We start from the raw sequence: 55,593 nt of genomic DNA, 5'->3' as shown, positions 1-55,593 counted from the left end.
CCGCGCTCGCACCTGGCCATGCACAAGATGGTGATCAACCAGGTCATGCTCAGCATGGGTCTGGAGCAAACGCAGATGATGGCCACGGTGTTCGACGGCATCACGCGCCACAACCCGGAGGGCGTCTGGTTTCGCCGGCATGCGCAGGAGGCCGGTTTCAAGGATGCGGTGCAGTGGCGCGACAGCGGCAGGCCGATTCCCGAAGGGGACGAAGCTCGCGAACTGATCCGCGACATGGAACAGCGCAAGGCCAGCAGATGAAACACCTTGTACGGTTCATCTCGTTACCCCTCTTACCGAAGTGACCCGAATGTAAGCGGCGTCGCACTTAGCATGGCTGCTTCACTTTTTGAAGGAGCTGGCATGGCATTACACTTTGGCAAACGAGACATCGATCAACCCAAACCCCTCAACCAGGGCATGGCCACACCACGCTACGGTCAGAGCACCGGCAGCGCAGCCACACCGACGCAATCGACCCAGGCCTCGCAGGCCTCGCCCGACCTGGACCTGACCTCCAACACCCCGAGCACCCAGACCAGCCCGGGTGCCAGCGCGCCCGAAGGCGGCAGCAAACTCACCGTCGGCCCGAACATCAAGCTCAAGGGCGTGGAGATCACCGATTGCGACACGCTGGTGGTGGAAGGCCTGGTCGAAGCCACGATGGATTCGCGCGTGATCCAGATCTCCGAACAGGGCGAGTTCAAGGGCTCGGCCGAGATCGACATCGCCGAGATCCGCGGCGTGTTCGACGGCAACCTCACCGTGCGCAACAAGCTGGTGATCTATTCGACCGGCAAGGTGACCGGCCGCATCCGCTACGGAAAGGTGGTGATCGAAGAAGGTGGCCAACTCTCCGGCGACATCGAATGTTCGATCGGCGCCGGCAACAAGACCTCAGCCGGCAGCAAGCACGCCATGGCCCTGGCGGCCTGATTCCGCCGCTGCTTGCGGCGCGGGACCGGCCAGGCCCCGCGCCTTTGCCGGTCCACGGTGGCGGCGGTATGCTCACAGGCATGTACGCCGAGTTCTTCGGGCTCAAGCAGAGCCCGTTTTCCATTGCACCGGACCCCCGCTACCTCTTCATGAGCGAGCGTCACCGGGAGGCACTGGCGCATTTGCTCTACGGGATTCGCGGCGGTGGCGGCTTCGTGTTGCTCAGCGGCGAGATCGGTGCCGGCAAGACAACGGTGTGCCGCTGCTTTCTCGAGCAACTGCCCGACAACTGCCGGGTCGCCTACATCTTCAATCCCAAGCTCACCGTCAGCGACCTGCTCAAGACGATCTGCAGCGAGTTCCACATCGAGGTCAGGCACGAGGGCATCGGGCCGGCGACCATCAAGGACCACCTCGATCCGCTCAACGCCTACCTGCTCGCCAGCCACGCACGCGGCGAACGCAACGTGCTCATCATCGACGAAGCACAGAACCTGACCCCCTATGTGCTGGAGCAGCTGCGCCTGCTGACCAATCTCGAGACCAGCGAGCGCAAGCTGCTGCAGATCATCCTGATCGGACAGCCCGAACTGCGCACCATCCTGGCCAAGCCCGAGCTCGAGCAACTGGCCCAGCGGGTGATCGCGCGCTTTCACCTCGGCACCCTCGACAAGGCAGAGACCCAGCAGTACATCCAGCACCGCATGCAGGTGGCGGGTTTGCGCGGTCCGCTGCCGTTTTCCCGACAGGCCGTGGCGCGCATCCACGATCTGGCCCGCGGTGTGCCGCGGCGCATCAACCTGCTGTGCGACCGCGCGCTGCTGGGCGCCTACTCCAGCGGAGCGCCGCAGGTGGTGGCTGCGGTGGTGGACAAGGCCGCGCGCGAAGTGTTTGAGGGCGAAGCGGTCGCGGCCCCATCGAACCGGGCGCCTGCGCGGTGGCAGTCGGTGCCCGCCTGGCTGGGCACGCTCGGTGCCGGCGCCCTGGGCGGCGCCCTGGTGGCCGGCGCCTTGTTCTGGTGGTGGAGCACGTCCCAACCGGCGCGGCAATCGATGGAAACCGCAGCGCCGGTCGCCGCCCTGCCGCCGCCCGCCGCCCTGGCAGCGCCGACGGACCCGGTGGCAGACACCGCAGGACCTGCGTCCGGCGTGCCCGACGCCCCGCCCGAGCCGGTCCGCCCGGTGATCGACGGCCTGCCCGATTTCTCCGCCTTGCTGGCCAGCGAGTCCGCTGCCTGGCGCGAACTCGGCCCGCTCTGGGGACAGGCCCTGACCGAAGACGATCCCTGCGACAGCGCACAGCAACTGCAGCTCCAGTGCTACCGCACCGACCGCATGACCATCAACGGTCTGCGCCAGCTCAACCGCCCCGGCATCCTGCTGCTGCGGGCCGAGGGGAGAGGAACCGGCCGCGCGCTGGTGACGGAGATGACACCCGACAGCCTGGTCCTGCAGTCCGGCGAGCGGCGCTGGCGACTGCCCCTGACCGCGCTGGCCGATCTCTGGCGCGGCGAATTCGCCACGCTGTGGCGCACCCCGCCCGGACAAAGCGGCCGACTGGTGGATGGCCGCGACGGTCCGGCCGGCCTGTGGCTGGGCGAGCGCATCGCCGACCTGCAGTCCGCGGGGCGCGTCCCTGCATCGGCCGCCAGCCTGGACGCGCGTGTCAAGGCGTTTCAGCGATCACAAGGTGTGGACGCGGCCGGCGTGGCCGGACCGATCACCTTCATGCAGGTCAACCTCGCCAGTGGTGTCGACGAACCCCGGCTGTTCGCCTCCAGGCCCTGATTCACATCCCGGCGAACACCCCCCGAACCGCATGTCCTACATCCTCGACGCACTTCAAAAGGCCGAAGCCGAGCGCGAGCAAGGTCGCGTGCCCGGGCTCAAAAGCCAGATCCAGTCGCCGAACCGGCGCGAGCCGGCGCCCGGCCTCACCGTTCGGCCCTGGCACGCAGGGGTGGCTCTGGCGGCGCTGCTGGTGGCCTTGCTCGCAGGGTGGTGGTGGTGGTCGGGGGACACCGCATCCACGCCGGCAGAGAACCCGGACGCTGGACAGACCGCGCCACCGCTGGCCAGCGCGCAACCCGCCGCACCGACGCCGGCGCCGCAAGCCACGCCATCCCCCGACACACCTGCAGCCACGGCCAGCCGCCCCGCTGCGCCGGCCGAACCGGTGCTGCCCATCCTGGCACCTGCGCGCCCCCCACCGGCGCCGCCGGCGGCACCCAAGGTGGCCAACGCAGCGCCCACGGCAGCCGTGCCGGCGCCTTCGGCAGCGCCCGCTGCGGCCGCTCCCGTGCCTGCGCCTGCGACTGCGCCGGTTGCAAAGCCCTCTGCCGTGCCTTCGTTCGGCCAGCTCACCGCCGAAGCCCGAGCACAACTGCCGGCGGTCAACGTGAGCGGCTCCACCTACTCGCAAAATCCGGCGCTGCGCATGTTGATCGCCAACGGCAAGGTGGTGCAGGAAGGCCAGGACATCGCGCCCGGTCTGCGGCTGGAGACCATCGGCCCACGCAGTGCGGTGCTCAATCACCAGGGCATGCGCTACAGCATCGGTTACTGACGCCATGGCGCCAGCGTCCGACGTTCCCTTGCTGGAAGTCCGGGGCCTGTGTTTCAGCTGGCCCGACCTGCCGCTGTTCCAGGACCTGAATTTGCGCATCCCCGCCGGCGTTTCGATGGTCTGCGGCGAAGAAAGCAGCGGCAAGACCACCCTGCTGCGCCTGTTGTCCGGCGACCTGCAGGCCGATCAGGGCGCCATCGTCTGGCACCACGCCGGCAGCGGCGCCACGCCGCCAGACACCCACCAGCCGGTCTTTCGCACAGAGCCTCGCAGCAACCGCCTCGACGCGGTCAGTGCGCGGGCGTGGCTGTCGTCCCTGAGTGCCCGGTTCCCGGGCTTCAATGCCCCGCTCGCGCTGGAACTGGCCAACGGCTTTGCGCTGGAGCCGCACATCGACAAGCCGATGTACATGCTCTCGGCCGGCAGCAAGCGCAAGGTCTGGCTGTGCGCCGCCTTCGCCGCAGGCACCGCGCTCACCCTGATCGACGAGCCGTTTGCGGCTCTCGACCTGGCCGCGGTCCGATTTCTGAAGGAGCTGCTGCTCGAAGCCTCGCAGCAGCCCAACCGGGTCTGGTTGTTGGCCGACCATGCACCGCCCGAAGGGCTCGCGCTGAGGTCTGTGCAGGTGCTTGGCGACTAGCGGCATTTCGCGACCGTCAGACGGTTTGGCGATTCAGTTTTCTGCAAGCTTCATCGCCAAACGCGACATGGACAGGGGCCTCGGGCGCTCCTAAATTCCTCTCATCGTCCAACCGATCCAAGGAGGAAGTCCATGAAAACCCAAGGTTTCACTCGTGCCCAAGGGCGCAAGAACGATCTGCCTTCCTCGGCGCCCTTCGAACACTTCCTGCTGGCGTCCACGCATGCCCACAGCGCCTTCAACACCGGCTTTCGCGAGTGGTTGCGCAAGATCACCTCCCCGCACAACGACGTCAACCAGCTGGCCCGCGAGCAGGTTCGCCTGGAGGCCATGAAAAAGCTGGTGGGTGAGCTGCTCGGTGTTCACCTGCCCGGCATGTCGCCGCGGGACAAGCGGCTCTACCTGCGCATCCTCTCGACCTCGCAGCTGGCCGGTTTCCGCGAGGTGCGCTTCGAGTGCTTCGATCTCTTGTGCCGCAAGATCAGCGAGCCGGTGGCGGTGCGCAAGCTGCAGGAACTCGACGGCCTGATCGCCTGAACAGGCACAACGCATTCACGGCAAGCACCTGGCCTGGCCCGACACCCGCTGCACAGCGCCTGGTGTCGTGGCCTCGTCCGATTCGGCCGAGAGGAACTCGCGCAGCTGCATGCGCAGCCAGCGGTGGGGCTTGCTGTTGTGCGTGCGCTGGTGCCAGATCATGTTGACTGGCACGCTGGGCCATTCGAAATCGCCGGGCAGCGCGATGGACCGGATGTTGGCATTGGCCTTCTCCAGCTGGCGGGCCTGCTGCCGACTGGTCGTGACCAGCCGGTCGGTGCGGGCCAGCAGCTCCGAACAGAGGTGCCAGGAATTGACGATGGTTGTCTTGCGTGCGACGAAACCCCGTGCCTCGAGCTCGACGTCGATCGGCGAGCGACGACCACCGCCCTGGCGCTTGAGAAAGGTGATCAACAGGTGTTCTTCGGCCTGGTACTGCTCCAGCGTGAGCGAGTCGCCGATGCGCGGGTGATCCACACTCAGGCAGCAATGGGTGAGGTGGAATCGCCTGACGGTCTCCATGTGGAGGTCGCGTGCATCGTCAGGCGGCTCGAAGTGGCTGCAAACCACGTCCACACTCCCCGCCCGCAAGGCCTCCACGTCCTGCGGCCCGTTGGCCGGGGCGTGGATGTCCAGGCCAAGACGGGGTGCCATGCGGGTGATGCTGCGGTAGAGCTCGGCCAGCCCGGTTTCGCCGAAGGCGTCGTAGCACGACATGATGATGTGGGCGTCACAGGCGAGCGGGTCGAACACCCAGTCGCTGTGGCTCACGTCCTTCCACAGCTCGACCATTTGCTGAAAGACACCCAGCGCCCCGTCGGCATAGGGCGTGAGCTGATATCGGTTCTTCTCGCGCACACACAGGTCGTCGTTGAGCACCTGCCGCAAGCGGGTGAGGGCCTGGCTCGCGGCAGACGGCGTGATGTGCATGCGCTCGGCGGCTTCGGTCAGGCTCTGGCTGCTGATGAGTTCACAAAACAAGGCCAGCTGTTTGATGTCGACGTTCTTCATCCTTCCACCCTCATGAGTACAAAAGCATGCAAATGATACTTTTGAACTATCGGGTGACAGGGGTGAATCGACGACCTGCTGCGGTCGTGCGACGGAGGCGCCCTCAGCGTCCGCCCAGGCCCATCGCGCGCGAGATCACTTCCTTCATGATTTCGTTGGTGCCGCCGTAGATGCGCTGCACACGGGCGTCGGCATAGGCGCGCGTGATGGGGTATTCCCACATGTAGCCGTAGCCCCCGAAGAGCTGCACGCACTCGTCCATCACCTTGCACTGCAGGTCGGAGCACCAGTACTTGGCCATGCTGGCCGTGGCGGTGTCGAGCTGGTCCACGGCCACCAGTTCGCAGCACTTGTCGACAAACACCCGCGCCACCTGAACCTCGGTCTGCAACTCGGCGAGCTTGTAGCGGGTGTTCTGAAACGCCGCCACGGGCTGGCCGAACACCGTGCGTTCTTTCGTGTAATCCACCGTCCAGTCGATCGCGGCCTGTGCAGCGGCCACCGCACCGATGGCGATCTGCAATCGCTCCCAGGGCAGTTGCTCCATCAGGCAGATGAAGCCGCGGTTTTCGTGCGCAGCGCCGCCCAGCAGGTTGTCGGCCGGCACCCTCACGTTGTCAAAGAAAAGCTCGGAGGTGTCCTGCGCCTTCATGCCCAGTTTCTTCAGGCGCTTGCCCTTCTCGAAGCCGGGCATGCCGCGTTCGACCAGCAGCAGGCTCGTGCCCTTGGCACCAGCCGATGGGTCGGTCTTGGCCACCACGATCACCAGGTCGGCGTGCCAGCCGTTGGTGATGAAGGTCTTGCTGCCGTTGAGCAGGTAACTGCCGTCTGCCTGCTTGATCGCGGTGGACTTCACACCCTGCAGATCGCTGCCGGCGGCGGGCTCGCTCATGGCGATGGCGCCGACCATCTCGCCGCTGGCGAGCCTGGGCAGGTACTTCTGCTTCTGCGCCTCGGTGCCGTAATGCAGGATGTAGGGCGCCACGATTTCGCTGTGCAGACCGAAGCCGATGCCGGTGAAACCGGTGCGGCCGATTTCCTCCATCTGCACCACCGAATACAGCTTGTCGGCGTCGCAACCGCCCCAGGCTTCGGGCAAGGTCATGCACAGAAAACCGTTTTCGCCGGCCTTGCTCCAGACCGCACGGTCCACAAAGCCCTGCTCTTCCCAGGCCTCGTGGTGCGGGGCGATTTCCTTCTCGATGAACTTGCGAAAACTGTCGCGAAAGGCTTCGTGATCGGCGTTGAACAGGGTGCGTTTGATCATGGGGTGTCACCTGGCAGACTGGGGATTGGAATTTTGCAAAGCAGATGCTTGGCAAAAGTCTATACTGATTCGCGGCATCCGCCTTCCCCCAGGAGACACCATGAGCGAAGCATTCCTATTTGATGCCGTGCGCACGCCGCGCGGCAAGGGCAAGAAAGACGGCAGCCTGCACGAAGTCAAGCCGATCGACCTGCTGGCCGGCGTGCTGACCCACCTGCAACAGCGCAACGGCTTCGACACCGCCGCGGTCGACGACGTCGTCATGGGCGTGGTCTCACCCATTGGTGAGCAGGGCTCGGTGATCGCCAAGGTGGCCGCACTCAAGGCCGGCTGGGACTGGCGCTGCTCGGGCGTGCAGCTCAACCGCTTCTGCGCCTCGGGGCTGGAGGCCGTGAACATGGCGGCCATGAAGGTCCGCAGTGGCTGGGAAGACCTGGTGGTGGCCGGCGGTGTGGAGAGCATGAGCCGGGTGCCGATCGGCTCCGACGGCGGCGCCTGGGCACAGGACCCGCAAACCAACAGCGAGACGCTGTTCGTGCCGCAGGGCATCGGCGCCGACCTGATCGCCACGCTGGAGGGCTTCAGCCGCGACCACGTGGATGCTTTCGCGCTCGAGTCGCAGAAACGTGCCGCCGCTGCGCGTGCAGCCGGTTACTTCAAGGGCTCGATCGTGCCGGTCACCGACTTCCTGGGGCAGACCCTGCTGGACGAGGACGAATTCATCAAGCCGCACACGACGATGGAGGGTCTGGCTTCGCTCAAACCCGCGTTCGAACAGCTCGGCGGCATGGGCTTTGATGCCGTGGCGCTGCAGCGTTATCCGCAGGTCGAGCGCATTCACCATGTGCACCACGCCGGCAATTCGTCCGGCATCGTCGACGGCGCCACCGCCGTGCTGATCGGCAGCGAAGCCGCGGGCAGGACGCACGGCCTCACCCCGCGCGCCCGGATCGTCTCGGTGGCGCTCTCGGGCGCCGATCCCACCATCATGCTCACCGGCCCCATGCCGGCTGCGCGCAAGGCGCTGGCCAAGGCTGGACTCGACATCGACCAGATCGACCTGTTCGAGGTGAACGAGGCCTTCGCCGCCGTGCCCATGAAGTTCATGAAGGAACTCGGCGTGCCGCACGAGAAGGTGAACGTGAACGGCGGCGCGATCGCCATGGGACACCCGCTGGGCGCCACCGGCGCCATGATTCTGGGCACGCTGGTGGACGAGTTGCACCGGCGCCAGTTGCGCTATGGCCTGGCCACCCTCTGCGTGGGCGGTGGCATGGGCATTGCCACCATCGTTGAGCGCATCTAGCAACGAACCCCGACCCCACACCGTTCGGGCTGAGCCTGTCGAAGCCCTCATGCGATGCACCGCGCAAGCCCTTCGACAGGCTCAGGGCGAACGGTGATTTCAGACACTCCCACAGCATGAAAACCATCCGCTACGAACTGCACGACGGCATCGCCACCCTCACCTTCGACGAGCCGGGCTCGCCGGTGAACACCATGTGTGCCGACTGGCAGCGCGACCTCACCACCGCCACCGGCCTGGTGGTTCGCGACAAAGGCCTGATCAAGGGCATCGTCCTCGCGTCTGCGAAGAGCACCTTTTTCGCCGGCGCCGACCTCAAGGCCACGATGCGCCTGACACCGGCCGACGCGTCCCGCGTCTTCACCGAGATCGAGCAGACCAAGAAGAACTTCCGCACCCTCGAGACGCTGGGTGTTCCGGTGGTGAGCTGCATCAATGGCGCCGCCCTCGGGGGCGGATGGGAGGTGGCGCTGGTCGGGCACCACCGTGTGGCGGTCGACAACCCCAAGATCCAGCTCGGACTGCCCGAAATCACGCTGGGCCTGATTCCCGGCGCCACCGGCATCACGAAGATGACGCGGCTGCTCGGCCTGGTGGGCGCACAGCCCTTCATCCTGGAGAGCAAGCTGTTCAACCCGCGCGAAGCGCTTGGGCTGGGACTGGTGCACGAACTGGTGCCGGCCAACGGCGACGACGTGGCCGCCTCGCTTCGCACCGCCGCGCTGCTCTGGATTGCCGCCAACCCCCAGGCGCAGCACCCCTGGGACGCCAAGGACTACAAGATCCCTGGCGGCACGCCGTCCAACCCCAAGATCGCCGGCATGCTGACCGTGGCGCCGGCCATGCTCAAGCAGAAGACGCGCGGCCTCTACCCGGCCCCGGAAGCAGCGCTGGCGGCGATGGCCGAAGGTGCCATGGTGGACTTCGACACCGCCACGCGCATCGAAAGCCGCTACCTGGCCAGGCTCATCGTGAGCCCGGTGGCCAGAAACATGATCAACACCTTCTTCTTCAACATGAACGCGATCCGGGGCGGGCAATCGCGCCCGAAGGATGTGCCGCGTTTCAAGCCTGGCAAGGTCGGCATCCTGGGCGCCGGCATGATGGGCGCCGGCATCGCCTACGCCCAGGCCAGCCGCGGCATCGACACCGTGCTGGAAGACGTGAGCCTGGAAAACGCGCAGCGCGGCAAGGGCTACAGCCTCAAGCTCACGCAGCCGCGCGTCGACCAGGGTCGCATGAACCCGCACGACCAGCAGGCCCTGCTAGAGCGCATCACGCCCACCGCCCACACGGCCGACCTGCGAGGCTGCGACCTGATCATCGAAGCCGTGTTTGAAAACCGCGAGCTCAAGGCCGCCGTCACGCGCGAGGCCGAGCCCATGCTGGCCGCCGGTGGCTTCTTCGCCAGCAACACCTCCACCCTGCCGATCTCCGGCCTGGCGCGCGCCAGCCTCAACCCCGCAAGATTCGTCGGCATCCACTTCTTCAGCCCGGTGGACAAGATGAAGCTGGTGGAAATCATCCGTGGCAAGGACACCGACGACGAAACCGTCGCGCGCGCCTACGACTACGTTCAGGCGCTGGGCAAGCTGCCCATCGTGGTGAACGATTCGCGTGGCTTCTACACCAGCCGCACCTTCGGAACCTTCGTCATGGAAGGAGCGGCCATGCTTGGCGAAGGCATTCCCGCGCCGGTGATTGAAAACGCATCGGTGCAGGCGGGCATGCCGGTGGGGCCGCTGGCGGTGCTGGACGAAACCGCCCTGTCGCTGTCGGTCCATGTGCTCGACCAGACCCGCGCCGACTTTCAGTCCGAGGGCAGGGTCTACGCCGCCACCCCCGGGGAGTTGCTGGTGGAGCGCATGGTGAAGGAACTCCACCGCGCGGGCCGGGCCGCCGGCGCCGGCTTCTACGACTATCCCCAAGGGCAGCGAAAGACGCTGTGGCCCGGGCTCAAACCCATGTTCGAAAGGCCGGAGCAGACCTGGGACCTGCAGGACGTGAAAGACCGGTTGCTCTATCGCCAGGCGGTGGAGACCGCGCGTTGTCTGGCCGAAGGCGTGCTCACCAGCGTGCACGACGGCAACATCGGCTCCATCTTCGGCATCGGCTTCCCCGCCTGGACCGGTGGCGCGCTGCAGTTCATCTACGGCACGGGCATCGAGGCATTCGAGAAACGGTGCGACGAACTGAGCCAGACCTTCGGCCCCGGGTTCGTGCTGGGTGCAGACGTCAAGGCCGCCATCCGCCAACACCAGCCTGTTTACTGAATCCCATGAAACGACTCGACGGAAAAATCTGCCTCATCACCGGCGCAGCCCAGGGCATCGGCCTGGCCACCGCCATCAAGTTCGCGCACGAAGGCGCCGTGGTTGTCGCCTGCGATGTCAGGCAGGTGGACGTGGACGCCGCTGTGCAACAGTGCGAAGCGCTCGGCGCCGTCGCAGCGGGCTTCGTGATGGACGTGACGCAGCGCGACAGGGTCGACGCGGTGGTGGCTCAGGTGATGGCACGCTTCGGCCGCATCGACGTGCTGGTGAACAACGCCGGTATCACGCAGGACGCGCGCCTGCAGAAAATGACACTGGAGCAATTCGACCGCGTGATCGATGTGAACCTGCGCGGGGTTTTCCACTGTGCCCAGGCGGTGGCCGACGGCATGGTCCTGCAAGGCAGCGGAGTGATCCTCAACGCCTCGTCGGTGGTGGGCATCTACGGCAACTTCGGCCAGACCAACTACGCGGCCAGCAAGTTCGGCGTGATCGGCTTCACCAAGACCTGGAGCCGGGAACTCGGACCCAAGGGCATCCGTGTCAACGCGGTGGCACCGGGTTTCATCTCCACCCCCATCCTCTCCACCATTCCGGAAAAGGTCATCAGCGAGATGGAGCAACGCGTTCCTTTGCGCCGGCTGGGGCAGCCAGAGGAGATCGCCAACGTCTATGCCTTCCTCGCCAGTGACGAGGCCAGCTACATCAACGGAGCGGTGATCGAGGTGTCGGGCGGCATGTCGGTCTGAGGTCGCGCCTGCCTGACGGCGACACCGTCGTGGGGCCGTGGAGGTCCGCACAACAGATGTCCCGCAGGATGTGTCGAAGTGGACGAGGCAGCCTGTATCGCGCTGCGCCACGCATGCGACACCGGGGCCTGTGTTACAACTTGGCGACCCTCGAAATGAGCACCATGTTGACCCACCCGCTTCCCGCCAACGAGCCCCAACGGCTGGCCAGACTCCACGGCCTGGGCATCCTCGACACCCTGCCCCAGAAGGCATTCGACGACATTTCGGCGCTGGCCCGGCTGATCTGCGGCACACCAGTGGCGCTCGTCAGCCTGGTCGACCAGGACCGACAGTGGTTCAAATCGAGCGTGGGCATGCAAGAGAGGGAAACGCCCCGGGCCGTGGCCTTTTGTTCCCATGCCATCCTGGAGCCGGAACAGGTGATGGTGGTCGAGGATCTCCGGCTCGACCAACGATTCAGCGGCAATCCGTTTGTCACCGGCCACCTCAGCGCACGCTTCTATGCCGGAGCGCCCATCGTGACCGCCGACGGGTTTGCGCTGGGCACGGTGTGTGTGATCGACCAGCAAGCCCGCACGCTTCATCCCGGGCAGCTCGACGCCCTGCAGCGCCTGGCCAGCCTGGTCACCAGCTTGCTGGAGCATGAATCGGTGCGCATTGAAGAAGCCCGGCGGCAACACGAGCAACTCACCGCCATGGCCATTTCCGGGCTCGACCTGCAGGTCTATATCGACACGCAGTACGTCTATCAGCACGTCAACGACACCTTTCTTGCGTACTGGGGCTGCACCCGCGAGCAGATCATCGGACGCAAGCTCGCCGAGCACGTGGGTGAAGAGGCGTTTCGCACCATCATTCAGCCTCAGCTCGACAAGGCTTTGGCCGGGGAGCACAGCTCCTACACCCGCAAGACGGTTTTCCCGGCGCGTGGTGCCCGCTTCGTCGAGGCCGCGATGCTGCCGGTGCGCAATGCCCGCGGAGAGATCACCGGCGCCGTCATGCGGGCGCAGGACGTGCAGGAAACCCGGACGCGCGAAGCGCAACTGCAGCAGACCGTCGCCCTGCTGGAGCAACGGACCATGGAGCAGGAGCGCTTCATCCACATCATTTCGCACGACCTGCGCGAACCCATCAACACCGTCAACAACTTCACCTCGCTGCTGGTGAGCGATCACCAGCAGGAGCTCACGCCCACAGCCCAGCGGTATCTCTCATTCGTTCAGTCAGGCGGGCAGCGCATGCGCCTCCTGCTCGACGACCTGCTGCATTTCGTGCGGCTGGGCAACCACATCGTGGAGCTGCGCCCGGTGGAAATCGTCCGCCTGGTGGATCAACTGCTGGAGGATCTTGCACCGCTGCTGAAACGGCTCGACGGTCGCATCGAATGCCTCGGGCAGCCGACGGTGATGGCCGACGAAACACTGCTGCACATCGTCCTCAAGAACCTGGCTTCCAATGGCCTGAAGTTCGCCCGGCGAGGCGTTCCCCCGGTGGTGCGCATCACGGTGGAACATGTCGATGGCGAGCATCGGATTCACGTGAGTGACAACGGCATCGGCATTGCAGCCGAACACCAGCGCGACATTTTCGACATGTTCAAGCGCCTGCACACGCGCACCCACCACGAAGGCAACGGCCTGGGACTGTCGGTGTGCCGCCGCATCGCACAATTGCACGGAGGCCGGATATCCGTGCACTCCGTGCCGGGCGAAGGCAGCCGCTTCACGCTTCATCTGACAGCGGCCCCGGCCGCCGCTGCCCTGGAATGACCATGACCGCTCCCGATCGTTTCATCCTGATCGACGACAACGAGGCTGACAACGTTTTCCACGAAATCATGATCCGGCGCGCCGGCTTCACCGGCGACATCATCGTGTTCGAAAGCGGCTTCGAGGCCCTGAGCTTCCTCCAGGCCGATGCGCTGACCATCCCGACCTGCATCTACCTCGACATCAACATGCCGCTGATGGACGGTTTCGAGTTCGCGCTTGAAGCCACTCCCTTGCTGGCGGACAAGTCCGCCGTGGTTCTGTTGATGCTCACCTCGTCCGATTCGCCCCGGGACCGCGCGCGGGTGGCCGACATCCCCTTGATCCAGGGATTCGTCACCAAGCCCTTGCTCGCGGACACCGTTCGAAACATGCTGCAGCGTGGCTGAAGACCCCCCTGCCCGCCCCGGCTCCAGAACCGATCTCTTCCTCTCCTTCACCTGGCTGGCCCTGCAGGGCTTTGGCGGCGTGCTGGCGGTGGTGCAGCGCGAGCTGGTGGAGAAAAAACGCTGGATGACGCGAGAGCAGTTCGTGGAAGACTGGGCTGTGGCGCAGATCATGCCGGGCCCCAATGTGGTCAACCTCTCGATGATGATCGGAGGGCGCTATTTCGGCCTGCCGGGCGCGCTGGCCGCGCTGGCGGGCATGCTGGCCGCTCCGCTGTTGATCGTGCTGCTGCTGGCCGCTCTCTACGGCAGCGTCGCAGACAGTCCGATGGCGCAAAACGCGCTGCGCGGCATGGGCGCCGTGGCGGCGGGCCTGATCACTGCCACCGGCATCAAGCTCATCGCTGCGCTGGACAGGAACGCGATGGGCATGGCGGTGTGCATCACACTGGCCGTGCTCACCTTCATCGCCATTGCACTGTTGCGCTGGCCACTGCTGTGGGTGCTGCTGGGCATTGGCGGCGCCGCTTGCCTGTGGTCCTACCGTGTGCTTGGGCACATCGAGAAAGGGCGCCGATGACGAGCATGGCACCCGATGCCGCGAACTGGCTCAACCTGTTCACCCACTTTGCCTCGCTGTCACTGCTCGGCGTGGGTGGCGCCATCACCACCGCGCCGGACATGCACCGCTACCTGGTTCACGAGAACGGCTGGCTGACCGACGCGCAATTCACCTCGTCGATCGCGCTCTCCCAGGCAGCACCCGGCCCCAATGTTCTGTTCGTTGCACTGCTGGGATGGAACGTCGGCCTCAACGCTGGCGGTGGACCGTCTGGCGGCGCAACAGCCTGGGCACTGGCGCTGCTGGGCGTGCTGGTGACCATGGTGGCGATCATGCTGCCGTCGTCCGTGCTCACCTACACCGCCACGCGCTGGGCCCACAACAACCGCGAGTTGCGTGCGGTGCGCGCCTTCAAAACCGGCATGGCGCCGATCGTGATCGCGCTGTTGATTGCCACCGGCTGGCTGCTCACCGGCTCGCACGACCATCCCGGTCGCGACTGGCCTCTGTGGCTGCTTACCGCAACCGCCACGGTGCTGGTGTGGCGGACCAGACTGCACCTTCTGTGGATGATCGGCGCAGGTGCCGTTCTCGGGGCGCTGGGCTGGGTCTGAAGGAGCGCTTCGCAGTCTTCGCGGGTTCCCATGAAAAAGGCCACCCGAAGGTGGCCTTTCAGTGGACCGGGAGCGCTGATCAGCGGATCACGGCCAGGGTGGTGCGGGCGCCGCCCTTGTAGGTCATCAGCGTCAGGGCGCCGTTCTTGATGTCGCCCTTTTCGTCGAACGCGATGTTGCCGGTCACGCCTTTGTAGTTGGTGGCCTTGAGTGCGGGCAGGTAGACCTTGGGGTCGGCCGAGCCGGCGGTCACCATGGCGTTGGCCATGACTTTCACAGCGTCGTACACGTAGGGTGCGTACACCTGAACGTCAGCGCCGAACTTGGCCTTGAAGTCGGCGCGGAACTTGTCCATGCCTTCTTTCTGTTCGCCTTCGACACCGCCGGCTTCGGCGCAATACACCTGCTCGTCAGCCATGCCTTCAGCGGCCAGCTTGGGCAATTCGCTGGAGCAGATGCCGTCTCCACCCATGAACTTGGCATTGATGCCGAGTTGCTTCATCTGCTTGAGCATCGGGCCGGCCACGGCGTCCATGCCGCCGAAGAACACGACGTCTGGCTTCTTGGCCTTCAGGGTGGTCAGGATGGCGTTGAAGTCGGTCGCTTTGTCGTTGGTGAACTCACGGCCCACCACGGTGCCGCCTGCTGCCGCCACGCCTTTTTCGAACTCGTCGGCCACGCCCTGGCCATAGGCCGTGCGGTCGTCGATCACGGCCACGGTTTTGGCGCCGAGCGTTTCCACGGCGTACTTGCCCAGGGTGCCGCCGAGGTGCACGTCGTCAGCCACCATGCGGAACACGCCTGCGTAACCCTGGCGGGTGTACTTGGGGTTGGTTGCCGATGGGGAAATCTGGGGGATGCCGGCGTCGTTGTAGATCTGCGAAGCAGGAATGGTGGTGCCCGAGTTCAGGTGACCGATCACGCCGGCGACCTTGGCATCCACCAGCTTGGTGGCGGCGGCCGTGCCCTGCTTGGGATCGGCAGCATCGTCTTCAGCCAGCAACTCGAAGGTCACGGGAGCGCCACCGATGGTCAGGCCGGCAGCGTTCAGCTCTTCGATCGCCATCTTGGCGCCGTTCTCGTTGTCCTTGCCCAGGTGGGCAATGCCGCCGCTGGTGGGACCGACATGACCAATCTTGATGACCTGGGCTGCAGGTGCAGGAGCCGCCGCAGGTGCTGCGACCGGCGCGGCTTCTTCTTTTTTGCCGCAAGCGGCAAGAGCGACGGCCGCCGCAAGAACGGCCAATTTCAGGTTCAGTTGCATGGTTTTCCTCAAAAAGGATTAAAGAGTTGAGCAATGGGAACTTTTGCCATCACGCCCATAAAGATACTCTAAAAATGCGGCTAATTTCACTTATGCGGCAAGGCGGAATCCGGTTCGAGGGTTTTCATGGACCTCATCACCGCATTGAATGCCACATTAGCCGAAGACATGCTGGGCACGATCCTCCGGCATTGGAAGAGCCCCGGCGGGGCTCAGTCGGCGGGTGCCGATTGCAGATCGTGCCTCTGCGGCTCCATGCCCAATGCCTTGTACTGACGCCAGCGTTCCCGAGCGGGTGCCCGGTCGGCCTCGTCACGCGTCACCACCTCGATGACACGGTTGAACGCGCCGGGGTCGTCGGGCATGTCGTGGCGCAGGTTCACCAGGAGGAATGCCCCACGCTCATCGGGCAGCCGATCGCCCAACTGGATGGGTGAGTGATCTTTCAACAGATCGGGATCGTCGATTCGGCAATGCGGGACGAATTCCCCCGCTCCCATGGTCCACAACGATGCATCGAGTCGAGCCAGGTCATCCTCGGCGACCCAGGCGAACACCCGCGCCTTGCGCAGATACGCCTTGCGCAACAACCGGCAGGCATAGCCCAGCCGATCCGGTGCATTGAAGTGGAAGGCGACGTCGGGCAATGGTGCCTCAGGCCTTGGCCGGTTTGCGCCCCGCCGGTTTGACCGGCGCCACCTCCACCTGGTCCAGCAGGTACTGCAGCAACAGCGGCACGGGGCGGCCGGTTGAGCCTTTGGCCGCGCCGCCTTTCCAGGCCGTGCCCGCAATGTCGAGGTGGGCCCAGGGCAGTTCGGTGGCGAACTTCTGCAGGAACTTGGCGGCGGTGATGGCACCCCCGGCGCGGCCGGCAACGTTGCCCATGTCGGCAAAATTCGACTTGAGGCCTTCGGCGTACTCGTCGTCCAGCGGCATGCGCCAGCACAGGTCGAGCGACTTCTCGCCAGCGCTGGCCAGGGCCTGCGCCAGATCGTCGCGGGGGGAAAACAGGCCGGAGCGCACGCCACCCAAGGCGATCACGCAGGCGCCGGTAAGAGTGGCGATGTCGACCACGCTGCGCGGTTTGAAACGGGCCGCATAGGTGAGCGCATCGCACAGGATCAGCCGACCTTCGGCATCGGTGTTCAGGATCTCGATGGTCTGTCCGCTCATGCTGGTGACCACGTCGCCGGGTTTCACGGCCTGTCCGTCGGGCATGTTTTCGCAGCTGGGAATGAGTCCGACCACGTTGATGGCCGGCCTGAGCTCGGCCAACGCAGCGAAGGTACCCAGCACACTGGCTGCACCACCCATGTCGAACTTCATCTCGTCCATCTCGGCAGCGGGCTTGATGGAGATGCCGCCGGTGTCGAACGTGATGCCTTTGCCGACCAGCACCACCGGAGCACTGCCCTTGGCACCACCGTTGTAGTGCATGACGATGAAGCGCAAGGGTTCGACGGAGCCGCGGGCGACCGACAGGAAAGAGCCCATGCCCAGGGCCTCCACCTGCTTGGGGCCCAGCACATCGGTCTTGAAGCCGCTGTGGCGACCGAGCTTGCGTGCGGCCTCACCCAGCAGCGTTGGCGTGGCATGGTTGGCCGGGCGGTTGGCCCATTCCTTGGCAAATTCCACGCCGACCACCTGGGCCTTGCCCACCGCGAAGCCGCGCTCCACGTCGGCGGCCCTGGTCACACCGATCACCACACGTTTCACGCTGCGTGCCTTGGCACTGGGTTTGGTCGTGGTGTAGCAATAGCTGGCATCGGCGCAGGCCTGCATCGCGGCGCGCACGGTGTCGTCGCCGGCATCCGTCAGGCTGAACACCAGACCGAGCGTTTGCACGCCAGGTTGCTTGAGAGCGCCCATGCCGGCTGTCACCGCCTTGCGCACCGAAGCGGGCGAGCCGTCACCGAGCCGCACCAGCGTCACACGCGAGGCCTTGAACCCCTCGGGCCGGTAGCACGACAGCAGCTTGGCGACACCACTGTCGAGATCCTGGTGGGCAACGGCCTGCGCCACCAGCCGGGTGAGGGTCTGGTCGGCGGACCTGGTGGTCGCTGTCGTGTCGGGCACCAGCACCAGCAACGCGTCCACCGGCAGTTGGGCCGCTTGTGCAGCACTGAGGGATTTGAGTTCGAAGTCCATAATCGTGTTTTCCTGTTCTCAATCGATGTTATTCCATTCTTCCATCCGCAAAGAGCTGGCACGCAGCTTCGGAGCCACCCTGGTGGTGCTGTTCACCATCGTGCTCACGATGCTGTTGATCCGCACCCTCGGACTGGCCTCCCGCGGCAGCGTCAACCCACAGGAAATCGCCCTGGTGCTGGGCTACACCGTCATCGGGCGCATGCCCACCATCCTGACGCTGGCCTTGTTTGTCGCCATCGTCTTCACGCTCTCGCGCATGTACCGCGACAGCGAAATGATCATCTGGTTCTCCAGCGGACGCTCGCTCGGGGGCTTTCTCGGACCGGTTCTGCGCTTCTCATGGCCCATCCTGGCGGTCATCACCCTGATGGTCTTCTTCGTGTGGCCCTGGGCCAATCAGCAGACCGACAACCTGCGCAGCCGTTTCGAGCGTCGAGGCGACCTCGAGCGCGTGGCGCCCGGGCAGTTCCAGGAATCGTCAAGCGGCCGCCGCGTCTTCTTCATCGACAAGGACACGGCCGGTGGCACCGAGGGACGCAACATTTTCATCTCGAGCACCGAAGACGACGGGCGCGAGACCGTGACGTCGGCGCGATCGGGCCGCATTGAATGGGTGAAGGACGAGCAGCTCCTGATGCTCAACAACGGCCAGCGCCTGGAAACCGCGCCCGACGGCAGCGGCCTGAGGGTCAGCGAATTCGAGAGCTACGGCACACGGATCGGTTCTTCCTCCACTGCCGAAGGCAGATCGCAGGCCTTGAAGTCGCGCAGCACGCTGCAGTTGATCAACGAACCCGACCGCGCCAATCTGGGCGAGCTGGGCTGGCGCATCGGCATGGCGCTCACGTCGTTCAACTTCGTGCTGATTGCCCTGGCCACCACCGCGGGCAACCCGCGCGCCGGTCGCGGTGGCAATCTCTTCTTCACCCTGTTTGCCTTCGTGTTCTATTACAACCTGCTCAACCTCGGTCAGAGCTGGGTGGCCGGCGGACTGGTGGGGCTGGGCGGGTTCATGCTGACGCTGCACGGAGGGGTGTTTGTACTGACCGTGCTCTGGCTGTTCAAGCGCCACTACAACCTGAGCGTGACCAGCTGGATCAACCGGCGGCGCAGCGCCGGCACACCGGTACAGGGAACCGCCGCATGAAAACGATCCGTCGACTGATCTACGGCGAAATCTTCCTCGCGGTGGGCTTCGTGCTGCTGGCCTTTCTCTCGCTCTTCTTCTTCTTCGACTTTGTGGACGAGTTGCCTGCGCTGGGCAAGCCCTCGGCGCTCGACGCCGCCCTGGTGTACGAAGTGCCACATGCCCTGCTTTATGTGGGCCTGCTCATGCCCAGCCGCATCTACGAGCTGCTGCCGATCTCGGTGCTGATCGGCGCGGTGTTCGTGCTGGCGCGCCTGGCCCAGGGTTCGGAATACACCATCCTGCGCACCAGTGGCCTGGGGCCGTGGCGTGCGCTGCGGACCTTGCTCGGTCTGGGCGCCGTGTTCGTGGTGCTCACGTTCGCGCTGGGTGACTACGTGGCCCCGCTCGCGGACCGGACAGCCCAGCTGCTCAAGGCCCGCTACCAGGGCAACATCAGCGTGGGGCAGACCGGCGCCTGGCTCAAGGAACGGCAGCCCTACAGCAATTTCTCGGTCAATGTGGGCTCCCTGTCGCCTCGCGGTGAACTGGGCAATGTGCGCATTTTTGAGTTCAACAACCAGGGCTCGCTGGTCTCCACCCTCTCTGCCGCCACCGGGCAGATCGAGACCGACGATTCATGGACCTTGCGCCAGGTGCAGCGCCGCGAATTCGACACCGCGGGGAAAACGTCGGCACGCATCGTGCGCAGCGAACTGGACACCTTCCGCTGGCCGAGCGGCATCAACAGCGAGATGGTGTCGGTGGCCTTGCTCAAGCCCGAGACCATGCGCACCGCCGACCTCTTCGGCTACATCCGCCACCTGCAGGCCAACGGACAGACCGCGCAGCGCTACGAGATCGAGTTCTGGCGCAAGGTGTTCTATCCCCTGAGCTGCCTCGTCATGGTGGTGCTCGCCCTGCCCTTTGCCTACCTGCATTTCCGCTCGGGCAGCATCACGGCCTACGTGTTCGGGGGCGTGATGATCGGCATCAGCTTCTTCCTGCTCAACAACGTGTTCGGCTACATCGGCAACCTCAATGCCTGGCGCCCCTGGCTGGCGGCGGCTTCACCCGCGCTGATCTATTCGGTGTTTTCGCTGGCCGCTTTTGGCTGGCTCGTCTTGCGAAGGTAGCGTGTCCATGCTTGGAGTGATCGTGTTTGCCCATGGGTCGCGCGACCCCCTGTGGCGTCTGCCGGTGGAGTCAGTGGCGCAGCAGATCTCGAGCCGGGATCCGTCCGCCGCCGTGTCCTGCGCCTACCTCGAACTGTGTGAGCCCGACATCGCCACCGCCGCCCGAAAAATGGTGCAGGCCGGCGTCACGCAGGTGCGGGTGCTGCCGCTTTTTTTCGGCATGGGAAAACACGCGCGCGAAGACCTGCCCGTGCTGATGCGCGATCTCCGGCTGGCCCATCCCGCCGTGCAATTCGAGCAACTCCCCGCTGCCGGAGAAGACCCCCGGCTGACCGCCCTGCTCGCGCAGATCGCGCTGGAGCCGGCGTCATGAACCTGCACCAGTTCCGTTTTGTTCAGGAGGCCGTGCGTCGCAACCTCAACCTGACCGAAGCGGCCAAGGCCCTGCACACCTCGCAACCCGGCGTGTCCAAGGCCATCATCGAACTCGAGGACGAGCTCGGCATCGAGATCTTTGCGCGCCACGGCAAGCGCATCAAGCGCGTGACCGAGCCTGGCGTGCAGGTGCTCAAGAGCATCGAAATCATCCTGCGCGAGGTCAACAACCTCAGGCGCATCGGTGAGCAGTATTCGGCGCAGGACAGCGGCACGCTGTCGATCGCCACCACCCACACCCAGGCCCGCTATGTGCTGCCCGGTCCCGTCGCGGCGCTGCGCCAGGCCTACCCCAAGGTCGGCATCAGCCTGCACCAGGGTTCGCCCGATCAGGTGGCCAGGATGTTGATGGAGGAGGTGGCCGAGATCGGCATGGCCACCGAGTCGCTGGTGAACTACCCCGAGCTCGTCACACTGCCGTGCTACGAATGGCAGCACGTGCTGGTGTTCCCGTTCGACCACCCGCTGCTCGAGCGCGAGCGCATCACGCACGAAGACCTCGCCCAGGTGCCGCTGATCACCTACCACCCCAGCTACACCGGCCGCACCCGCATCGACCAGGCGTTCGCATTGCGGCATCTCAAGCCCAACATCGTGCTGGAAGCCATCGACTCCGACGTGATCAAGACCTACGTGAAGCTGGGCATGGGCGTGGGCATCGTGGCCGAAATGGCGATGGCCGGCGACAACCAGACACCCGACCTGGTGTCCCGACCCGCCGCCGACCTGTTCGGCCACAACCTGGCTCGCGTGGCCTTCAAGCGCGGGACCTACCTGCGCCACTTCGTGCTGCGCTTTGCCGAGCTGTTGAGCGAGCGCCTGACGCGCGACCAGGTCATGCGCGCCATGAGCGGCACCCCGGACGACTACGAGCTGTGAGCCACCCCCGTTGCCTGCTCACTGCGTGTGGCCGCATCCCCCCTCAAGGGGGCAAACCCTGCGGCCTGGCGGAGCCAGTTCCGCGGGTTTTCTTGCCAAAAATGCTCTCTCCCAAGCACCTGCGAAAAACGCCATGACGTCACCCGGACTCAAAACACCTGCCCTCACCTCTCGTCTGCCCAACGTGGGCACGACGATCTTCACCGTGATGTCGGCCCTGGCCACCGAGCACCAGGCGGTCAACCTGGGCCAGGGATTTCCCGACTTCGATTGCGACCCCGCCTTGCTCGACGCGGTCACGCAGGCCATGCAGGCCGGGCACAACCAGTACCCGCCCATGCCGGGGGTGCCGGCCTTGCGCCAGGCCATGGCTGCCAAGATGCAGGCCCTGTACGGCCTGCGCTGCGATCCGGTCAGCGAGATCACCGTCACCGCCGGCGCCACACAGGCGATCTTCACGGCACTGCTCGCCGTGGTGCACCCGGGCGACGAAGTGATCGTGCTGGAGCCCTGCTACGACAGCTACGTTCCCAACATCGAGCTGGCCGGTGGTGTGCCGGTGCGCGTGCCACTGACACCAGGAACCTTTCGTCCCGACTTCGGCCGCATTGCAGCGGCCATGACGTCGCGCACGCGCGCCATCATCATCAACAGCCCGCACAACCCCAGCGGCACGGTGTGGAGTGCGGCCGACATGCTCCGCCTGCAGGAACTGCTGGCCCCCACCGACGTGCTGCTGATCAGCGACGAGGTGTACGAACACATGGTGTTCGACGGCCAGCTCCACCAGAGTGCCGCGCGCTTTGCGGGCCTGGCCGCGCGTGCCTTCATCGTCAGCAGCTTCGGCAAGACTTACCACGTGACCGGCTGGAAGGTGGGCACCGTGGTGGCGCCTGCGGCGTTCACCGCCGAGTTCCGCAAGGTTCACCAGTTCAATGTGTTCACCGTCAACACCCCGATGCAGCATGCGCTGGCGGCGTACATGGCCAGCCCGGCGCCCTACCTCGAGCTCGGTGCGTTCTACCAGCGCAAGCGCGACCTGTTTCGCGAAGGCCTGGCGCAGACGCGTTTTCGCATGCTCCCGGGCGAGGGCACCTACTTCCAGTGCGTCGACATCTCGGCGCTGGCCGTGCCCGAGCGCGACCTGAGCGAAGCGGATTTCTGCCAGTGGCTCACGCAAGAGATCGGGGTGGCCGCCATTCCCCTGTCGGCTTTCTATGGGGACGGGTTCGACCAGCGTGTGGTGCGCTTCTGCTTCGCCAAGAAAGACGACACCTTGCGAGAAGCCTTGAAGCGCCTGTCGCGGCTCTGAGGGCTCTGTCGGCAAACCGCTGCCGCCCCGCAGGATTCAGCAGCGCACCGGGTTTCGACAGAACCGGTCGAGTTCGCGCACCGTGCTCTGGCGCGCCACGGCCTGGCGGGCATTCGGCCCCACCTCCAGGCTCAACTTCATTTCGTACTTCTTGAAGAAGTCGTCGAACAATTCGCCACCGAGGGTGGCGGTGGCGGTCAACTGGTCGGTCTTGGGATCGTGTTCGAGCAGCACCGCGCACAGCGGCTGCTCGGCCGGCCCGCCGAGCACCCGGGCACCCCGTGCCGGGTCGTACTGGCTGTGGTCGGCGCAGCAATGGATGAGGTCGCTGCCCTTGCTCGGCGTCTGCGGGTTCACCGCAGCGCCCTTGCGGAAACTGATGAAGCTCAGGTCCTTGGTCGGGTACACCAGCTTGTGCGCACAGATGGCTGAAAACGCCACCAGGCTGCGCCCGGGCCCCACGCCACCGGGCCACTGGTAGGGCTGCTTCTCGCGCGTCACCAGCGGGGTGGCCACAGCGGGCTTGCCCAGGTCCAGCAGAAACACCGGCGTGGCCTCGAAGGGATAGTGAAACACGTAGTTGGTCTGGACCCGCAGGCTCGTGGCCTTGAGCGGCTTGCCGAGCTCATCGACGAGCAGCACCCGGTCGTAGGCCCTTGGTCTGGCGTCGGCGGCCCAGGCGTGCCCGGCCAGCGTGGCAGCCAGCGATCCTGCGCCCAGGGCGCAACCCTCCACAAATTCACGACGGTCCATTGGCAGATCCCGGTGCGGTGAAACAGCGGCCACGGCGGTGGCCCGTCGCACAGTGAAACGCATCAACAGGCGTGGTGTCAACCGGCCTGGACATGCCCCACCCCCGCCGGGGGACAAGACGCGTGCCACTGGCTGCGCCGGAACAACTACAGCTGGAGCTGCGCCCAGGCCTTGTCCAGGCGCTTGACACTCACCGGCTGCGGCGTGCGCAGCTCCTGGGCGAAAAAGCTCACGCGCAGCTCTTCAAGCAGCCAGCGCAGCTCCTGCAGCCGGGCGTCCTGCACGCCCTTGCGCTCGGCCACCAGCCGCCAGAAGCGCTGGTCCTGCGGGCGCAACTCGGCCAGCCTGGCGGCGTCGCGCGCGGGATCGGCCCGCAGCTTGTCCAGCCGCAACTGCACCGCCTTCAGATAGCGCGGCAGGTACTGCAGCTGGGCATGCGGTGTGAGCAGCAGAAAGCGCTTGGGCACAAGGCGGGCCAGTTGCTGGCCCACGTCGGCGGCCACATCGGCGGGTGGTTTGCTGTCCTTGAGCTTGCGCAAGGCAGCCGCATGCTCTGCGAGGATGGCGCCGGCGCTGCGGGCGATCTCGCTGGCAATCAGGGTGAGCCGGCCGCGCCCTTCCTCCACCCGCTGCTTGAAGGCGGATGGGTGGGTGGGCAGGGGTTCGGCCAGAAACGCGCGGTCCAGGGCGAGCTCGAGGATCTGCGTGCGCAGCTCTTCCAGCGTGCCGCCGGCGCCCGACTCCTTGCCCACCTGCATGTAGGCCGCGGCCATGGTCTGCAGGCCCGGCAGGTTCTTCTCGAGATACTTCAGCGCATCGCGGATCTGCAGTGCGCACAGGCGGCGCAGGCCTTCGCGGTGGCGTACCCTGGCCACATCGGGCTCGTCGAACACCTCCAGGCGCACCGCATCGCCATCGTCGATGAGCGCTGGAAAACCGATCAAGGACTGCTGTCCCTTGCGGATCTCCATGAGTTCGGGGAGCTCGCCGAAATCCCATGTGGTGTGACGTTGCGCGGCACTGGCCGCCGGCGCCGCCGCCGCCGCCTTGCCGACGGCCTGGGTCAACGGCGCAGCGCTGCGCAGTTCCTGCCCGGGCACAGCCGGACGCAGGGTCTCGAGCTTGAGCGACGCCAGCGCCTGGAAAGCGCCGCGCGCCTGGCTGCCCAGTTCGGCCTTGAGCGCCGCCAGACTGCGGCCCTGACCCAGTTGACGGCCGTGCTCGTCCACCACGCGCAGGTGCATGAAGTGGTGCGGACTCAGCATGTCGACCTTGATGTCGTTGCGCTGGATGTCGAGCTGCGTGGCGTCACGAACCAGTTTCAGCAGCACCTCCATCAGGTTGCCGGCGCCGAACGCTGCCGGCTCGCACAGGGTCTGCGTAAACCGTTCGGCGGTGGCGGGCAGCGGCACCAGGCGCGAACGAGGCCGCTGGTGCAGGGTCTTGAGCAGGGCCAGCAACTTGTCCTTGAGCATGCCGGGCACGAGCCAGTCACAACGGTCCTCGCTGGCCTGGTTCAGCGCAAAGATCGGCAGCGTGACCGAAAGCCCGTCGCGCGGATCGCCGGGCACATGCAGGTACTCGCAGGCACAGTCCACCCCGCCCAGGCGAAGCGTCTTGGGAAAGGCCTGCGTGGTGATGCCGGCGGCCTCGTGGCGCATGAGCTCTTCGCGCGTGAGCAGCAGCAGCTTCGGATGGCGCCGCACCTCGTCCTGGTACCAGCGTTCAAACGTCGCGCCGTTGCAGACATGCGCCGGCAGTTGCTGGTCGTAGAAGGCGTAGATGAGCTCGTCGTCGACCAGCACATCCTGCCGGCGCGACTTGTGCTCCAGTTCGGCCACCTGTTTCACCAGCTTCTGGTTGGCGCCGAGAAACGGCAGGCGCGTTTCCCAGTCACCGGCGACCAGGGCCTCGCGGATGAAAATGGCGCGCGCGCCCACCGGGTCGACGCGGCCGTAGTCGGTGCGCCGGTTGTTGTAGACCACCAGGCCATAGAGCGTGGCGCGCTCCAGTGCCGTGACCTGAGCGGATTTTTTCTCCCAGTGCGGATCGAGCAACTGCTTCTTGAGCAGGTGCCCGCCCACCTGCTCCAGCCACAGCGGCTCGATGGCGGCGATGCCGCGGCCGAACAGGCGCGTGGTCTCCACCAGCTCGGCGCAGACGATCCAGCGCCCGGGTTTCTTGCTCAGGTTGGCGCCCGGGTGACGGTAGAACTTGATGCCGCGCGCACCCAGGTACCACTCCTCCGCTTCGCTCTTCTGACCCACGTTGCCCAGCAGGCCGGCCAGCATCGCCAGGTGCAGCTGCTCGTAGCTGGCGGGTTGCGTGTTGATCTGCCACTTGTGCTCGGCCACCACGGTGTGCAACTGGGTGTGGATGTCGCGCCATTCGCGCACGCGGCGCACGTTGACGAAGTTCTCGCGCAGCAGGTTTTCGTACTGGCGGTGGCTGAGCTTGTGGTCGGTGCCGTGACCCCCTCTGGAGTCCTCCAGCCACTTCCAGAGCTTGAGCGTGCCGCTGAACTCGCTCTTCTCGTCGTCGAACTTGGCGTGCGCCTGGTCGGCCTGGGCCTGTTTGTCGAGCGGCCGGTCACGCACGTCCTGCACGCTCAGGGCCGATGCGATCACCATCACCTCATCGAGCGCGCCGCGCTGTTGCGCCTCCAGGATCATGCGGCCCACGCGCGGGTCCAGTGGCAGGCGCGAGAGGGTCTGGCCGATGGCGGTGAGCTCGTTGTTGTCGTCCACCGCACCGAGCTCGGCCAGCAGCTGATAGCCGTCGACGATGGCCCGCTTTTGCGGCGCCTCGATGAACGCGAACTCCTCCACCGCGCCCAGGCGCAGCGCCTTCATGCGCAGGATCACCCCCGCGAGCGAGCTGCGCAGGATCTCGGGGTCGGTGAACCTCGGGCGGCTGTTGAAGCCGGCCTCGTCGTACAGGCGGATGCAGATGCCGTCGGCAACACGGCCGCAGCGCCCGGCGCGCTGGTTGGCCGCCGCCTGGCTGATGGGCTCCACCATCAGTTGCTCCACCTTCTGGCGGAAGCTGTAGCGCTTGACGCGCGCGGTGCCGACGTCGATCACATTGCGGATGCCGGGCACCGTGAGCGAGGTCTCGGCCACGTTGGTCGAGAGCACGATGCGCCGCCCGCCGTGCTCCTGGAAGATGCGGTCCTGCTCGGCCTGGGAGAGGCGCGCGAACAGCGGCAACACCTCGGCATTGCGCAAGGTGGGGATGTGGCTGAGGTGCTTGCGCAGGTGGTCGGCGGCTTCGCGAATCTCGCGCTCACCCGGCAGGAACACCAGGATGTCGCCGCCGGCCGGACCCCGCCACAACTCGTCCACCGCGTCGGTGATCGCACTGTTGAGATCGTAATCACGGCTCTCCTCGAACGGGCGCCAGCGCACCTCCACCGGGAAGGTGCGGCCCGAAACCATGAGCACGGGCGCGGGGCCGCGCTTGGAGGCGAAGTACTGCGCAAAGCGGTCGGCATCGATCGTGGCCGAGGTCACCACCACCTTCAGGTCGGGCCGGCGCGGCAGCAGCTGGCGCAGGTAGCCGAGCAGGAAGTCGATGTTGAGGCTTCGTTCGTGCGCCTCGTCGATGATGATGGTGTCGTAAGCGCGCAGGTCCGGATCGGTCTGCGTCTCGGCCAGCAGGATGCCGTCGGTCATGAGCTTGACCGACGCGTCTTTCGAGAGCCGGTCCTGGAAGCGCACCTTGAAACCCACCACGTCACCCAGCGGTGTCTTCAGTTCTTCCGCGATGCGCTTGGCCACGCTCGAGGCTGCGATGCGCCGCGGCTGCGTGTGGCCGATCATCTGGCCGCGCTGACCCGGTTTGGCGTTGCACTTGCCTCTGCCCATTGCCAGGGCGATCTTCGGAATCTGCGTGGTCTTGCCCGAACCGGTTTCGCCACACACGATCACCACCTGGTGCTCGCGCATGGCGGCCTCGATCTCGTGGCGGCGGGCCGAAACGGGCAGCGACTCGGGAAATTCGATGTGCAGGGGCTTGTTGGGCCTGGCGGCGGGGGCGCTGGAGGAATTGACAGGGTCGTTCACGGCGGTATTATCGCAGGGCACAGGTTCACGTGCAGCACGTGTTTTCGTGTTTCCAGGCCGGGAGTCCCAACATGACCAATCTGACCATTTCCATCGACGAAGCCGTGGTGCGCCAGGCGCGCGTGCGTGCGATCCAGGAAGGCACGTCGGTGAGTGCCAAGGTGCGCGATTTCCTCGCGGTCTATGCCCAGGGTGGAATGCCTCAACAAACCGCCGCACAGGAGTTCATCGCCGCGGCGCGCAGCAGCCAGGCCAACCGCTCGGGCCAGCGCTGGAGCCGGGCCGATGCGCATGATCGCCCCTACCCTGGCGCGGCCGAAAAACCACCGGGCCGTTGATGATCTGCTTTTTCGACACCAACGTCCTCGTCTACTGCATGGACGCCGGTGACCCGGATCGCCAGGCCTTGGCGATCGAACGTTTTGCACGCGCCTGCGAACAAGACACCGTGGTGCTCAGCGCCCAGGTGCTTCAGGAGTTCTACGCGGTGACCACCCGCAAGCTCCAGCCCGCGTTATCCCCCGCCGCCGCGCAGGCGCAGATCGAGCGCCTGGCCAGCTTTGAGGTGGTGGGCAGCTCGGCCACCAGCGTGCTGGAGGCCACGAGGCTCGCCGCTCGCCACCAGCTGCAATGGTGGGACGCACTCATACTCGAAGCCGCCTTGCGCGCCCAGGCCGATGTGTTGGTGAGCGAGGACGGCCAGCACGGCCAGCGCTTCGGCAAACTCACGGTCGAAAATCCGTTTCTTTAGAACTTCAGCGCCATGTCCACTGTCTTCAACTTCACCTTCGTCCCCTGGTTCCGCTCGGTTGCGCCCTACATCCACAAGCACCGCGGCAACACGCTGGTGGTGGGCATCGCAGGCGAAGCGATCGCCGCCGGCAAGCTGCAGAACGTGGCGCAGGACCTGGCCCTGATCCAGAGCATGGGGGTGGAGATCGTGCTGGTGCACGGCTTTCGCCCACAGGTGAACGAACAGTTGCTCGCCAAGGGCCACGAGCCCCGGTATTCGCACGGCATGCGCATCACCGACTCGGTGGCCCTCGATTGCGCGCAGGAAGCGGCCGGCCAGCTGCGCTATGAAATCGAGGCCGCCTTCAGCCAGGGCCTGCCCAACACGCCCATGGCCGGCGCCACCGTGCGTGTGATCTCGGGCAACTTCATCACCGCGCGCCCGGTGGGCCTGATGGATGGGGTGGACTTCCAGCACTCCGGTCTGGTGCGCAAGGTCGATACCGAAGGCATACAGCGCACGCTGGACATGGGCGCGCTGGTGTTGCTGTCGCCGTTCGGCTTCTCCCCCACCGGCGAGGCCTTCAACCTGACGATGGAAGACGTGGCGACCTCGGTGGCCATTGCGCTGCAGGCCGACAAGCTGATGTTTCTGACCGAGGTGCCCGGCCTGCGCACCGACCCGGGCGACCCCGGGAGCGACATCGACACCGAGATCCCGCTGGCCGACGCCAAGAAGCTGCTGGCCAGCCTGCCCGCGCCGACGCAGCCGACCGACCCCTCGTTCTACCTGCAGTACTGCATCCGCGCCTGCGAAGGCGGCGTGGAGCGCAGCCACATCCTGCCGTTTGCGGTGGACGGCGCGCTGCTGCTGGAGATCTACACCCACGACGGCTTCGGCACCATGGTGGTGGACGAAAAGCTGGAGAGCGTGCGAGAGGCCACCATGGACGACGTCAGCGGCATCGTGGCGCTGATCGAGCCGTTCGAGAAAGACGGCACGCTGGTCAAGCGCGACCGCACCGAGATCGAACGCGACGCCGGCAACTACACCATCATCGAACACGACGGCGTGATCTTCGGCTGCGCCGCGCTGTATCCCTATCCGGAAGCGCGAACCGGCGAGATGGCCGCCCTCACCGTCTCACCCGACACACAAAGCCAGGGCGACGGCGAACGCCTGCTCAAACGCATCGAGGTCAGGGCCAAGGCCCAGGGCCTGCAAAGCATCTTCGTGCTCACCACCCGCACCATGCACTGGTTCCTCAAGCGGGGATTCGTGCAGGTCAATGCCGAATGGCTGCCAGAGGCCCGCAAGCGCAAGTACAACTGGGACCGCAAAAGCCAGGTGCTGGTCAAGAAGCTGTCGTAGACAGTCAGACGCCCGTTCGCCCCTTTCGGGGCGGACTTGACGCAAGTCAACCGCCGGCGGCTCTCATTTTCGATACTGGTGCATTGCGTGACAACAAGATGACACTCCATGACAGAAAAATCGATCCGCGCCGCGTCGGCGACCCAGGCCGCCTCTTCCACGCCCAGGACCCCGGTCAAACCGGGCAGCCCGCGCACGGCAAGACCGCAGGCGGCCGCCCCGCGCCGCTCAGCGGTGGCCAACAAGACCAAAACCCCGCCAGCGTTGGCAAAGGCCCCTGCAGAACGGCCTCGCCGTGTGTCGCTGGGTGACACCAGCGGCACGAACCAGCCCGAAAAGATCCGCAAAAACGCCGTTTCCCAGGCCGTTGCATCCCGGCAGGCGGCGCAGGTGGCTGCGGTGAAAGACATTCTCTCGCGCAGCGAAAGCAGCCAGCGCAACAAGGCCGAATCGCTGCGGGCCATCCTGGAAGGCGCGGCACCCGACGACGCCAAGGCCATTCGACGACTGCTCAGACAGCAAACACAGGCCGTGCGCAGCGAGGCCAAAGCCATGGTCAACCCCGATGAGGCCCTGGCTGCGGATTGGCGCAGCGGCGCCTACCCCTACAAAAACCTGCTGTCGAGGCAGGTCTACGAGTCGCAGAAATACCTGCTGCAAGTCGAACTGCTCAAGCTTCAGGCCTGGGTGAAGGAGACCGGCCAGCGCGTGGTGATCCTGTTCGAAGGTCGTGACGCAGCGGGCAAGGGCGGCACCATCAAACGCATGATGGAACACCTCAATCCGCGAGGTGCCCGCGTGGTGGCGCTGGAGAAACCCAGCGAAGTGGAACGCGGCCAGTGGTATTTCCAGCGCTACGTGCAGCATTTGCCCACCGCCGGCGAGATCGTGCTGTTTGACCGCAGCTGGTACAACCGCGCCGGTGTTGAACGGGTCATGGGTTTCTGCAGCGAGGCTGAATACCAGGAGTTCATGCGCCAGGCGCCGCAGTTTGAACGCCAGCTGGTGCGCAGCGGCGTGCATCTGATCAAGTTCTGGTTTTCGGTCAGTCGACAAGAACAGCGCCGGCGCTTCAAGGAGCGCAAGGCGCACCCGCTCAAGCAGTGGAAACTGAGCCCGATCGACCTCGCGTCGCTCGACAAATGGGACGACTACACCAAGGCCAAGGAAGCCATGTTCTTCGAGACCGACACGGCAGATTCACCGTGGACCGTGATCAAGAGCGATTGCAAGAAGCGCGCCCGGCTCAACGCCATGCGCTACCTGCTGCAGAAACTGCCCTACACCAACAAGGAGCCGGACAACCTGGGCTCTCTGGACTCACTCATCGTGGGGCGCGCCCATGTGGTGTACGAACGCGGCGAGCGTCCCGGGAGCGCCATCCTCTGACCTTGCAAAGGGCGGGGGTCAGCGCCCCGCGCGCCGGACCCACAGCGCTGCGGCCAGCACGGCAATGGCCGTGAAGCACAGGAAGGACCAGTTCGCAATCGACAGACCCAGGAACGTCCAGTCGATCTTGGAACAGTCACCGCTGCCCTTGAAGATCATCGGAATGGCGCGCCTGAGCGGGAACGACTCGATCATTCCAAAAAAGTCGCGTCCGCAGCTCAGGATTTCAGGCGGGTTCCATTGCAGCCAGCTCTGCCGCGCAGCCACACCGGCGCCGAAGAGGGCGAACAAGGCCATGACCCCGACGCCCCCCCACAAAGCTCCCCGGCTGCGCAAGAACACCGTGACGCCCGCGGCCAGCGCCACCGCCATCAACGCGTAACGCTGCACGATGCACATCGGGCACGGCTCGAGCCCCACCCCATGCTGCAGGTACAGGCCGAATGCCAGCATGCCCACACAGACCAGGGCGATGAGCCCCAGGATCAGGCGGGGCTGGCGTTCGAGGAACGAGGGTCGAACGGTCGGGATGGTGGTGATCAAGACAAGGCCTGTGGTGGAAACGAGCTTGGGGACAGAGCAGACAAGCGCGGATCAAGTTCCTGCAAACGCGCGTTCGATCACGAATGCGCCGGGGCGGCTGGTGCTGCCTTCCTCGAAGCCCAGCTTTTCCGCCAGCGCCTTGAGGTCACGCAGCATCTCGGGACTGCCGCAGATCATGATGCGGTCCTCGGCGGGGTTCAGCATCGGGATGCCCAGGTCCTTGGCGACCTGACCGTCGGCCAGGAGTTGCGGGATCCGGCCCTGGTGCACGAACGGCTCGCGCGTCACCGTGGGGTAGTAAAGCAGCTTCTGCTGCACCATCTCGCCCAGATACTCGTCGTGGGTCAGGGTTTCGCTGAGGTACTCGCGATAAGCCAGTTCCTGCACCTGCCGAACGCCGTGGATCAGCACCACCTGCTCGAAGCGTTCGTAGGTTTCGGGGTCGCGGATCACGCTGAGAAAAGGCGCCAGACCGGTTCCGGTGGCCAGCAGATACAGGCGCTTGCCGGGCAGCAGGTAGTCGATCAGCAGGGTGCCGGTGGGCTTGCGGCCCACGATGATGGTGTCGCCCACCTGGATGTGCTGCAGGCGCGAGGTCAGCGGACCGTCGGGCACCTTGATGCTCAGGAACTCGAGGTGATCGGCGTAGTTGGGGCTGACGATGCTGTAGGCGCGCAGCAACGGCTTGCCGTCGACGCGCAGGCCGATCATGGTGAAGTGGCCGTTGGAGAAGCGCAGCGAGGCGTCGCGCGTGGTGGTGAAGCTGAACAGCCGGTCGGTCCAGTGGTGAACGCTGAGCACGCGCTCTTCCTGAAATGCACTCATGAGAGGTCCTGTGGGGGCGAAGGGGTCTATTGTAAAAAGGCACCGGGGCAACGAGGCCGCCGGGGACTTGCGCGCTCTGGATCATGCGAGGCGGCAGCCCTGAGGACATTGCGGTCGATCAAAGGTTGCTACAGTCGCCACTTTGACGCGCCGACCCGCATCATGCCGGCCTTCGCATTCCACTGGAACGAATAAATTCTTTCGTTCGTTATAACCAAATCATCTGATTCTTCGCAAGGACACCCCATGGCACGCACCGTCAACTGCATCAAGCTCGGCAAGGAAGCCGAAGGCCTGGACTTTCCGCCCTACCCGGGTGAGCTGGGCAAGCGCATTTTCGAGAGCGTGAGCAAGGAAGCCTGGGCCGCCTGGCTCAAGCACCAGACCATGCTGCTGAACGAAAACCGCCTGAACCTGGCCGATGCGCGTGCGCGCCAGTACCTGGCGCGCCAGATGGAGAAGCACTTCTTCGGCGAAGGCGCCGATGCCGCGGCCGGCTACGTGCCGCCTCCGTCGGCCTGATCCGCTGCCCGGAAACCGCCCCCATGCCTGACGCCCGTCGCCATGCGCTGGTGATCGGCGCCGGCCTGGCCGGGGCGGCGGTGACCTCGGCATTGGCGCGCCGCGGCTGGCGCGTGACGCTGCTGGACGCGGCCGGCGGTCCGGCGCAGGGTGCATCGGGGCTGCCGGTGGGCATGCTGAGTCCCCACATCACCCGCGCGCCCACGCCCCTGTCCCGACTGTCGCAACTCGGCGTGACCCACACCCTGGCCGAACTGCAGCGGCTGGTGCCTCAAGGCTCGGGCTGGCAGGTCTGCGAGGTCGACAACCTGGGCCACGATCCCGGCCGCTGGCCTGCAGCGCTGGTGCGTCCCGCAGCGCTGGTCGAGGCCTGGCTGCAGGAAGCCCAGGGGCTGGGCGCGCTGACCCCGCGCTGGAACACCACGGTCCACCACCTGCGCCGAACGGCGAGCGACGACAGCCCCGGTGAGCTGCACTGGCAAGCCCTGGATGCGGGCGGGCAATGCGTGGCCGAAGCGCCGGTCGTGGTGGTGGCCGCCGCCCTGGGCAGCCTGGCCCTGCTCACCGGGCACGACGGCCCGCTGTCGCCCGAAGCATTGCCGCTGAACCCGGTCAAGGGGCAACTGAGCCTGGGCGCCCGCGAGGGCCCGGCCCTGGCCGACCGGCCGCAGCGCAACGAAGGCGTCTTCGTGCCGCACTACCAGGACGAGGGGCTCCCACCGAACTGGCCACGGGCCATCTGGGCCATGGGCTCGACCTTCGAGCGCGGCGTGAACAACACGCTGGTCACCGGCGATGCTCACGAACGCAACGCCCGCAGCCTGCAATCCATCGCGCCTGCGGCGGCAGCCAGGCTGCGAAACACGCTGGAGCAGGCCCGGCTGCTGGGCTGGGCACAGGTGCGCTGTGCCTCGCTCGACCGCCTGCCCCTGGTGGGCGCCGCGCCCCGGCTCGAGGCCTTGCACGCTGGCGCCCCCGCCGGCGGGGCCAGGCGCCAGCGCGTGGCGATGGCCGACGTGCCCCGCTGGCCTGGCCTGCACCTGCTGTGCGCCATGGGCTCGCGCGGCATCACCCTGGCAGCCTGGTGTGCCGATCAGCTGGCCTTGCAGATCGATGGAGAGGTCACCCTGGCAGAGCCGGTCTTGCTGGCCCATCTGGACCCGGCACGCTTCGTGGTGAAGGCGGTCCGGCGCCAGGCGGCAGCGAGAACACGCTCACAGCCCGGGGGCTAGAGCAGGTTGAGCCAGACGGAGATTTCAGGAGGCTGGATGGGCCGGGCCAGCAGGGCCGACACGCCGGCCCGCTGGGCATTGCGGCGCACGCGACGCCGGCTCCACCAGCCCGCCAGCGGCCCGGCCAGTTCGCTGGTGGCCAGCGTCAGGGCCCTGGGGTTGTGCTCGGCAAACAGGCGCATCAGCAGCCAGACGTCGAGTTGCGGATCGTCCAGGTTGAACACCCCGCAGAGGTAGTCGTTGCGGGAGATGGTCGATATCGCCGCTTCGGTGGTGGTGACCTCGTCCACCTGGGCCACGCCCGCCAGCGCCAGGCGGGCCCGCAGGTAGGTGCGCTCCTGTTCGTCGGCGCCCACCACCAGCGCGCGGCGCAGCCCGATCACATCGTCTCCAAACGCCGGGTCGAGGGGTGAGGGGGCCGTCACATCCAGGTCGAGCAGGCCCGAGTCGGCCTGCCTGGCCGCATAAACAGCGTCCAGGTCGTGCAGCACGGCGGCCCAGTCGATCGGTCGGTCCATCACGCGCCAGGCGTGTTCGGGAGCGTCCTTGCCGACCCAGATGAGGCGCTGGCCGGTCGGCATTTCCTTCGCATGCGACAGGATGGCCTCGGCGCTGTCGCCATCGACCAGTGCCACCTCCGACACGCCCTGGGGCGCGGCAACCCCGGGCGACGCCAGGGGCACGTAGGGCGCATAACAAAGATCGCGGGCCTTGGACAGCCGAAACACGGTGTTCAGGGCATGTCGCTCGACGTCGGAGAAGCCCACCACACTGACCAGAACACGCTGTTGTTGCATGGCCGCGATGTTACGTCAGCGTCAGGGTCCCGGGCAGCACCGGCGTCGGGCCGCCGGGGAGCACGTGCGATGCCGCACACCCGGACTTCCTTATTCACCTGAGGCATATGTCCATAAAGAAAAAATCGTTTGGGATATAAGCCCGGCTCCTTACAGTCGCGCCCATGCCAGACATCGCCATCATCCTCGCCGGATTCGCCGTGGGACTCATCGTGGGTCTCACCGGGGTGGGCGGCGGTTCGCTCATGACGCCGATCCTGATCTTCTTCTTCGGCGTCAAGCCCTACCTCGCGGTGGGCACCGACCTGCTGTTCGCCGCCTTCACCAAGATGGGCGGCACGGTCAGCCTGGCGCGCCAGAAACTGGTGCCCTGGCGGGTGGTGGGCCAGTTGTGCGCCGGCAGCATTCCGGCTGCGCTGCTCACCCTGGCCGTGCTGCACCAGCTCGGCCCGGCCAGCCCGCTGGTGCAGTCGCTCATGACCAGCACCCTGGGCGTGGCCTTGCTGCTCACGGCGGCTGCCATGCTCTACAAGGCAGCGCGTGGCAAACAACTGCCCCGCACCCTGGCAGATGGGCAGCTCGAAGACGCCACGCAGGCGAGGCACTGGTGCCTGCCGGTGTTGTTCGGCGCGGTCATCGGCGTGCTCGTCACGCTGACCTCGGTGGGTGCTGGCGCCATCGGGGTGTCGGCGCTGCTGCTCCTGTTTCCCCTGCTGCCACTGCCACGCATCGTGGCCGCCGACATCGCTTACGCCGTGCCCCTCACGCTGGTGGCGGGCCTGGGCCACGCGAGCATGGGGTCGGTGGACTGGCCCCTGCTCGGCACGCTGCTGGTGGGCTCCCTGCCCGGCATCTGGCTCGGCACCCGCCTGATGCGCCACACGCCCGAGCGCCTGGTGCGCTCCGCGCTCTCGCTGCTGCTCGCCTACGCCGGCCTGAAATTGATGGCCCTCTGACTCCCACTGCCCACGACGATGTACCAATACTCCGACTTTGACCGCCAGTTCGTGCACCTGCGCGCCGCCCAGTACCGCGATCAGCTCGCCCGCTGGCAGGCCGGAACGCTCGGTGAAAACGAATTCAAGCCCTTGCGCCTGCAAAACGGCTGGTACGTGCAGCGCTTCGCGCCGATGCTGCGCGTCGCCGTGCCCTACGGCGAGATCAACAGCGCCCAGCTCAGGGTGCTGGCGACCATTGCGCGCGACTTCGACCACAAGGAAGACCACGACGTCTCGCAAGCCAATGCCGGTCTGTCGGAGGTGCCCACCCTGCCCGACCGCTGCGGTCACTTCACCACGCGCCAGAACCTGCAGTTCAACTGGATCCCGCTCGCGCGCTCGGCCGACGTGATGGACTTGCTGGCCAGCGTGAACCTGCACGGCATCCAGACCAGTGGCAACTGCATCCGCAACATCACCACCGACGCCCTGGCCGGCATTGCGGTCGACGAAGTCGCCGATCCGCGTCCCTTCGCCGAAATCATGCGCCAGTGGAGCACGCTGCACCCCGAGTTCGCCTTTCTGCCACGCAAGTTCAAGATCGCCATCACCGGCGCCCGCGAAGACCGCGCGGCCACCGCCTGGCACGACGTCGGGTTGCGGCTGCTGCGCAATGTCGACGGCGAGCTGGGTTTCCAGGTGCGCGTGGGCGGTGGCATGGGCCGCACACCCATCATCGGCAGCGTGATCCGCGAGTTCCTGCCCTGGGACCAGATCCTCAACTACCTCGAAGCCGTGGTGCGCGCCTACAACCGGTTTGGTCGCCGCGACAACATCTACAAGGCCCGCATCAAGATCCTGGTGAAGGCCGAGGGCCAGGCCTTCACCGATCAGGTGGAAGCCGAGTACCAGGACATCCTGCAGCAGGACGGCGCGCCGCACACCATCAGCCAGGCCGAACTCGAGCGCGTGAGCGCCTTCTTCGTGCCGCCCGCACTCAACTGCGACCGCAAGAGCGCCGACGCCAAGATCGCGCACATCCTCAAGGCCGCGGCCGAGGACGACACCGAGTTCAGCCGCTGGCTCACGCAAAACGTGAAGCCCCACCAGAACCCCGACCTGCGCGCGGTCACCCTGTCGTTCAAGCGCCTGGGCCAGGCGCCGGGCGACGCCACGGCGGATCAACTCGACCGTGCAGCCGACCTGGCCGAGCGTTTCTCTGCGGGCGAGGCCCGCGTGACGCACGAACAGAACCTGCTGCTGCCCTGGGTGCGCTGCGACCAGTTGCCCGAGCTGTGGCGCGAAGCGCGCCGCCTGGGCCTGGCCAGGCCCAACATCGGCCTGCTGACCGACATGATCGCCTGCCCCGGCGGTGACTTCTGCGACCTGGCCAACGCGCGCTCGCTGCCACTGGCTCAGGCCATCCTCGGCCGTTACAAGGACCTCGACGAACTGCACGACCTGGGCGAGATCGACCTGCACATCAGCGGCTGCATCAACTCGTGCGGTCACCACCACAGCGGCCACATCGGCATCCTGGGCGTCGACAAGGACGGGCAGGAGTGGTACCAGGTCACGCTCGGCGGCTCCGACGGCACGCGGCTGTCGGGCGAGCCCGCTGCGGGCAAGGTGATCGGCCCGTCGTTCGCCGCCAGCGAGGTGCCCGACGTGATCGAGGCCCTGCTCGACACCTACCGCGCCCACCGCAGCGCCAGCGAGACCTTTGTGGCCACGCTGCGGCGCACCGGAGCCGACCCGTTCAAGTCGGCCGCCAACGCCGTTCGCACGAGCACCGCACGCACCGCCGCCTGAGGACACACCCGATGAGCCAGACCTTCGACATCTTCATCGCCGACGCGTTCGAACCCGGCGAAGCACCGGCCCAACGCCTCGCCATCGCCAACGACGCCGATCCGCGCCAGGCCGACCTCGGCGGCATCGCCGTGATCGAACTGCACTTTCCGAAGTTCAGCGACGGCCGCGCCTTCAGCCAGGCATTTCTGCTGCGCCGCCGGCTGGGCTTCAGCGGCGCGATCCGCGCCACCGGAGACGTGCTGATCGACCAGCTCGTGCAGATGCAGCGCAGTGGCTTCACGCAGGCCGTGTTGCGCGCCGACCAGAACATCGACCATGGCCGGGCGCTGCTGCGGCACTACCCGGCGTTTTATCAGGGCGACGCCGTGCAGACGGCATCACCGTTCGCCACCGCTTGAGTGCCGCCCATGAAAGCCCTTGACCTCTACAACACACCCTCCAGCGACTTTGCCGCCAAGGTGGAGCGCAGCATCGCGCTGCTGCAGGAATGCGCCGCCACGCGGGCGCGGCTGACCCAGGCGTCCAGCCTGGGCGCCGAAGACATGGTGGTCACCCACCTGCTGAAGCTCGCCGGCATCGATGCTGGTGTTTTTGTGCTGGAAACCGGCAAGCTGCACGCCGAGACGCTCGCCCTGATCCCGAAGATCGAGCAGCGTTACGGCATCAGCGTGCAGGTCTTCAGGCCCCGGCAGGAAGCGGCGATGCACTTCGTCCGCAAGAACGGCGAAGAGGCCATGTACCAGAGCATCGAATTGCGAAAGGCCTGCTGCGACATCCGCAAGATGGAGCCGCTCGCGCGCGCCCTGGCCGGACACGATGGCTGGATCACCGGACTGAGAAGGGAACAGTCGAACGCGCGTGCCGAGGTGGGTGAAGTCATCCAGGAAGCCGCCCGCGTGAAGATCAGCCCGCTGGTCGAATGGACCTGGGGCGACGTCTGGCACTTCATCGCCGAGCACCAGCTCGATTTCAACGCCCTGCACGACCAGTTCTTTCCCAGCATTGGCTGCGCACCCTGCACCCGCGCGATCAGCGTCGGCGAAGACTTCCGCGCCGGGCGCTGGTGGTGGGAGCAGGAAGGCGCCAAGGAATGTGGTCTGCATGTGCAATCCGACGCCTCCTCGCCACTCTCCCCTCCCGTGTCCTCAATCGAACGAGCTCCCTCATGAACGCCCGCACCGAACCCGCCGTGATCCAGACCGCCCTGCAACACGCCGGCGACCACCACCTGAGCAACGCGCACCTGGATGCGCTGGAGGAGGAAACCATCTTCATCCTGCGCGAGGTGGCCGCCGCCTTCGAGCGCCCCGCCCTGCTCTTTTCGGGTGGCAAGGACTCGCTGGTGATGCTCAAGTGCGCCGAGAAGGCCTTTGGCCAGGGACGCATTCCCTATCCGCTGTTGATGATCGACACCGGCCACAACTTCCCCGAAGTCACCGCCTTCCGCGACCTCCGGGCGGCGGAGCTGGGTGCCGAACTGATCGTGCGCAAGGTTGAAGATTCGATGGCGCGCGGTACGGTGCGCCTGGCGCACGCCGGCGAGAGCCGCAACGTGCACCAGTCGGTCACCCTGCTCGAGGCCATCGACGAGTTCGGCTTCGACGCCCTGATCGGCGGCGCACGCCGCGACGAAGAAAAGGCCCGCGCCAAGGAACGCATCTTTTCGCACCGCGACAGCTTCGGCCAGTGGCAACCCAAGGCCCAGCGCCCCGAACTCTGGACCCTGTTCAACACCCGGCTGCAGCCCGGCGAGCACTTTCGCGTGTTCCCGATCAGCAACTGGACCGAGCTCGACGTGTGGCAGTACATCGCCCGCGAAAACATCGCGCTGCCGTCGATCTACTACACGCACCAGCGCGAGGTGGTGGACCGCCGGGGCCTGCTGGTGCCGGTGACCGGACTCACACCGCCACGCGACGGCGAAACCGTGCAGTTGCGCGACGTGCGCTTTCGCACCGTCGGCGACATCACCTGCACCTGCCCGGTGGAGAGCCTGGCCGCCACCGCCGACGACATCGTGATCGAGACGCTGGCCGCTGAAGTGAGCGAGCGCGGTGCCACGCGCATGGACGACAAGACGTCCGACGCCTCGATGGAAAAACGCAAGAAGGATGGGTACTTTTGACGCCCCCCGCGCCGCGCCTGCGGCGCGTCACCCCCCACTGGGGGGCGGCGTCTGTGGGCCGGCAAAGCCGGACCCACGACACCCCCGACAAAGACACTTCACTCACACAGGAATGACATGACTGCTGCAACAAACCCCGCTCGGGCTGAGCCTGTCGAAGCCCTCTTGCAAGACACACGTTCCGCCCTGCGCCTGATCACCTGCGGCAGCGTCGACGACGGCAAGAGCACGCTCATCGGCCGGCTGCTGGTTGACAGCAAGGCTGTGCTGCAGGACCACCTGGCCGGCGTGCAGCGCCACGGCCAGACCGACCTCGCCCTGCTGACCGACGGACTGTCTGCCGAGCGGGAACAAGGCATCACGATCGACGTGGCCTACCGCTACTTCAGCACCGAGCGGCGCAAGTTCATCATCGGCGACGCCCCGGGTCACGAGCAGTACACCCGCAACATGGTGACCGCAGCCTCGAGCGCCGACGCGGCCGTGGTGCTGGTCGATGCGACCAAGCTGGCCTGGGCCGACGCCGCGCTCAAGCTGCTGCCGCAGACCCGCCGCCACAGCCTGCTCCTCAAACTGCTGCGGGTGCCTTCGGTCGTTTTCGCGATCAACAAACTCGATGCGGTGGACAACAGCACCGTGGCCTTCGGGCATATCGAGGCTGCCCTGCGCGCCTTTGCGGCACAGGCCGGCATCCCGGTCACGGCCGTGGTCCCCGTCTCGGCGCTCAAGGGATGGAACGTTGTCGATGCCAGCGAACAGGCCGGCTGGTGCGGCTACAGCGGCCCCACGCTGCTCGCCATCCTGGAGAGACTGCCGGTCACGCCAGCCGACAGCACGCTGCCGTTCGCCTTTGCCGTGCAGTGGGTGGAGAAGCCCGGAGCCCTCGCGGCTTCGCCCGGCAGCACGTCCGGCACCCCGCAAGGCCGCCGTGTTTTCTGGGGCCGTGTGGCCACCGGTGGTGTGCAGACGGGCCAGGCGGTGCGCATCATGCCCAACGGCCAGACCGCGCTGGTCGCACAGGTGCTCAACCACGTGCGCCAAGCACAGGCCGTGCTGGCCGGCCACAGCGCCGGCATCGTGCTCGACCGCGAGGTCGATGTCTCGCGTGGCGACTGGCTGCTGGCAGAAGACACCGACGGCACCTTGCCAGGCAGCCGTGAGCTGCGCGCCACCGTGGCCTGGCTCGACGACGAGACGCTCGTGCCGGGTCGCACCTATTGGGCGCTGCACGGCCACCGCTGGGTCAAGGCCAAGGTCAAGCGCATCGTGCACCGGCTCGACATCCACACGCTGGCCGAAGAAGAGGCCAGCCAGCTGGAGCCCAATGCCATCGGGCACATCGAACTGACCCTGCAGGAGCCGCTGGTCACCTTGCCGTTTGTGCGATCCAGAGCCCTGGGTTCGCTCGTGTTGGTCGACACGGCAAGCCACCGCACGGCCGGCGCACTGCTGGTGCAGTGACGCGGCCGCGGGCCTTCGCGGGCCCGCATGTCCTTAACCTGTGTCCCCGCAAGGGCCATGGAAGAGACCCACCCTGCGGGAAACCCTAAAATCACGGCTTCCCCCGACTCCCAAGACCACCATGACCCACGTTGTCACCGAAGCCTGCATCCGCTGCAAATACACCGACTGTGTGGACGTCTGCCCCGTGGACTGCTTCCGCGAAGGCCCCAACTTCCTCACCATCGATCCGGACGAGTGCATCGATTGCGCGGTGTGCATCCCCGAATGCCCCGTGAGTGCCATCTACGCGGAAGAAGACCTGCCCAAGGACCAGCTGCACATGACCAAGCTCAATGCCGACCTGGCCGTGTTGCCGGGCTGGAAGAGCATCACCAAGCGCAAGTCCCCATTGCCCGACGCCGACGACTGGAAAGACCGCACCGGCAAACTGCCCGAGTTGCTGCGCTGAGCGGCATGGAGCCTGCCCTGCACGAAGGAGATTCCCGCATCGCCGAGGCGCAGGTGCCACCGGTCGAAGCCGACGCGATCGTCATCGGTGCCGGCCCCATCGGGCTCTTTCAGGTCTTTGAACTCGGCCTGCTGGAGATCCGGGCCCATGTGATCGACGCGCTGCCGTTCGCCGGCGGGCAACCGGCCGAGCTGTATCCCGACAAGCCGATCTACGACATACCCGGCATCCCGGTCTGCACGGGCCGGGAGCTGGTCAACAACCTGCTCAGGCAGATCGAGCCCTTCGGCGCGACCTTTCACCTCGGGCAGGAAGTCACGACGGTGGAACAGCAGGACGACGGCCGGTTCTTCGTCGCCACGTCCAGCGGAAGCCTCTTCCTCACCAAGACCTTGTTCATAGCGGCCGGCGTTGGGGCCTTCCAACCCCGCATGCTCAAGTTCGAGGGGCTGGAAGCCTTCGAGAACAAACAGCTCTTCCATCGCGCGAGGCAGCCCGAGGATTTTGCGGGCCGCCACGTCGTGATCGTGGGCGGCGCAGACACCGCGCTGGAATGGGCCGCGACGCTCGCCACGGACGGGCCCCACCGCGCAAAGAGCGTCACCCTGATCCACCGGCGAGACGCGTTCCAGGCCGAGCCCGCGAACATCGCACGCATGCGCGCGCTTTGCGAGAGCCAGGACCTCACGTTCATCGTCGCGCAGCCCACAGGCTACGAGTGCGAGGGCGATCGCCTCACTGCATTGAAAGTCACCGATCCGCAGGCGCAGACCCGCAGCGTGCCGCTCGATGCCTTGCTGGTGTTCCTGGGCCTGTCGCCCAAGCTCGGACCGATCGCGGCCTGGGGGCTGGACATCGAGCGCAAGCAACTGGTGGTGGACACCGAAAAATTCTCCACCAATGTGCCGGGCATCTTTGCGGTGGGTGACATCAACACCTACCCGGGAAAGAAGAAACTCATCGTCTCGGGCTTTCATGAAGCCACCCTGGCGGCCTATGCTGCGGCCTCCCTGGTCTTCCCCGACAGGAAAGTGATGCTCCAGTACACGACCACCAGCACCCAGTTGCACAAGGTGCTCGGCGTCGCGTCTTCCGCGCACGACTGATCGCGAGATATTTCGGTCAAATCCACCGCCTCGGCTGAAATCGAAAATTTCAACGCTATAATTTGAGGCTGTTCCCTGATAGCTCAGTTGGTAGAGCGACGGACTGTTAATCCGCAGGTCCCTGGTTCGAGTCCAGGTCGGGGAGCCACCCAACACCCACTCAAAGGCCTTCTTGCGAAGGCCTTTGTTGTTTCTGCCTGCCTCATGCATTCAACGTTCCATCGACTGATTCGCATCGCCTTCTGGTGCAGCGCTGCAGCACTGGTCATCGCCTCGCTGATGCCGGTGGACCTGTTGCCCCCGCAAGCGGCATCGATCTGGGACAAGGGGCAGCATGCTTTCGGCTTTGCCTGGCTGGCGCTGCTGGGTTTGCTGGCATTTGAGAAACGCCCGTGGACCGTTGTGGTCGGGCTGGTGATTCTGGGTGGTGTGGTCGAACTGCTTCAAGCCGCCACGGGCTGGCGCTACGGTGAGTGGCTCGACTTCCTGGCCGACGGCGTGGGCATCGTGTTCGGTGCGACGCTCTGGCTGGCCTGGCGGCGCCTGCCTACACCGCCGCGGTGATGTCCGCCGCACAATAGCGGCATGTCACACGCACCACCGAACCGCGCACTGCCGTGGCTGGAGCCAGGTCAGCCGTTTCCGCCGGTGGAAACAGCCTGGGGCCCGGGCGATCCGGCACCAGGACTGCTCGCGGCGGGCGGCGTGCTCGACGTCCCGTCCTTGATCGCGGCCTACTCGCGCGGCATCTTCCCCTGGTTCAGTGCAGGCCAGCCCATTTTGTGGTGGAGCACCGATCCCCGCATGGTGCTGGAGACCGAAGCATTTCGGCTGCATCGCTCGCTGCGCAAGACGATTCAGCGGCTGCGCCTCGAAGGCAGGCTGGAGATCCGTTTCGACCACGGTTTCGAGCGAGTGATCCGGGCCTGCGCCAGCACACCCCGCGACGGTCAGGATGGCACCTGGATCCTCCCGGCCATGGTCCAGGCCTACACCCGGCTGCACCATGCCGGCGTTGCGCACAGCGTGGAGGCCTGGATCGATGGTGAGCTCGCGGGCGGCCTCTACTGCATCAACCTGGGCGGCATGGTCTATGGCGAATCGATGTTCAGCCGCCAGAGCGACGCCTCCAAGGTCGCACTGGCTGCCCTGGTGGCCTTCTGCAGGGCCAAGGGACTGCCCTTGATCGATTGCCAGCAGAACACCCCCCATCTGGCCAGCCTCGGTGGTCGGTTGATGTCACGGCCGGACTTCTGCCGACACGTGGCCGGGGCCATGTCGCGCCCTGCGCCGAACTGGGAATTCATGCCCATATACTGGCAAAACGTCATCCCTGAACAACGTCGGCCAGCGTGACACACCTCAAAGACCTCCCGCTGCAAGCACTGCAGTTTTACGCGACGGCTCCCTACCCGTGCAGTTACCTGCCGGGGCATCAGGCCCGGTCGCAAGTGGCCACACCGAGCCACCTCATTCACAACGACGCCTATTCCGACCTGGTGACGCACGGCTTTCGACGCAGCGGCATGTTCACCTACCGCCCCTACTGCGATGGCTGTCAGGCGTGCGTGCCCTTGCGCGTGCCTGTCGCCGGCTTCAAGCCCAGCCGCAGCCAGCGGCGCTCGCGCGCCCAACACGAGCACCTGCAGACCCGAGTGCTCAAGCTGTGTTTTGTGCCCGAGCATTACCAGCTCTATCTGCGCTACCAGAACAGCCGCCACGCGGGCGGCGGCATGGACCACGACAGCATCGACCAATACACGCAGTTCCTGCTGCAAAGCCGTGTCAATTCCCGCCTGATCGAGTTTCACGAGCCGGGCGCCGATGGTCAGCCGGCCCGCCTCAAAATGGTCTCCATCGTCGACGTCCTCAACGACGGCCTGTCGGCGGTCTACACCTTCTACGAGCCGGACGACAAGGCCAGTTATGGCACTTACAGCGTGATGTGGCAGATCGAGCAGGCCAAAGCACTGGAGCTGCCGCACATCTACCTGGGTTACTGGATCGCCCAGAGCAGCAAGATGAGCTACAAGGCCGGCTTTCAGCCCCACGAGTTGCTGCTGGACGGGCGTTGGGTTCCCGGCACTTGAGCAACGGCTAATGAGGCCGTGAATCGGGTCCACAGCCAGGCTCCTGATTTCATCTCGCAAAATTTCGGTCACACTTCAGGCATGACCAAACGTTCCGACTCCCTCCCCGCCACACCCACCGTCCAGGTCATCGAACGCATGTTCAACTTGCTGGAGGTGCTGGCCGCCAAGGAAGAGCCGGTGTCGCTGAAGGAAATCAGTGAAAAGACGGGATTGCATCCCTCCACCGCCCACCGCATCCTCAACGATCTGACCATCGGCCGCTTCGTGGACCGCCCCGAAGCGGGCAGTTACCGGCTGGGCATGCGACTGCTGGAGCTGGGCAACCTCGTCAAGGCTCGCCTGAGCGTTCGTGATGCGGCCTTGCTTCCCATGCGCGAGCTGCACAAACAGATCCAGCAGCCGGTCAACCTGAGCGTGCGCCAGGGTGACGAGATCGTCTATGTTGAGCGGGCTTACAGCGAGCGCTCCGGCATGCAGGTGGTGCGCGCCATCGGGGGCCGGGCGCCGCTGCACCTCACATCGGTGGGCAAGCTGTTCCTGGCGGACGACGAGCCTCAGCGCGTGCGCGCCTACGCCACACGCACCGGGCTGGCAGGCAACACCCGCAACAGTCTCACCCAGTTGCCCAGCCTGGAACGTGAGCTTGCACTGTGCAGGCAGGCAGGACTGGCACGAGACAACGAAGAGCTCGAACTCGGCGTTCGCTGCATGGCTGCGGGCATCTATGACGATCAGAACAAGCTGGTGGCCGGTTTGTCCATTTCCGCGCCGGCAGACCGCATCGACGAAAGCTGGGTACCCAAACTACGCAGCACGGCGGCCGAGATTTCTTCCGCGCTGGGCTGTTCGCGACCGGCAGGCGTGCCGGTCCGCTGAAGCCGGCGATACCGCCCATGAAAAACGGTCCTTGACGGACCGTTTTTCATGGGCGCTTGAACCAGCTGTCAGCCCTGGGGCCGCACCAGCGGGCGGCTTGTCTCGGTTTGCACCTCCACCCAGCGGCGAACCCGCTCGGCGTCCTGCATGCGGCTCACCTTGCCGGCCGAGTCCAGGAACACCATGATCAACTGGCGGCCAGCCACCTTGGCCTGCATCACCAGGCAGCGGCCGGCTTCAGAGATGTAGCCGGTCTTCTGCAGACCGATGTCCCAGTCCGGGTTCTTGATGAGGCGGTTCGAATTGTTGTAGTGCAGCGTGCGCCGACCCAGGTCCACTTCATGGCCGGGTGAGGTCGAGAGGCTGCGCAGGATGGGGCGCTCGTAAGCGACCGACACCAGGGTGGCCAGGTCGCGGGCGCTGGACTGGTTCAGGCTGGACAGACCCGTGGGTTCCACATACCGGGTGTCGCCCATGCCCAGCTGCAGCGCCTTGATGTTCATGAGGCGAACAAACTCGCTCAAGCCACCCGGGTAGGTGCGGCCCAGCGCGTTGGCAGCGCGGTTTTCGCTGGACATCAAGGCCAGGTGCATCATCTCGCCGCGCGACAACGTGCTGCCGACCGCCAGGCGCGACCGGCTGCCCTTGTGGGTGTCGACGTCGTCCTGGGTGATGGTGATGGGTTCGCTCATGTCCAGATTGGCGTCGGCGATCACCAGTCCTGTCATGAGTTTGGTCAGGGAAGCGATGGGCAACACGGCTGCGTCGTTCTTGCTGAAGAGGACCTCGTTGGTCTCCTGATCGATCACCAGTGCAACGCTGGAATTGAGGTCGAGCTGGTCGTCGCTGGCACGCAGGCCCAGTTGCTCACCCATCGACAGACGGGCCGGCACCGCCACACGGACCACAGCGGCTTTTGCCGGCCGGTCGGCCTTGCGTTGAGCGGCCAGCTGTCGGGCGGTGGGCTTCTTGCCCGCCACCATTTTCACCTTCACGCGCGATGCCGCCTGCTTGCTTGCGACCGCCTTTTTGGGCTTGGCGGTGGCCACCTTGCGAGAAACCGACTTCGTGGACGCAGCCGCTCGCTTGGCCGGCGCTTTGGCCGATGCCGCCTTTTGCGCTTTCTGCGTCTTGGCGACCTTGGCCGGGCTGCTGGCAGCGACGGCGGCAGAAGGCAACAGACCCATGCTCACCCAGGCGGCCGCCGCGGCCGCCAGGACCAGTTTTCGAATGCGGACAACGCCTTGGATCATCATTTCACTCCAGCAACAGGAATTGCGCTGGAGTGAAGTATAGGCAACATGAAAAAAACTAGCAATATCAATTGCTTGTGAAATTCTCTTAAATGATCGGTCGAACAGGTGCTACTTTTGGTGTCAATTGTCGCGATCGAGCAGCTGAATGATCCAAGTCGTTGAATTCAAACAAGTTTATCCCTGCGCAGCAACCCGCTCATATTTGCTGTGCAGCTTGTTCAGGGCACTCAGATAGGCCTTGGCCGACGCGACCACGATGTCGGGGTCGGCACCGACGCCGTTGACCACGCGCCCGCCATGCTGCAGGCGCACGGTCACCTCGCCCTGGCTCTCGGTCGAGCCACTCGTGATGGCATTGACCGAATACAGCACCAGTTCAGCGCCGCTCTTGACGTGGTTTTCGATCGCCTTGAGCGAAGCATCCACCGGCCCGTTGCCGTCGCTCTCGCCCTGGATCTCCTGACCGTTGACGGTGAAAACCACGTTGGCATGCGGGCGTTCACCGGTTTCGCTGCGCTGCTTCAGCGAAACCAGGCCGTACTGTTCCTTCTCGGCCGTCACGCTTTCGTCGCTGCACAAGGCGAGGATGTCCTCGTCGAAGATCTCGCTCTTGCGGTCCGCCAGCTCCTTGAAAGCGGCAAATGCGGTGTTGATTTCACTCTCGGAATCCATTTCGATGCCGAGATCCTGCAAGCGTTGCTTGAAGGCATTGCGACCGCTGAGTTTGCCCAGCACGATCTTGTTGGCAGCCCAGCCCACGTCCTCGGCCCGCATGATCTCGTAGGTGTCGCGTGCCTTGAGAACGCCGTCCTGGTGAATGCCGCTGGCGTGTGCAAACGCATTGGCGCCGACCACCGCCTTGTTGGGCTGCACCACAAAACCCGTGGTCTGGCTCACCATGCGGCTCGCCGGCACGATCTGGGTGGCGTCCACACCCACGTCCAGCCCGAAATAGTCGCGACGCGTGCGCACGGCCATCACGATCTCTTCGAGCGAGCAATTGCCGGCGCGCTCACCCAGGCCATTGATGGTGCACTCCACCTGGCGCGCGCCACCGATCTTCACACCCGCCAGCGAATTGGCCACCGCCATTCCCAGGTCGTTGTGGCAATGGACCGACCAGATGGCCTTGTCGGAGTTGGGCACGCGTTCGCGCAGGGTGCGGATGAACTCACCGTACAACTCGGGCACGGCATAGCCCACGGTGTCGGGAATGTTGAGCGTGGTGGCTCCTTCCTTGATCACGGCCTCCAACACCCGGCACAGGTAGTCCATGTCGCTGCGGTAGCCATCCTCGGGACTGAACTCGATGTCGTCCACCAGGTTGCGGGCGAAGCGGACCGACTGCCTGGCCTGCTCCAGCACCTGCTCGGGCGTCATGCGCAGTTTCTTCTCCATGTGCAGCGCACTGGTGGCAATGAAGGTGTGGATGCGGGCGCGATGCGCGCCCTTGAGTGCCTCGGCAGCACGAGAAATGTCGCGGTCGTTGGCACGGGCCAGCGAGCACACCGTGGAATCCTTGATGACATCGGCGATGGCCTTGACCGACTCGAAGTCGCCATTGGAGCTTGCAGCAAAACCCGCCTCGATCACGTCGACCTTCAGGCGCTCCAGCTGGCGTGCAATGCGCAGCTTCTCGTCCTTTGTCATGGAGGCGCCGGGCGACTGTTCGCCATCGCGCAAGGTGGTGTCAAAAATGATCAGTTTGTCGCTCATCTCAATGCTCCAGTGGGATGCCTCGTGGGCAGCGCTTCAAAAAAACCCGCAGTCCAAAACAGAAACGGCCCGCTGCGGGTGCAAACGGGCCGTTGTGTGGAAATCGCTCTCGCGTTACCGAACCTGCCCGAAACGGACACCCAGTAGTAGCGACAGCGAAAATGTGGACATGGCAGGCAATGTAGCACAAAGCCCTCGCGAGGCCCTGCCACCCAGGCCTGCGAGCCGGAAGTGCTCATTCGTCATGAAGGCCCCGTTCGTCAGGCTCGTCGGTGGACGTGCTGATCACGCTGGTCGGGCGGCCTTTGGCCTTGCGCCAGAAATACACCGCGTAGCCCGACAGGCCATACACGACGAACAGGCCGAACAGCACCGTCGGCGGATGGATGTTGATCACAGCGATCGCCAGCGCCACCAGCACGATGGCCGCAAAGGGCACGCTCTTGCGCAGGCTCAGGTCCTTGAAGCTGTAGAACGGCACGTTGGTCACCATGGTCAGGCCCGTGTAGAGCGTGATGGCAAACATGACCCAGGTGACGTCCTGCGGCGCAATCTCGAGCTCGGTCATCAGCCAGATGAAGCCGGCCACCAGCGCAGCCGCTGCGGGCGACGGCAACCCCTGAAAGTAGCGCTTGTCGACGACAGCGGTGTTGACGTTGAAGCGGGCGAGTCTGAGCGCGGCACAGGCGCAGTACACGAAGGCTGCGATCCAGCCCCAGCGACCGAGGTCGCGCAGGGTCCACTCGTAGGCGATGAGGCCCGGCGCAGCGCCGAAGGACACCATGTCGGAGAGGGAATCCATCTGCTCGCCAAAGGCGCTCTGCGTGTTGGTCATGCGCGCCACCCGCCCGTCCAGGCTGTCGAGCACCATGGCGACGAAGATGCCCAGCGTGGCCAGGTCGAAGCGCCCGTTCATGGCCATCACCACCGCGTAGAAGCCGCCAAACAGGGCAGCGAGCGTGATCATGTTGGGCACCATGTAGATGCCTTTGGAGCGCTTGCGGCGGTCTTCGTGCGGCGCGTGCTGGGGGTCGGTTCCGTCGTGCATGTGTTTTGTGTGTGGGGATGCCGGGGACATCCCTGCAGGATGCAATGTTGCAGTGTAAGCCAGTGCTCCTGCACGCAGAAACGGCAAAGGCCACCGAGGTGGCCTTTGGACGGAAGCCGCTCGAGTGAGCGCGCCGCCGGGGCTGTCAGTTGCGCGTCTGGTCAACCAGCTTGTTCTTGGCGATCCAGGGCATCATGGCGCGCAGCTGTGCGCCCACCACTTCGATCTGGTGATCGGCCGTGAGGCGACGGCGCGCCGTCATGCTCGGGTAGTTGGTGCGGCCTTCGGAGATGAACATCTTCGCGTACTCACCCGACTGGATGCGCTTCAGGGCGTTGCGCATGGCTTCGCGGCTCTGGGCGTTGATCACTTCCGGGCCGGTCACGTACTCGCCGTATTCGGCGTTGTTCGAGATCGAATAGTTCATGTTCGCGATGCCGCCTTCGTAGATCAGGTCCACGATGAGCTTGAGTTCGTGCAGGCACTCGAAGTAGGCCATTTCGGGCGCATAGCCGGCTTCCACCAGCGTCTCGTAACCCATCTTGATCAGTTCAACGGCGCCGCCGCACAGCACGGCCTGCTCGCCGAACAGGTCGGTCTCGGTCTCTTCCTTGAAGTTGGTCTCGATGATGCCGGCCTTGCCGCCACCGTTGGCCATGGCATAGCTCAGCGCCAGGTCGCGCGCCTTGCCGCTCTTGTCCTGGTGAATGGCAACCAGGTGAGGCACACCGCCACCCTGGGTGTAGGTGTTGCGCACGGTGTGGCCAGGGGCCTTGGGCGCGACCATCCACACGTCCAGATCGGCACGTGGCACGACCTGGTTGTAGTGGACGTTGAAACCATGGGCGAAGGCCAGCGATGCGCCCTGCTTGATGTTGGGCGCGACGTTCTGGTGATACACCTCGGCGATCTGTTCGTCGGGCAGAAGGATCATGACCACGTCGGCCGACTTCACGGCATCGTTGACTTCCATCACGGTCAGACCGGCCTTGCCGACCTTGTCCCACGAGGCGCCACCCTTGCGCAGGCCGACCACGACTTTCACGCCGCTGTCGTTGAGGTTCTGTGCGTGTGCGTGGCCCTGGCTGCCATAGCCGATGATGGCCACGGTCTTGCCCTTGATCAGGGACAGGTCACAGTCTTTGTCGTAGAAAACTTTCATGGGTTGCTCCGGTTGAAATGTGTTGTTCGGGGAAATGAAAACTGGGGGATTGTCTTACACGCGCAGGATGCGCTCGCCGCGCCCGATGCCGCTGGCACCGGTGCGCACCGTCTCGAGGATCGCGGAGCGGTCGATGGCTTCCAGGAACGCATCGTTCTTGGTCTGGTCGCCGGTGAGCTCGATGGTGTAGCTCTTCTCGGTCACGTCGATGATGCGGCCACGGAAAATGTCGGCCATGCGCTTCATTTCCTCGCGCTCCTTGCCCACCGCACGCACCTTCACCATCATGAGCTCGCGCTCGGTGTAGGAGCCTTCGGTGAGGTCGACCACCTTGACCACTTCGATCAGGCGGTTGAGGTGTTTGGTGATCTGCTCGATGACGTCGTCCGACCCGGTGGTCTGGATCGTCATGCGGGAGAGGCTGGGGTCTTCGGTCGGCGCCACGGTGAGCGACTCGATGTTGTACCCACGGGCAGAAAACAGGCCGACGACGCGGGACAAGGCCCCGGGTTCGTTTTCCAGCAAGACAGCGATGATGTGTTTCATGTGCGATTCCTCTTTTTGCGACGGCAGGGACCATGAAAAGTGGTCGCAGAAACTGCCGTTTTCGCCGCCCTCCCCTGCGCACGGTAATGCGCAGGCTTGGCGGGCAATAGATTCGTCTGAGGGATGAAGCAACGGGCAAGCGTTGCTTCGCGGAGGTCAAAGGTCTTCGGAACCCAGCAGCATCTCGGTGATGCCCTTGCCGGCCTTGACCATGGGGAAGACGTTTTCCGTCGGGTCGGTGCGGAAGTCCATGAACACGGTGCGGTCCTTGAGCTTGCGCGCCTCGCGAAGGGCGCCCTCCACGTCTTGTGGACGTTCGATCAGCATGCCGACGTGGCCATAGGCCTCGGCGAGCTTGACGAAGTTGGGCAGCGCGTCCATGTAGCTGTGGCTGTAGCGACCTTCATAGTCGATCTCCTGCCATTGCCGGACCATGCCCAGATAACGGTTGTTCAGCGCCACGATCTTGATCGGGGTGTTGTACTGCAGGCAGGTCGAGAGCTCCTGGATGCACATCTGCACCGAGCCTTCACCCGTCACGCAGTACACCTCGCTGTCGGGCTTGGCCAGCTTGATGCCCATCGCGTAGGGAATGCCCACGCCCATGGTGCCCAGGCCACCCGAGTTGATCCAGCGACGCGGCTCGTCAAAGCGGTAGTACTGTGCGGCCCACATCTGGTGCTGGCCCACATCGGACGTGACGTAGGCGTCGGCGTCCTTCGTCATGTTCCAGAGCGTCTCCACCACATACTGCGGCTTGATCACATCGGTGTTGGTGCGGTCGTACTTCAGGCAATCCTTCGAGCGCCAGGTCTCGATGGTCTCCCACCAGGCCGACAAGGCTGCGCCATCGGGCTTGGTCGCGCTTTCGCGAACCATGTTGATGAGCTCGGTCAGCACGTCCTTGACGTCGCCCACGATCGGCACATCCACCTTCACCCGCTTCGAGATGCTCGATGGGTCGATGTCGATGTGGATGATCTTGCGTTCGTTTTGTGCGAAGTGTTTGGGGTTGCCGATCACGCGATCGTCGAAGCGCGCGCCCACGGCCAGCAGCACGTCGCAGTTCTGCATCGCGTTGTTGGCTTCGATCGTGCCGTGCATGCCCAGCATGCCAAGGAACTTGCGGTCCGACGCCGGGTAGGCACCCAGGCCCATCAAGGTGTTGGTGACCGGGTAACCCAGCATGTTGACCAGCGTGCGCAACTCCTCGGTGGCGTTGGCCAGCAACACGCCACCGCCGGTGTAGATGTAGGGGCGCTTGGCCGCCAGCAGCAACTGCAATGCCTTGCGGATCTGGCCGCCGTGGCCCTTGCGCACCGGGTTGTACGAGCGCATTTCAATCGTTTCGGGATACCCGCTGTAAGGCACCTTGTTGAAGGACACGTCCTTCGGGATGTCCACCACCACCGGACCGGGACGGCCACTGCGCGCGATGTGGAAGGCCTTTTTCATCACCATGGCCATGTCGCGCGCGTCCTTCACCAGGAAGTTGTGCTTGACGATGGGGCGGGTGATGCCCACGGTGTCGCATTCCTGGAAGGCATCCAGGCCGATGGCGGCCGTGGGCACCTGGCCGGTGACGATCACCATTGGAATGCTGTCCATGTACGCGGTGGCAATGCCGGTGATGGCATTGGTCACGCCGGGGCCGGACGTGACGAGCGCCACGCCGACGTCGCCGGTGGCACGGGCGTAGCCATCGGCAGCGTGTACGGCCGCCTGCTCGTGTCGCACGAGCACGTGCTGGATGGTGTCCTGCTTGTAGAAAGCGTCGTAGATGTGCAGCACGGCGCCGCCGGGATAACCCCAGATGTACTTGACACCTTCGGCCTGGAGGGCCTTGACGAGGATTTCTGCGCCGCGGAGTTCTTGCTGGGCTGTGCCGGATGCGGCAGCGGCCGAGGCCAGTTCGGCCTTGTTGATTTCCATGATGAACCTTTCGAGAATTTCTCTGACGAAATACCTTGGGTGCCTCTTGACCAACTCTTGTGGAGCGGTGTCGAGACTTGAGACCAGTGGCCATGAGCGGGCACATACCCCGCCGAACCCTGATCCGTTTGCCGTGTTTTGAAGTGCAGCGCGCATTATCGCACTGCAGCACGACCGGATCGCGGCGGGCCGGTCCGAACGCCCTGAAAAAGTGCAAGCCTGGGCCGCAATGAGACAATTCGTCCCTGTGCCAACCGGCCGCATTTCCTCCATTGCATGTCTGCCACCCTGTCCGACCCATCCCGCTCCCCCGACCTGGCCGCCCCGCCCGACCTGACGGCACCGCCCCTGCGCCGGCGCATGGCCTGCTGGCTTTACGAGGGCACGCTGATGTTCGGCGTGGTGTTTCTGGTCGGGGTGTTGTTCACCTCCAGTTTTGTGTTGTCCTCGCTCACGGGTTCGGGCAATGCCCTGAACGACCGCCACCTTCAACAGGCGCTGTTGTTCGTGGCGTTCGGCATCTACTTCGGCTGGTTCTGGGCCAAGGGCCAGACCCTGGCCATGAAGACCTGGCGCATCCGGGTCGTGGACCGCCACGGCAAGGCACTGACGCAAGGCCGTGCCGTGTGGCGCTACGCGCTGTCCTGGCTGTGGGTGCTGCCGCCGCTGGCGGTGGCAGGGCTCACACAGATGTCGGGCCAGCAGCTCTCGGTGCTGCTGGCCGGCTGGGTGGTCGTCTGGGCACTGTTGTCCCGGTTTCATGCCGAACGCCAGTTCCTCCACGATGCGCTGGCCGGAACCCGGCTGGTTCACGACGAGCCGGTGGAAGACGCCAGCAAACCGCGGCGCTGGTGGAGTTGAGGGCATGAGTTCCCACCCCGAGCGCGAACCGGTCAACGCGCAAAAGCTGCGCACCGGCGCCTCCCGCATGTGGCACGCCCTGGGCTACTCCATGGCGGGTTTGCGGTCGGGTTGGGGCGAAACCGCGTTTCGTCAGGAAGCACTGGCAGCCCTGGTGATGGTTCCGCTGGCTTTCTGGATCGGACAGTCCTGGGTCGAAACCGCCCTGCTCGCGGGATCGGTGCTGCTGGTGATGATGGTTGAACTGCTCAACACCGGCATCGAAACCGCCATCGATCGCATCGGCCCGGAATGGCACGACCTGTCCAAGCGCGCCAAGGACATGGGCAGCGCCGCGGTGCTGCTCAGCCTGCTGCTGTGCGCCGGCATCTGGCTGGCCGCTGCCTGGGCCCGCTGGGCCTGACCACGAGCACATCGACCATGACGCAACCCACTTTCTCCTTGTGCGTGTACTGCGGCTCGCGACCGGGCGCGAGCGACGCCTTCGCCGGGACCGCGAGCGCCGTCGGCCGCTGGATCGGCGAGCACGGCGGGCAACTGATCTACGGCGGCGGGCGCAACGGCCTCATGGGCGTCGTGGCCGATGCGACGATGGCCGCCGGTGGGCGCGTGGTGGGCATCATTCCCAAGGCCCTGGTCGAGAAGGAATGGGCGCACCAGGGCTGCACCGAACTGCATGTGGTCGACACCATGCACGAACGCAAACGCCTGATGGCCGACAAGGCGGATGCCTTCCTCGCCCTGCCGGGCGGCATCGGCACCTTCGAGGAATTCTTCGAGGTCTGGACCTGGCGGCAGCTGGGCTACCACGACAAACCCGTGGGGCTGCTCAACGTGCAGGGCTACTACGACGGTCTGATGGCTTTCATGCGCACCGGAGTCGAACAGCAGTTCATGAACCCCTGGCAGATGGACCTGATCCGGGTCAGCAACGACCTGGCCCGGCTGCTGCCCGAGCTGGTGCAGGCCGCCGGCATGGCACCGGACACCCGCGTCGAGGCGATCTAGTGTCCTGTCCCGTAAATAACTGGCATTAGTCTTGCATGCCAGTGCGGTA

The 55,593-nt window shown here is 65.4% G+C and carries 55 protein-coding genes and 1 tRNA gene (1 of these 56 only partly in view); 40 read left to right on the top strand and 16 right to left on the bottom strand.

The annotated features are described in order from the left end of the window. The 6 genes from QUV35_RS10405 to QUV35_RS10380 form a co-directional block, all read left to right on the top strand. On the top strand, positions 1-261 hold the final stretch of the coding sequence (locus QUV35_RS10405; RefSeq protein ID WP_300873405.1) for a crotonase/enoyl-CoA hydratase family protein. 645 nt of this gene lie to the left of the window's left edge; the window shows 261 of its 906 coding nt (coding positions 646-906); the start codon falls outside the window, past its left edge; the stop codon is at positions 259-261. A 102-nt stretch (positions 262-363) separates the two neighbouring features. Further along, entirely contained in the window at positions 364-936 is a 573-nt protein-coding gene (locus QUV35_RS10400) for a polymer-forming cytoskeletal protein (protein WP_300873403.1), read from the top strand. Positions 937-1,004: 68 nt separating this feature from the next. Next, positions 1,005-2,723 carry an AAA family ATPase gene (locus tag QUV35_RS10395; RefSeq protein ID WP_366945416.1) on the top strand — a complete coding sequence of 573 codons (1,719 nt, stop codon included), beginning with the start codon at positions 1,005-1,007 and terminating at the stop codon, positions 2,721-2,723. A 31-nt stretch (positions 2,724-2,754) separates the two neighbouring features. Then, positions 2,755-3,501 carry a general secretion pathway protein GspB gene (locus tag QUV35_RS10390; protein ID WP_300873401.1) on the top strand — a complete coding sequence of 249 codons (747 nt, stop codon included), beginning with the start codon at positions 2,755-2,757 and terminating at the stop codon, positions 3,499-3,501. A gap of 4 nt (positions 3,502-3,505) precedes the next feature. Further along, positions 3,506-4,141 (top strand): ATP-binding cassette domain-containing protein, encoded by a 636-nt coding sequence (locus QUV35_RS10385; RefSeq protein WP_300873399.1) that lies wholly within the window; start codon positions 3,506-3,508, stop codon positions 4,139-4,141. Between the two features lie 132 nt (positions 4,142-4,273). Beyond that, positions 4,274-4,678 (top strand): hypothetical protein, encoded by a 405-nt coding sequence (locus QUV35_RS10380; RefSeq protein ID WP_300873397.1) that lies wholly within the window; start codon positions 4,274-4,276, stop codon positions 4,676-4,678. A gap of 15 nt (positions 4,679-4,693) precedes the next feature. Here the strand turns inward: QUV35_RS10380 and QUV35_RS10375 are convergent, their stop codons facing one another. Continuing rightward, a complete protein-coding gene (locus QUV35_RS10375; protein ID WP_300873395.1) occupies positions 4,694-5,689 on the bottom strand; it encodes a LysR family transcriptional regulator in 996 nt (331 codons plus the stop codon). Between the two features lie 103 nt (positions 5,690-5,792). Continuing rightward, entirely contained in the window at positions 5,793-6,956 is a 1,164-nt protein-coding gene (locus QUV35_RS10370) for an acyl-CoA dehydrogenase family protein (RefSeq protein ID WP_300873394.1), read from the bottom strand. A gap of 100 nt (positions 6,957-7,056) precedes the next feature. Here QUV35_RS10370 and QUV35_RS10365 point away from each other — a divergent pair, with 100 nt between their 5' ends. From QUV35_RS10365 to QUV35_RS10335, 7 genes are all read left to right on the top strand, one after another. After that, positions 7,057-8,262: an acetyl-CoA C-acetyltransferase gene (locus QUV35_RS10365; RefSeq protein ID WP_300873392.1), complete on the top strand. Its 1,206-nt coding sequence runs from the start codon at positions 7,057-7,059 to the stop codon at positions 8,260-8,262. A 116-nt stretch (positions 8,263-8,378) separates the two neighbouring features. Further along, the gene (locus tag QUV35_RS10360; RefSeq protein WP_300873390.1) at positions 8,379-10,535 is read left to right on the top strand and encodes a 3-hydroxyacyl-CoA dehydrogenase NAD-binding domain-containing protein; all 2,157 of its coding nucleotides are present in this window, start codon (positions 8,379-8,381) and stop codon (positions 10,533-10,535) included. Between the two features lie 5 nt (positions 10,536-10,540). Beyond that, positions 10,541-11,284 (top strand): 3-oxoacyl-ACP reductase FabG, encoded by a 744-nt coding sequence (fabG, locus tag QUV35_RS10355; RefSeq protein WP_300873387.1) that lies wholly within the window; start codon positions 10,541-10,543, stop codon positions 11,282-11,284. Between the two features lie 155 nt (positions 11,285-11,439). Continuing rightward, positions 11,440-13,056, top strand: a complete 1,617-nt coding sequence (locus tag QUV35_RS10350; protein ID WP_300873385.1) for an ATP-binding protein — start codon at positions 11,440-11,442, stop codon at positions 13,054-13,056. Between the two features lie 2 nt (positions 13,057-13,058). Then, on the top strand, positions 13,059-13,445 hold the full coding sequence (locus QUV35_RS10345) for a response regulator (RefSeq protein ID WP_300873383.1): 387 nt from the start codon (positions 13,059-13,061) through the stop codon (positions 13,443-13,445). Continuing rightward, complete coding sequence (locus QUV35_RS10340) at positions 13,438-14,022, top strand: chromate transporter (protein ID WP_300873381.1); 585 nt, start codon at positions 13,438-13,440, stop codon at positions 14,020-14,022. The genes QUV35_RS10345 and QUV35_RS10340 overlap by 8 nt, the downstream gene beginning before the upstream one ends. Then, positions 14,019-14,618: a chromate transporter gene (locus QUV35_RS10335; protein ID WP_300873379.1), complete on the top strand. Its 600-nt coding sequence runs from the start codon at positions 14,019-14,021 to the stop codon at positions 14,616-14,618. The genes QUV35_RS10340 and QUV35_RS10335 overlap by 4 nt, the downstream gene beginning before the upstream one ends. Before the next feature lie 79 nt (positions 14,619-14,697). Here QUV35_RS10335 and QUV35_RS10330 read toward each other — a convergent pair whose 3' ends face one another. The 3 genes from QUV35_RS10330 to QUV35_RS10320 all read right to left on the bottom strand — a co-directional run bounded on the left by QUV35_RS10330 (position 14,698) and on the right by QUV35_RS10320 (position 18,030). Beyond that, positions 14,698-15,882 (bottom strand): branched-chain amino acid ABC transporter substrate-binding protein, encoded by a 1,185-nt coding sequence (locus QUV35_RS10330; protein ID WP_300873377.1) that lies wholly within the window; start codon positions 15,880-15,882, stop codon positions 14,698-14,700. Between the two features lie 212 nt (positions 15,883-16,094). Next, positions 16,095-16,529 (bottom strand): DNA polymerase III subunit chi, encoded by a 435-nt coding sequence (locus tag QUV35_RS10325; RefSeq protein ID WP_300873375.1) that lies wholly within the window; start codon positions 16,527-16,529, stop codon positions 16,095-16,097. 7 nt (positions 16,530-16,536) lie between these two features. After that, entirely contained in the window at positions 16,537-18,030 is a 1,494-nt protein-coding gene (locus QUV35_RS10320) for a leucyl aminopeptidase (protein ID WP_300873373.1), read from the bottom strand. Positions 18,031-18,055: 25 nt separating this feature from the next. On the opposite strand from QUV35_RS10320, the gene lptF reads away from it, so the two are divergent. From lptF to QUV35_RS10295, 5 genes are all read left to right on the top strand, one after another. Continuing rightward, complete coding sequence (gene lptF, locus QUV35_RS10315) at positions 18,056-19,180, top strand: LPS export ABC transporter permease LptF (protein WP_300873371.1); 1,125 nt, start codon at positions 18,056-18,058, stop codon at positions 19,178-19,180. Continuing rightward, complete coding sequence (lptG, locus tag QUV35_RS10310; protein ID WP_300873369.1) at positions 19,177-20,295, top strand: LPS export ABC transporter permease LptG; 1,119 nt, start codon at positions 19,177-19,179, stop codon at positions 20,293-20,295. The genes lptF and lptG overlap by 4 nt, the downstream gene beginning before the upstream one ends. Before the next feature lie 7 nt (positions 20,296-20,302). After that, complete coding sequence (locus QUV35_RS10305; protein WP_300873367.1) at positions 20,303-20,668, top strand: CbiX/SirB N-terminal domain-containing protein; 366 nt, start codon at positions 20,303-20,305, stop codon at positions 20,666-20,668. Beyond that, entirely contained in the window at positions 20,665-21,609 is a 945-nt protein-coding gene (locus QUV35_RS10300) for a CysB family HTH-type transcriptional regulator (protein WP_300873365.1), read from the top strand. Before QUV35_RS10305 ends, QUV35_RS10300 begins: the two co-directional genes overlap by 4 nt. 133 nt (positions 21,610-21,742) lie before the next feature. Then, positions 21,743-22,921 (top strand): pyridoxal phosphate-dependent aminotransferase, encoded by a 1,179-nt coding sequence (locus tag QUV35_RS10295; protein WP_300873363.1) that lies wholly within the window; start codon positions 21,743-21,745, stop codon positions 22,919-22,921. 36 nt (positions 22,922-22,957) lie between these two features. On the opposite strand, the gene QUV35_RS10290 is transcribed toward QUV35_RS10295, so the two are convergent. Both QUV35_RS10290 and hrpA read right to left on the bottom strand, forming a co-directional pair. After that, the gene (locus QUV35_RS10290; RefSeq protein WP_300873361.1) at positions 22,958-23,674 is read right to left on the bottom strand and encodes a (2Fe-2S)-binding protein; all 717 of its coding nucleotides are present in this window, start codon (positions 23,672-23,674) and stop codon (positions 22,958-22,960) included. Between the two features lie 146 nt (positions 23,675-23,820). Continuing rightward, complete coding sequence (hrpA, locus tag QUV35_RS10285) at positions 23,821-27,738, bottom strand: ATP-dependent RNA helicase HrpA (RefSeq protein ID WP_300873359.1); 3,918 nt, start codon at positions 27,736-27,738, stop codon at positions 23,821-23,823. A gap of 71 nt (positions 27,739-27,809) precedes the next feature. Here hrpA and QUV35_RS10280 point away from each other — a divergent pair, with 71 nt between their 5' ends. The 4 genes from QUV35_RS10280 to ppk2 all read left to right on the top strand — a co-directional run bounded on the left by QUV35_RS10280 (position 27,810) and on the right by ppk2 (position 31,231). Beyond that, positions 27,810-28,076, top strand: coding sequence for a DUF6364 family protein (locus QUV35_RS10280; RefSeq protein WP_300873357.1), 267 nt, complete (start codon positions 27,810-27,812; stop codon positions 28,074-28,076). Further along, positions 28,076-28,489, top strand: a complete 414-nt coding sequence (locus QUV35_RS10275) for a PIN domain-containing protein (protein ID WP_300873355.1) — start codon at positions 28,076-28,078, stop codon at positions 28,487-28,489. The genes QUV35_RS10280 and QUV35_RS10275 overlap by 1 nt, the downstream gene beginning before the upstream one ends. 12 nt (positions 28,490-28,501) lie before the next feature. Next, the gene (gene argA, locus QUV35_RS10270; protein ID WP_300873353.1) at positions 28,502-29,842 is read left to right on the top strand and encodes an amino-acid N-acetyltransferase; all 1,341 of its coding nucleotides are present in this window, start codon (positions 28,502-28,504) and stop codon (positions 29,840-29,842) included. A 108-nt stretch (positions 29,843-29,950) separates the two neighbouring features. Continuing rightward, positions 29,951-31,231 (top strand): polyphosphate kinase 2, encoded by a 1,281-nt coding sequence (gene ppk2 / locus QUV35_RS10265; RefSeq protein ID WP_300873351.1) that lies wholly within the window; start codon positions 29,951-29,953, stop codon positions 31,229-31,231. A gap of 18 nt (positions 31,232-31,249) precedes the next feature. On the opposite strand, the gene QUV35_RS10260 is transcribed toward ppk2, so the two are convergent. Both QUV35_RS10260 and QUV35_RS10255 read right to left on the bottom strand, forming a co-directional pair. After that, entirely contained in the window at positions 31,250-31,774 is a 525-nt protein-coding gene (locus QUV35_RS10260; RefSeq protein WP_300873350.1) for a disulfide bond formation protein B, read from the bottom strand. Between the two features lie 51 nt (positions 31,775-31,825). Next, a complete protein-coding gene (locus tag QUV35_RS10255; RefSeq protein ID WP_300873349.1) occupies positions 31,826-32,599 on the bottom strand; it encodes a ferredoxin--NADP reductase in 774 nt (257 codons plus the stop codon). A gap of 246 nt (positions 32,600-32,845) precedes the next feature. Here QUV35_RS10255 and QUV35_RS10250 point away from each other — a divergent pair, with 246 nt between their 5' ends. Together QUV35_RS10250 and QUV35_RS10245 are read left to right on the top strand one after the other, a co-directional pair. Then, complete coding sequence (locus QUV35_RS10250) at positions 32,846-33,121, top strand: oxidative damage protection protein (RefSeq protein WP_300873348.1); 276 nt, start codon at positions 32,846-32,848, stop codon at positions 33,119-33,121. A 23-nt stretch (positions 33,122-33,144) separates the two neighbouring features. Next, on the top strand, positions 33,145-34,353 hold the full coding sequence (locus QUV35_RS10245; RefSeq protein WP_300873347.1) for an FAD-dependent oxidoreductase: 1,209 nt from the start codon (positions 33,145-33,147) through the stop codon (positions 34,351-34,353). Here the strand turns inward: QUV35_RS10245 and QUV35_RS10240 are convergent. Beyond that, positions 34,350-35,150, bottom strand: a complete 801-nt coding sequence (locus tag QUV35_RS10240; RefSeq protein ID WP_300873345.1) for a hypothetical protein — start codon at positions 35,148-35,150, stop codon at positions 34,350-34,352. The two genes, QUV35_RS10245 and QUV35_RS10240, sit on opposite strands and share 4 nt — an antisense overlap. Before the next feature lie 164 nt (positions 35,151-35,314). Between QUV35_RS10240 and QUV35_RS10235 the strand changes: the two genes are divergently transcribed. From QUV35_RS10235 to QUV35_RS10175, 13 genes are all read left to right on the top strand, one after another. After that, positions 35,315-36,106 (top strand): sulfite exporter TauE/SafE family protein, encoded by a 792-nt coding sequence (locus tag QUV35_RS10235; RefSeq protein WP_300873343.1) that lies wholly within the window; start codon positions 35,315-35,317, stop codon positions 36,104-36,106. Between the two features lie 18 nt (positions 36,107-36,124). Beyond that, positions 36,125-37,900: a nitrite/sulfite reductase gene (locus tag QUV35_RS10230; protein ID WP_300873340.1), complete on the top strand. Its 1,776-nt coding sequence runs from the start codon at positions 36,125-36,127 to the stop codon at positions 37,898-37,900. A gap of 11 nt (positions 37,901-37,911) precedes the next feature. Next, on the top strand, positions 37,912-38,301 hold the full coding sequence (locus tag QUV35_RS10225; RefSeq protein WP_300873338.1) for a DUF934 domain-containing protein: 390 nt from the start codon (positions 37,912-37,914) through the stop codon (positions 38,299-38,301). Between the two features lie 9 nt (positions 38,302-38,310). Beyond that, positions 38,311-39,072 carry a phosphoadenylyl-sulfate reductase gene (locus tag QUV35_RS10220; protein ID WP_300873336.1) on the top strand — a complete coding sequence of 254 codons (762 nt, stop codon included), beginning with the start codon at positions 38,311-38,313 and terminating at the stop codon, positions 39,070-39,072. Beyond that, entirely contained in the window at positions 39,069-40,028 is a 960-nt protein-coding gene (gene cysD, locus QUV35_RS10215) for a sulfate adenylyltransferase subunit CysD (protein WP_300873334.1), read from the top strand. Before QUV35_RS10220 ends, cysD begins: the two co-directional genes overlap by 4 nt. Positions 40,029-40,193: 165 nt before the next feature. Then, a complete protein-coding gene (locus QUV35_RS10210) occupies positions 40,194-41,489 on the top strand; it encodes a GTP-binding protein (protein ID WP_300873332.1) in 1,296 nt (431 codons plus the stop codon). 121 nt (positions 41,490-41,610) lie between these two features. Next, the gene (gene fdxA, locus QUV35_RS10205; RefSeq protein WP_300873330.1) at positions 41,611-41,940 is read left to right on the top strand and encodes a ferredoxin FdxA; all 330 of its coding nucleotides are present in this window, start codon (positions 41,611-41,613) and stop codon (positions 41,938-41,940) included. 5 nt (positions 41,941-41,945) lie between these two features. Then, on the top strand, positions 41,946-43,046 hold the full coding sequence (locus QUV35_RS10200; RefSeq protein ID WP_300873328.1) for an NAD(P)/FAD-dependent oxidoreductase: 1,101 nt from the start codon (positions 41,946-41,948) through the stop codon (positions 43,044-43,046). 72 nt (positions 43,047-43,118) lie between these two features. After that, positions 43,119-43,194, top strand: a tRNA-Asn gene (locus QUV35_RS10195). 56 nt (positions 43,195-43,250) lie between these two features. Then, positions 43,251-43,610: a VanZ family protein gene (locus QUV35_RS10190; RefSeq protein ID WP_300873326.1), complete on the top strand. Its 360-nt coding sequence runs from the start codon at positions 43,251-43,253 to the stop codon at positions 43,608-43,610. Between the two features lie 21 nt (positions 43,611-43,631). Next, a complete protein-coding gene (gene aat / locus QUV35_RS10185; protein WP_300873324.1) occupies positions 43,632-44,402 on the top strand; it encodes a leucyl/phenylalanyl-tRNA--protein transferase in 771 nt (256 codons plus the stop codon). Further along, the gene (locus QUV35_RS10180) at positions 44,399-45,136 is read left to right on the top strand and encodes an arginyltransferase (protein WP_300873322.1); all 738 of its coding nucleotides are present in this window, start codon (positions 44,399-44,401) and stop codon (positions 45,134-45,136) included. Before aat ends, QUV35_RS10180 begins: the two co-directional genes overlap by 4 nt. A gap of 81 nt (positions 45,137-45,217) precedes the next feature. Then, the gene (locus QUV35_RS10175) at positions 45,218-46,015 is read left to right on the top strand and encodes an IclR family transcriptional regulator (protein WP_300873320.1); all 798 of its coding nucleotides are present in this window, start codon (positions 45,218-45,220) and stop codon (positions 46,013-46,015) included. A gap of 68 nt (positions 46,016-46,083) precedes the next feature. Here the strand turns inward: QUV35_RS10175 and QUV35_RS10170 are convergent, their stop codons facing one another. The 6 genes from QUV35_RS10170 to QUV35_RS10145 form a co-directional block, all read right to left on the bottom strand. Next, positions 46,084-47,268 carry a serine hydrolase gene (locus QUV35_RS10170; protein WP_300873318.1) on the bottom strand — a complete coding sequence of 395 codons (1,185 nt, stop codon included), beginning with the start codon at positions 47,266-47,268 and terminating at the stop codon, positions 46,084-46,086. A gap of 177 nt (positions 47,269-47,445) precedes the next feature. Then, positions 47,446-48,987: a 2-isopropylmalate synthase gene (locus QUV35_RS10165; protein ID WP_300873316.1), complete on the bottom strand. Its 1,542-nt coding sequence runs from the start codon at positions 48,985-48,987 to the stop codon at positions 47,446-47,448. A gap of 235 nt (positions 48,988-49,222) precedes the next feature. Next, positions 49,223-50,035, bottom strand: coding sequence for a CDP-diacylglycerol--serine O-phosphatidyltransferase (gene pssA / locus QUV35_RS10160; protein WP_300873314.1), 813 nt, complete (start codon positions 50,033-50,035; stop codon positions 49,223-49,225). A 145-nt stretch (positions 50,036-50,180) separates the two neighbouring features. Next, positions 50,181-51,197, bottom strand: a complete 1,017-nt coding sequence (gene ilvC / locus QUV35_RS10155; protein WP_300873312.1) for a ketol-acid reductoisomerase — start codon at positions 51,195-51,197, stop codon at positions 50,181-50,183. A 54-nt stretch (positions 51,198-51,251) separates the two neighbouring features. Then, positions 51,252-51,743 (bottom strand): acetolactate synthase small subunit, encoded by a 492-nt coding sequence (ilvN, locus tag QUV35_RS10150; RefSeq protein WP_056274670.1) that lies wholly within the window; start codon positions 51,741-51,743, stop codon positions 51,252-51,254. Between the two features lie 156 nt (positions 51,744-51,899). After that, positions 51,900-53,675 carry an acetolactate synthase 3 catalytic subunit gene (locus QUV35_RS10145; protein ID WP_300873309.1) on the bottom strand — a complete coding sequence of 592 codons (1,776 nt, stop codon included), beginning with the start codon at positions 53,673-53,675 and terminating at the stop codon, positions 51,900-51,902. Positions 53,676-53,951: 276 nt separating this feature from the next. On the opposite strand from QUV35_RS10145, the gene QUV35_RS10140 reads away from it, so the two are divergent. Genes QUV35_RS10140 through QUV35_RS10130 form a run of 3 tightly spaced genes read left to right on the top strand, consistent with a single transcriptional unit; the run spans position 53,952 to position 55,544 of the window. Beyond that, positions 53,952-54,536, top strand: a complete 585-nt coding sequence (locus tag QUV35_RS10140; RefSeq protein ID WP_300873307.1) for an RDD family protein — start codon at positions 53,952-53,954, stop codon at positions 54,534-54,536. A 4-nt stretch (positions 54,537-54,540) separates the two neighbouring features. Then, positions 54,541-54,939 (top strand): diacylglycerol kinase, encoded by a 399-nt coding sequence (locus tag QUV35_RS10135; RefSeq protein ID WP_300873305.1) that lies wholly within the window; start codon positions 54,541-54,543, stop codon positions 54,937-54,939. 17 nt (positions 54,940-54,956) lie between these two features. Next, positions 54,957-55,544, top strand: coding sequence for a TIGR00730 family Rossman fold protein (locus QUV35_RS10130; protein WP_300873303.1), 588 nt, complete (start codon positions 54,957-54,959; stop codon positions 55,542-55,544). Positions 55,545-55,593 lie beyond the last annotated feature (49 nt).

This window comes from Hydrogenophaga sp. (assembly GCF_030373225.1).
Taxonomy (GTDB): Bacteria; Pseudomonadota; Gammaproteobacteria; order Burkholderiales; family Burkholderiaceae_C; genus Hydrogenophaga.
The sequence above is the reverse complement of the archived record's forward strand: the minus strand, read 5'-3'. Positions and strand labels throughout refer to the sequence as shown.

Excerpts from the sequence above, each read along its gene's own strand:
- QUV35_RS10400 (WP_300873403.1), top strand. The coding sequence starts at position 364 with ATGGCATTACACTTTGGCAAACGAGACATCGATCAACCCAAACCCCTC.
- QUV35_RS10395 (WP_366945416.1), top strand. The coding sequence starts at position 1,005 with ATGCTCACAGGCATGTACGCCGAGTTCTTCGGGCTCAAGCAGAGCCCG.
- QUV35_RS10390 (WP_300873401.1), top strand. The coding sequence starts at position 2,755 with ATGTCCTACATCCTCGACGCACTTCAAAAGGCCGAAGCCGAGCGCGAG.
- QUV35_RS10385 (WP_300873399.1), top strand. The coding sequence starts at position 3,506 with ATGGCGCCAGCGTCCGACGTTCCCTTGCTGGAAGTCCGGGGCCTGTGT.
- QUV35_RS10380 (WP_300873397.1), top strand. The coding sequence starts at position 4,274 with ATGAAAACCCAAGGTTTCACTCGTGCCCAAGGGCGCAAGAACGATCTG.
- QUV35_RS10375 (WP_300873395.1), bottom strand. The coding sequence starts at position 5,689 with ATGAAGAACGTCGACATCAAACAGCTGGCCTTGTTTTGTGAACTCATC.
- QUV35_RS10370 (WP_300873394.1), bottom strand. The coding sequence starts at position 6,956 with ATGATCAAACGCACCCTGTTCAACGCCGATCACGAAGCCTTTCGCGAC.
- QUV35_RS10365 (WP_300873392.1), top strand. The coding sequence starts at position 7,057 with ATGAGCGAAGCATTCCTATTTGATGCCGTGCGCACGCCGCGCGGCAAG.
- QUV35_RS10360 (WP_300873390.1), top strand. The coding sequence starts at position 8,379 with ATGAAAACCATCCGCTACGAACTGCACGACGGCATCGCCACCCTCACC.
- fabG (WP_300873387.1), top strand. The coding sequence starts at position 10,541 with ATGAAACGACTCGACGGAAAAATCTGCCTCATCACCGGCGCAGCCCAG.
- QUV35_RS10350 (WP_300873385.1), top strand. The coding sequence starts at position 11,440 with ATGAGCACCATGTTGACCCACCCGCTTCCCGCCAACGAGCCCCAACGG.
- QUV35_RS10345 (WP_300873383.1), top strand. The coding sequence starts at position 13,059 with ATGACCGCTCCCGATCGTTTCATCCTGATCGACGACAACGAGGCTGAC.
- QUV35_RS10335 (WP_300873379.1), top strand. The coding sequence starts at position 14,019 with ATGACGAGCATGGCACCCGATGCCGCGAACTGGCTCAACCTGTTCACC.
- QUV35_RS10330 (WP_300873377.1), bottom strand. The coding sequence starts at position 15,882 with ATGCAACTGAACCTGAAATTGGCCGTTCTTGCGGCGGCCGTCGCTCTT.
- QUV35_RS10320 (WP_300873373.1), bottom strand. The coding sequence starts at position 18,030 with ATGGACTTCGAACTCAAATCCCTCAGTGCTGCACAAGCGGCCCAACTG.
- lptF (WP_300873371.1), top strand. The coding sequence starts at position 18,056 with ATGTTATTCCATTCTTCCATCCGCAAAGAGCTGGCACGCAGCTTCGGA.
- lptG (WP_300873369.1), top strand. The coding sequence starts at position 19,177 with ATGAAAACGATCCGTCGACTGATCTACGGCGAAATCTTCCTCGCGGTG.
- QUV35_RS10305 (WP_300873367.1), top strand. The coding sequence starts at position 20,303 with ATGCTTGGAGTGATCGTGTTTGCCCATGGGTCGCGCGACCCCCTGTGG.
- QUV35_RS10300 (WP_300873365.1), top strand. The coding sequence starts at position 20,665 with ATGAACCTGCACCAGTTCCGTTTTGTTCAGGAGGCCGTGCGTCGCAAC.
- QUV35_RS10295 (WP_300873363.1), top strand. The coding sequence starts at position 21,743 with ATGACGTCACCCGGACTCAAAACACCTGCCCTCACCTCTCGTCTGCCC.
- QUV35_RS10290 (WP_300873361.1), bottom strand. The coding sequence starts at position 23,674 with ATGGACCGTCGTGAATTTGTGGAGGGTTGCGCCCTGGGCGCAGGATCG.
- QUV35_RS10280 (WP_300873357.1), top strand. The coding sequence starts at position 27,810 with ATGACCAATCTGACCATTTCCATCGACGAAGCCGTGGTGCGCCAGGCG.
- QUV35_RS10275 (WP_300873355.1), top strand. The coding sequence starts at position 28,076 with ATGATCTGCTTTTTCGACACCAACGTCCTCGTCTACTGCATGGACGCC.
- argA (WP_300873353.1), top strand. The coding sequence starts at position 28,502 with ATGTCCACTGTCTTCAACTTCACCTTCGTCCCCTGGTTCCGCTCGGTT.
- ppk2 (WP_300873351.1), top strand. The coding sequence starts at position 29,951 with ATGACAGAAAAATCGATCCGCGCCGCGTCGGCGACCCAGGCCGCCTCT.
- QUV35_RS10255 (WP_300873349.1), bottom strand. The coding sequence starts at position 32,599 with ATGAGTGCATTTCAGGAAGAGCGCGTGCTCAGCGTTCACCACTGGACC.
- QUV35_RS10250 (WP_300873348.1), top strand. The coding sequence starts at position 32,846 with ATGGCACGCACCGTCAACTGCATCAAGCTCGGCAAGGAAGCCGAAGGC.
- QUV35_RS10245 (WP_300873347.1), top strand. The coding sequence starts at position 33,145 with ATGCCTGACGCCCGTCGCCATGCGCTGGTGATCGGCGCCGGCCTGGCC.
- QUV35_RS10240 (WP_300873345.1), bottom strand. The coding sequence starts at position 35,150 with ATGCAACAACAGCGTGTTCTGGTCAGTGTGGTGGGCTTCTCCGACGTC.
- QUV35_RS10235 (WP_300873343.1), top strand. The coding sequence starts at position 35,315 with ATGCCAGACATCGCCATCATCCTCGCCGGATTCGCCGTGGGACTCATC.
- QUV35_RS10230 (WP_300873340.1), top strand. The coding sequence starts at position 36,125 with ATGTACCAATACTCCGACTTTGACCGCCAGTTCGTGCACCTGCGCGCC.
- QUV35_RS10225 (WP_300873338.1), top strand. The coding sequence starts at position 37,912 with ATGAGCCAGACCTTCGACATCTTCATCGCCGACGCGTTCGAACCCGGC.
- QUV35_RS10220 (WP_300873336.1), top strand. The coding sequence starts at position 38,311 with ATGAAAGCCCTTGACCTCTACAACACACCCTCCAGCGACTTTGCCGCC.
- cysD (WP_300873334.1), top strand. The coding sequence starts at position 39,069 with ATGAACGCCCGCACCGAACCCGCCGTGATCCAGACCGCCCTGCAACAC.
- fdxA (WP_300873330.1), top strand. The coding sequence starts at position 41,611 with ATGACCCACGTTGTCACCGAAGCCTGCATCCGCTGCAAATACACCGAC.
- QUV35_RS10200 (WP_300873328.1), top strand. The coding sequence starts at position 41,946 with ATGGAGCCTGCCCTGCACGAAGGAGATTCCCGCATCGCCGAGGCGCAG.
- QUV35_RS10190 (WP_300873326.1), top strand. The coding sequence starts at position 43,251 with ATGCATTCAACGTTCCATCGACTGATTCGCATCGCCTTCTGGTGCAGC.
- aat (WP_300873324.1), top strand. The coding sequence starts at position 43,632 with ATGTCACACGCACCACCGAACCGCGCACTGCCGTGGCTGGAGCCAGGT.
- QUV35_RS10175 (WP_300873320.1), top strand. The coding sequence starts at position 45,218 with ATGACCAAACGTTCCGACTCCCTCCCCGCCACACCCACCGTCCAGGTC.
- QUV35_RS10170 (WP_300873318.1), bottom strand. The coding sequence starts at position 47,268 with ATGATCCAAGGCGTTGTCCGCATTCGAAAACTGGTCCTGGCGGCCGCG.
- QUV35_RS10165 (WP_300873316.1), bottom strand. The coding sequence starts at position 48,987 with ATGAGCGACAAACTGATCATTTTTGACACCACCTTGCGCGATGGCGAA.
- pssA (WP_300873314.1), bottom strand. The coding sequence starts at position 50,035 with ATGCACGACGGAACCGACCCCCAGCACGCGCCGCACGAAGACCGCCGC.
- ilvC (WP_300873312.1), bottom strand. The coding sequence starts at position 51,197 with ATGAAAGTTTTCTACGACAAAGACTGTGACCTGTCCCTGATCAAGGGC.
- ilvN (WP_056274670.1), bottom strand. The coding sequence starts at position 51,743 with ATGAAACACATCATCGCTGTCTTGCTGGAAAACGAACCCGGGGCCTTG.
- QUV35_RS10145 (WP_300873309.1), bottom strand. The coding sequence starts at position 53,675 with ATGGAAATCAACAAGGCCGAACTGGCCTCGGCCGCTGCCGCATCCGGC.
- QUV35_RS10140 (WP_300873307.1), top strand. The coding sequence starts at position 53,952 with ATGTCTGCCACCCTGTCCGACCCATCCCGCTCCCCCGACCTGGCCGCC.
- QUV35_RS10135 (WP_300873305.1), top strand. The coding sequence starts at position 54,541 with ATGAGTTCCCACCCCGAGCGCGAACCGGTCAACGCGCAAAAGCTGCGC.
- QUV35_RS10130 (WP_300873303.1), top strand. The coding sequence starts at position 54,957 with ATGACGCAACCCACTTTCTCCTTGTGCGTGTACTGCGGCTCGCGACCG.